This is a genomic window from Klebsiella sp. Q2 (assembly GCF_009900705.1).
GTDB classification, from domain to species: Bacteria; Pseudomonadota; Gammaproteobacteria; order Enterobacterales; family Enterobacteriaceae; genus Klebsiella; species Klebsiella quasipneumoniae.
On record NZ_JAAABE010000002.1, the window covers coordinates 1 to 56,516 of the forward strand.

At 59.1% G+C, this 56,516-nt stretch carries 51 protein-coding genes, 2 tRNA genes, 4 other RNA genes and 2 pseudogenes; 34 read left to right on the plus strand and 25 right to left on the minus strand.

Features of this window, described 5'->3' with window-relative positions:
- The 4 genes from GT756_RS07570 to GT756_RS26140 all read left to right on the plus strand — a co-directional run.
- Positions 1–558, plus strand: a 558-nt coding sequence (locus GT756_RS07570; protein ID WP_216846583.1) for a hypothetical protein, incomplete at its 5' end; no start/stop codon positions are given.
- 100 nt (positions 559–658) lie between these two features.
- Entirely contained in the window at positions 659–898 is a 240-nt protein-coding gene (locus tag GT756_RS07575; RefSeq protein ID WP_160124650.1) for a hypothetical protein, read from the plus strand.
- Positions 898–1,215: a hypothetical protein gene (locus GT756_RS07580; RefSeq protein ID WP_160124651.1), complete on the plus strand. Its 318-nt coding sequence runs from the start codon at positions 898–900 to the stop codon at positions 1,213–1,215. Before GT756_RS07575 ends, GT756_RS07580 begins: the two co-directional genes overlap by 1 nt.
- 11 nt (positions 1,216–1,226) lie before the next feature.
- A complete protein-coding gene (locus GT756_RS26140) occupies positions 1,227–1,913 on the plus strand; it encodes a hypothetical protein (protein ID WP_243817547.1) in 687 nt (228 codons plus the stop codon).
- A 162-nt stretch (positions 1,914–2,075) separates the two neighbouring features.
- On the opposite strand, the pseudogene GT756_RS07590 reads toward GT756_RS26140, so the two are convergent.
- A pseudogene (locus GT756_RS07590) lies at positions 2,076–2,768 on the minus strand (LysR substrate-binding domain-containing protein); the annotation flags it as partial.
- Positions 2,769–2,882: 114 nt separating this feature from the next.
- Complete coding sequence (locus GT756_RS07595; protein WP_004203243.1) at positions 2,883–3,365, minus strand: cold-shock protein; 483 nt, start codon at positions 3,363–3,365, stop codon at positions 2,883–2,885.
- Positions 3,366–3,556: 191 nt separating this feature from the next.
- On the opposite strand from GT756_RS07595, the gene GT756_RS07600 reads away from it, so the two are divergent.
- A complete protein-coding gene (locus tag GT756_RS07600; protein WP_017899855.1) occupies positions 3,557–4,255 on the plus strand; it encodes an RluA family pseudouridine synthase in 699 nt (232 codons plus the stop codon).
- 24 nt (positions 4,256–4,279) lie between these two features.
- Here GT756_RS07600 and GT756_RS07605 read toward each other — a convergent pair whose 3' ends face one another.
- Both GT756_RS07605 and GT756_RS07610 read right to left on the minus strand, forming a co-directional pair.
- Entirely contained in the window at positions 4,280–4,819 is a 540-nt protein-coding gene (locus GT756_RS07605; RefSeq protein WP_004203232.1) for a DUF2058 domain-containing protein, read from the minus strand.
- Positions 4,820–4,934: 115 nt separating this feature from the next.
- Positions 4,935–5,264, minus strand: a complete 330-nt coding sequence (locus GT756_RS07610) for a gamma-glutamylcyclotransferase family protein (RefSeq protein WP_004203231.1) — start codon at positions 5,262–5,264, stop codon at positions 4,935–4,937.
- Between the two features lie 297 nt (positions 5,265–5,561).
- On the opposite strand from GT756_RS07610, the pseudogene GT756_RS07615 reads away from it, so the two are divergent.
- The 3 genes and pseudogenes from GT756_RS07615 to GT756_RS07625 form a co-directional block, all read left to right on the plus strand.
- Positions 5,562–5,924: pseudogene (locus tag GT756_RS07615) on the plus strand (VasL domain-containing protein); the annotation flags it as partial.
- Positions 5,925–6,055: 131 nt separating this feature from the next.
- Positions 6,056–6,970: a sugar ABC transporter substrate-binding protein gene (locus GT756_RS07620; RefSeq protein WP_017899852.1), complete on the plus strand. Its 915-nt coding sequence runs from the start codon at positions 6,056–6,058 to the stop codon at positions 6,968–6,970.
- An 83-nt stretch (positions 6,971–7,053) separates the two neighbouring features.
- Positions 7,054–7,383 (plus strand): DUF1869 domain-containing protein, encoded by a 330-nt coding sequence (locus GT756_RS07625; RefSeq protein WP_004203225.1) that lies wholly within the window; start codon positions 7,054–7,056, stop codon positions 7,381–7,383.
- An 86-nt stretch (positions 7,384–7,469) separates the two neighbouring features.
- On the opposite strand, the gene ychF is transcribed toward GT756_RS07625, so the two are convergent.
- Positions 7,470–8,561: a redox-regulated ATPase YchF gene (gene ychF / locus GT756_RS07630; RefSeq protein ID WP_004203224.1), complete on the minus strand. Its 1,092-nt coding sequence runs from the start codon at positions 8,559–8,561 to the stop codon at positions 7,470–7,472.
- A gap of 117 nt (positions 8,562–8,678) precedes the next feature.
- Entirely contained in the window at positions 8,679–9,263 is a 585-nt protein-coding gene (gene pth, locus GT756_RS07635) for an aminoacyl-tRNA hydrolase (RefSeq protein WP_160124652.1), read from the minus strand.
- A 272-nt stretch (positions 9,264–9,535) separates the two neighbouring features.
- On the opposite strand from pth, the gene ychH reads away from it, so the two are divergent.
- Both ychH and GT756_RS07645 read left to right on the plus strand, forming a co-directional pair.
- Complete coding sequence (gene ychH / locus GT756_RS07640) at positions 9,536–9,811, plus strand: stress-induced protein YchH (RefSeq protein WP_002910437.1); 276 nt, start codon at positions 9,536–9,538, stop codon at positions 9,809–9,811.
- A 222-nt stretch (positions 9,812–10,033) separates the two neighbouring features.
- Positions 10,034–11,080, plus strand: a complete 1,047-nt coding sequence (locus tag GT756_RS07645; protein WP_160124653.1) for a MerR family transcriptional regulator — start codon at positions 10,034–10,036, stop codon at positions 11,078–11,080.
- Here GT756_RS07645 and dauA read toward each other — a convergent pair whose 3' ends face one another.
- The 4 genes from dauA to lolB form a co-directional block, all read right to left on the minus strand.
- On the minus strand, positions 11,081–12,760 hold the full coding sequence (gene dauA, locus GT756_RS07650; RefSeq protein WP_004203219.1) for a C4-dicarboxylic acid transporter DauA: 1,680 nt from the start codon (positions 12,758–12,760) through the stop codon (positions 11,081–11,083).
- Between the two features lie 250 nt (positions 12,761–13,010).
- Positions 13,011–13,958, minus strand: coding sequence for a ribose-phosphate diphosphokinase (gene prs / locus GT756_RS07655; protein ID WP_002910407.1), 948 nt, complete (start codon positions 13,956–13,958; stop codon positions 13,011–13,013).
- 183 nt (positions 13,959–14,141) lie between these two features.
- On the minus strand, positions 14,142–14,990 hold the full coding sequence (gene ispE, locus GT756_RS07660; RefSeq protein WP_174562437.1) for a 4-(cytidine 5'-diphospho)-2-C-methyl-D-erythritol kinase: 849 nt from the start codon (positions 14,988–14,990) through the stop codon (positions 14,142–14,144).
- Complete coding sequence (gene lolB, locus GT756_RS07665) at positions 14,990–15,601, minus strand: lipoprotein insertase outer membrane protein LolB (protein WP_004203216.1); 612 nt, start codon at positions 15,599–15,601, stop codon at positions 14,990–14,992. Before lolB ends, ispE begins: the two co-directional genes overlap by 1 nt.
- Before the next feature lie 271 nt (positions 15,602–15,872).
- Between lolB and hemA the strand changes: the two genes are divergently transcribed.
- The 6 genes from hemA to kdsA are packed head-to-tail and all read left to right on the plus strand — an operon-like array spanning position 15,873 to position 21,204.
- Complete coding sequence (hemA, locus tag GT756_RS07670; protein ID WP_002910404.1) at positions 15,873–17,129, plus strand: glutamyl-tRNA reductase; 1,257 nt, start codon at positions 15,873–15,875, stop codon at positions 17,127–17,129.
- A 42-nt stretch (positions 17,130–17,171) separates the two neighbouring features.
- Complete coding sequence (prfA, locus tag GT756_RS07675) at positions 17,172–18,254, plus strand: peptide chain release factor 1 (RefSeq protein ID WP_004203214.1); 1,083 nt, start codon at positions 17,172–17,174, stop codon at positions 18,252–18,254.
- The gene (prmC, locus tag GT756_RS07680; RefSeq protein ID WP_017899848.1) at positions 18,254–19,102 is read left to right on the plus strand and encodes a peptide chain release factor N(5)-glutamine methyltransferase; all 849 of its coding nucleotides are present in this window, start codon (positions 18,254–18,256) and stop codon (positions 19,100–19,102) included. The genes prfA and prmC overlap by 1 nt, the downstream gene beginning before the upstream one ends.
- On the plus strand, positions 19,102–19,494 hold the full coding sequence (sirB2, locus tag GT756_RS07685; RefSeq protein WP_008804389.1) for an invasion regulator SirB2: 393 nt from the start codon (positions 19,102–19,104) through the stop codon (positions 19,492–19,494). Before prmC ends, sirB2 begins: the two co-directional genes overlap by 1 nt.
- A gap of 3 nt (positions 19,495–19,497) precedes the next feature.
- Positions 19,498–20,310, plus strand: a complete 813-nt coding sequence (gene sirB1 / locus GT756_RS07690; RefSeq protein WP_017899847.1) for an invasion regulator SirB1 — start codon at positions 19,498–19,500, stop codon at positions 20,308–20,310.
- Positions 20,311–20,349: 39 nt separating this feature from the next.
- Positions 20,350–21,204 carry a 3-deoxy-8-phosphooctulonate synthase gene (gene kdsA, locus GT756_RS07695; RefSeq protein ID WP_002910393.1) on the plus strand — a complete coding sequence of 285 codons (855 nt, stop codon included), beginning with the start codon at positions 20,350–20,352 and terminating at the stop codon, positions 21,202–21,204.
- A gap of 87 nt (positions 21,205–21,291) precedes the next feature.
- On the opposite strand, the gene chaA is transcribed toward kdsA, so the two are convergent.
- The gene (gene chaA / locus GT756_RS07700) at positions 21,292–22,392 is read right to left on the minus strand and encodes a sodium-potassium/proton antiporter ChaA (protein WP_004203207.1); all 1,101 of its coding nucleotides are present in this window, start codon (positions 22,390–22,392) and stop codon (positions 21,292–21,294) included.
- 263 nt (positions 22,393–22,655) lie between these two features.
- On the opposite strand from chaA, the gene chaB reads away from it, so the two are divergent.
- Positions 22,656–22,886 carry a putative cation transport regulator ChaB gene (chaB, locus tag GT756_RS07705; RefSeq protein ID WP_004203206.1) on the plus strand — a complete coding sequence of 77 codons (231 nt, stop codon included), beginning with the start codon at positions 22,656–22,658 and terminating at the stop codon, positions 22,884–22,886.
- 136 nt (positions 22,887–23,022) lie between these two features.
- Entirely contained in the window at positions 23,023–23,703 is a 681-nt protein-coding gene (locus GT756_RS07710) for a gamma-glutamylcyclotransferase (protein ID WP_049092103.1), read from the plus strand.
- A 56-nt stretch (positions 23,704–23,759) separates the two neighbouring features.
- Here the strand turns inward: GT756_RS07710 and GT756_RS07715 are convergent, their stop codons facing one another.
- On the minus strand, positions 23,760–24,002 hold the full coding sequence (locus GT756_RS07715) for a DUF1883 domain-containing protein (RefSeq protein ID WP_002910387.1): 243 nt from the start codon (positions 24,000–24,002) through the stop codon (positions 23,760–23,762).
- 238 nt (positions 24,003–24,240) lie between these two features.
- Positions 24,241–24,594, minus strand: a complete 354-nt coding sequence (locus tag GT756_RS07720) for a DsrE/DsrF/TusD sulfur relay family protein (RefSeq protein WP_160124655.1) — start codon at positions 24,592–24,594, stop codon at positions 24,241–24,243.
- Positions 24,595–24,662: 68 nt separating this feature from the next.
- On the opposite strand from GT756_RS07720, the gene nasR reads away from it, so the two are divergent.
- The 7 genes from nasR to GT756_RS07755 all read left to right on the plus strand — a co-directional run bounded on the left by nasR (position 24,663) and on the right by GT756_RS07755 (position 37,249).
- On the plus strand, positions 24,663–25,844 hold the full coding sequence (nasR, locus tag GT756_RS07725) for a nitrate regulatory protein NasR (protein WP_048295064.1): 1,182 nt from the start codon (positions 24,663–24,665) through the stop codon (positions 25,842–25,844).
- Between the two features lie 244 nt (positions 25,845–26,088).
- A complete protein-coding gene (locus tag GT756_RS07730; RefSeq protein ID WP_069602885.1) occupies positions 26,089–27,345 on the plus strand; it encodes a CmpA/NrtA family ABC transporter substrate-binding protein in 1,257 nt (418 codons plus the stop codon).
- Position 27,346: 1 nt separating this feature from the next.
- On the plus strand, positions 27,347–28,231 hold the full coding sequence (gene ntrB / locus GT756_RS07735; RefSeq protein ID WP_017900761.1) for a nitrate ABC transporter permease: 885 nt from the start codon (positions 27,347–27,349) through the stop codon (positions 28,229–28,231).
- A 9-nt stretch (positions 28,232–28,240) separates the two neighbouring features.
- Positions 28,241–29,029, plus strand: a complete 789-nt coding sequence (locus tag GT756_RS07740) for an ABC transporter ATP-binding protein (RefSeq protein ID WP_004203195.1) — start codon at positions 28,241–28,243, stop codon at positions 29,027–29,029.
- A 10-nt stretch (positions 29,030–29,039) separates the two neighbouring features.
- Entirely contained in the window at positions 29,040–33,107 is a 4,068-nt protein-coding gene (nirB, locus tag GT756_RS07745; protein WP_160124656.1) for a nitrite reductase large subunit NirB, read from the plus strand.
- Positions 33,107–35,713, plus strand: a complete 2,607-nt coding sequence (locus GT756_RS07750; protein WP_160124657.1) for a nitrate reductase — start codon at positions 33,107–33,109, stop codon at positions 35,711–35,713. The genes nirB and GT756_RS07750 overlap by 1 nt, the downstream gene beginning before the upstream one ends.
- A 153-nt stretch (positions 35,714–35,866) precedes the next feature.
- The gene (locus GT756_RS07755) at positions 35,867–37,249 is read left to right on the plus strand and encodes a YchO/YchP family invasin (RefSeq protein ID WP_057215924.1); all 1,383 of its coding nucleotides are present in this window, start codon (positions 35,867–35,869) and stop codon (positions 37,247–37,249) included.
- On the opposite strand, the gene narL is transcribed toward GT756_RS07755, so the two are convergent.
- Together narL and narX are read right to left on the minus strand one after the other, a co-directional pair.
- Complete coding sequence (narL, locus tag GT756_RS07760) at positions 37,246–37,896, minus strand: two-component system response regulator NarL (RefSeq protein WP_002910198.1); 651 nt, start codon at positions 37,894–37,896, stop codon at positions 37,246–37,248. The genes GT756_RS07755 and narL overlap by 4 nt on opposite strands.
- A 10-nt stretch (positions 37,897–37,906) precedes the next feature.
- Complete coding sequence (gene narX, locus GT756_RS07765) at positions 37,907–39,685, minus strand: nitrate/nitrite two-component system sensor histidine kinase NarX (protein ID WP_017900764.1); 1,779 nt, start codon at positions 39,683–39,685, stop codon at positions 37,907–37,909.
- Between the two features lie 311 nt (positions 39,686–39,996).
- Here narX and GT756_RS07770 point away from each other — a divergent pair, with 311 nt between their 5' ends.
- The 5 genes from GT756_RS07770 to narI all read left to right on the plus strand — a co-directional run bounded on the left by GT756_RS07770 (position 39,997) and on the right by narI (position 48,449).
- Entirely contained in the window at positions 39,997–41,385 is a 1,389-nt protein-coding gene (locus tag GT756_RS07770; protein ID WP_160124658.1) for a NarK family nitrate/nitrite MFS transporter, read from the plus strand.
- A gap of 404 nt (positions 41,386–41,789) precedes the next feature.
- Positions 41,790–45,533 (plus strand): nitrate reductase subunit alpha, encoded by a 3,744-nt coding sequence (locus GT756_RS07775; RefSeq protein WP_023318562.1) that lies wholly within the window; start codon positions 41,790–41,792, stop codon positions 45,531–45,533.
- Positions 45,530–47,065, plus strand: a complete 1,536-nt coding sequence (gene narH, locus GT756_RS07780; protein WP_160124659.1) for a nitrate reductase subunit beta — start codon at positions 45,530–45,532, stop codon at positions 47,063–47,065. The genes GT756_RS07775 and narH overlap by 4 nt, the downstream gene beginning before the upstream one ends.
- Complete coding sequence (narJ, locus tag GT756_RS07785; protein ID WP_049003801.1) at positions 47,062–47,772, plus strand: nitrate reductase molybdenum cofactor assembly chaperone; 711 nt, start codon at positions 47,062–47,064, stop codon at positions 47,770–47,772. Before narH ends, narJ begins: the two co-directional genes overlap by 4 nt.
- Positions 47,772–48,449, plus strand: a complete 678-nt coding sequence (gene narI / locus GT756_RS07790; protein ID WP_002910189.1) for a respiratory nitrate reductase subunit gamma — start codon at positions 47,772–47,774, stop codon at positions 48,447–48,449. The genes narJ and narI overlap by 1 nt, the downstream gene beginning before the upstream one ends.
- Here the strand turns inward: narI and GT756_RS07795 are convergent.
- Complete coding sequence (locus GT756_RS07795) at positions 48,446–49,342, minus strand: DMT family transporter (RefSeq protein ID WP_023318560.1); 897 nt, start codon at positions 49,340–49,342, stop codon at positions 48,446–48,448. The genes narI and GT756_RS07795 overlap by 4 nt on opposite strands.
- Before the next feature lie 107 nt (positions 49,343–49,449).
- On the opposite strand from GT756_RS07795, the gene GT756_RS07800 reads away from it, so the two are divergent.
- Positions 49,450–49,893 carry an Lrp/AsnC family transcriptional regulator gene (locus GT756_RS07800; RefSeq protein ID WP_004203179.1) on the plus strand — a complete coding sequence of 148 codons (444 nt, stop codon included), beginning with the start codon at positions 49,450–49,452 and terminating at the stop codon, positions 49,891–49,893.
- Between the two features lie 116 nt (positions 49,894–50,009).
- Here GT756_RS07800 and GT756_RS07805 read toward each other — a convergent pair.
- From GT756_RS07805 to GT756_RS07840, 8 genes are all read right to left on the minus strand, one after another.
- A non-coding RNA gene (locus tag GT756_RS07805) (RtT sRNA) lies at positions 50,010–50,142 on the minus strand.
- Between the two features lie 42 nt (positions 50,143–50,184).
- Positions 50,185–50,317, minus strand: a non-coding RNA gene (locus GT756_RS07810) — RtT sRNA.
- 42 nt (positions 50,318–50,359) lie between these two features.
- Positions 50,360–50,492: non-coding RNA, RtT sRNA (locus GT756_RS07815), on the minus strand.
- A gap of 42 nt (positions 50,493–50,534) precedes the next feature.
- Positions 50,535–50,666: non-coding RNA, RtT sRNA (locus tag GT756_RS07820), on the minus strand.
- A 43-nt stretch (positions 50,667–50,709) separates the two neighbouring features.
- Positions 50,710–50,794, minus strand: a tRNA-Tyr gene (locus tag GT756_RS07825).
- Between the two features lie 38 nt (positions 50,795–50,832).
- Positions 50,833–50,917: transfer RNA gene (locus GT756_RS07830), tRNA-Tyr, on the minus strand.
- Between the two features lie 159 nt (positions 50,918–51,076).
- Positions 51,077–51,919 carry a formyltetrahydrofolate deformylase gene (purU, locus tag GT756_RS07835; protein ID WP_004203178.1) on the minus strand — a complete coding sequence of 281 codons (843 nt, stop codon included), beginning with the start codon at positions 51,917–51,919 and terminating at the stop codon, positions 51,077–51,079.
- A 42-nt stretch (positions 51,920–51,961) separates the two neighbouring features.
- Positions 51,962–52,420: a YchJ family protein gene (locus tag GT756_RS07840; RefSeq protein WP_017900770.1), complete on the minus strand. Its 459-nt coding sequence runs from the start codon at positions 52,418–52,420 to the stop codon at positions 51,962–51,964.
- A gap of 112 nt (positions 52,421–52,532) precedes the next feature.
- On the opposite strand from GT756_RS07840, the gene rssA reads away from it, so the two are divergent.
- The 3 genes from rssA (at position 52,533) to galU (ending at position 55,638) form a co-directional block, all read left to right on the plus strand.
- Positions 52,533–53,435, plus strand: a complete 903-nt coding sequence (gene rssA / locus GT756_RS07845) for a patatin-like phospholipase RssA (RefSeq protein WP_004203175.1) — start codon at positions 52,533–52,535, stop codon at positions 53,433–53,435.
- Between the two features lie 89 nt (positions 53,436–53,524).
- Positions 53,525–54,538, plus strand: a complete 1,014-nt coding sequence (rssB, locus tag GT756_RS07850; protein WP_017900771.1) for a two-component system response regulator RssB — start codon at positions 53,525–53,527, stop codon at positions 54,536–54,538.
- Between the two features lie 197 nt (positions 54,539–54,735).
- Positions 54,736–55,638, plus strand: a complete 903-nt coding sequence (gene galU, locus GT756_RS07855; RefSeq protein ID WP_017900772.1) for a UTP--glucose-1-phosphate uridylyltransferase GalU — start codon at positions 54,736–54,738, stop codon at positions 55,636–55,638.
- A gap of 121 nt (positions 55,639–55,759) precedes the next feature.
- Here the strand turns inward: galU and hns are convergent, their stop codons facing one another.
- On the minus strand, positions 55,760–56,167 hold the full coding sequence (gene hns, locus GT756_RS07860; RefSeq protein ID WP_002910103.1) for a histone-like nucleoid-structuring protein H-NS: 408 nt from the start codon (positions 56,165–56,167) through the stop codon (positions 55,760–55,762).
- Positions 56,168–56,516: the final 349 nt, after the last annotated feature.

Consider the following 56,516-nt stretch of genomic DNA (forward strand, 5'->3'; position numbering starts at 1 on the left):
CTCCCGGACGCTATAGCACCACAGCCGTCAGATACTCACTGGCTCGTAACGGTATGGCTGAAAATGTCCAATCGTGGTGCGGGGACGGTATCCAGCGGAAATAACCAAACGCTGAGTTTCTCAACCACAACAATTAACGATGCGACTAAATCAATGCTGACGCTGATATGCAACCCAGCAACTGACGCGGCTCCGACGTCAATTACCGTTCATGCCCGCGGTAAAAACTACAGCGGCCTGGCCTCAGCGCTGGCGTCAATTTATGACAACGCACTCCACCAGGTTGCTTTTGAGCTACAACTGAGTAGCGATGGCACACAACAGCAGTTAACAGTATATGTTGATGGCGTGGCAGTATATACGTCTGGGTATGCAGCTGTGGCTACAACCGTGCCGGATGCACCAACGCAGAAATATATCGGCGCTTCGTCTGTGTTCCCGCTTTCCTGGGCTGGCAAATTCTATCGATGCAGAAAAGACGATCTAACCGCAACCACACTGACAACTGCACAAATTCTCGCGGCAGACTCTTCCTCGATCGGTTCCCGCTTCTCATAAGTCGATTCCTGTTGGGGTGATTGATAGGGATTACCAGCATTGATCTGCTGGCCTATAAAAACTACTGTATATAAAAACAGTATTTATCGGAGGGCAGATCATGCTTCGACAGTCAGATATCGCCGCGGCTTTCCGCGAGTCGGTTTTGCGCAGTTCCAAGGGGTTCCAGTACCTTCACACCCGCGACTTCGTTACCGCGCTGCGCCGGCGCGGCATCCACTTATCTGAGGTGGAGGCGAACTCCTGGATCGCACGCGAGCAGACGTATTTCGTCGATAAGACGCCGGACCATAGCGAAAACAGGCTGTGGATGATGGCCAACATGGGGAGGGTCATCTGATGGGGTTCCCGTCTCCGGCGTCTGACTACGTCGAGCAAAGGCTGTCTGTTAACTCGATCTGCAATGTCGGGCCGAACACGCTCCTGTTCGAGCGTTCTGGCGGTTACGTTGTGCTGGATATTTCCCTTAAGCCAAAGCAGGGAAGCCAGCTGCTTATACAGCACAGCGGCGGGACGGAACTTGCCACGCTGAGAGGAAAGTCACTGATTACCGAAGATGGCGAAGCGATCGAGGGTGAAGCCCTGGACGATGTTACTGTCATCGGCGTCGTGACGTTTACTATATGCGATGTTCGTTCCGATAATTCTATTATTTAAATGGGGTATATATGGCGCTGAAGCTATTAGCCAATAATAACGCAAAGAGTGTTCTCGCTGCGGGTATTAGCGCGTCCGCTACCGTTATTACCGTCGGTACGGGAGCAGGGGCTTTATTCCCCGTTCCGGTATCTGGCCAGAGTTATTTCAAATTAACAATAACCGATGCAGCCACAAAAACCATTTCCGAAATCATGCACGTCACGTCTGTTTCTGGTGATGTGATGACGGTAATTCGTGGGCAGGAGGGGACCACTCCGCGCGTATGGTCAACAAACGATATTGTTGCGAACTTGATGACCGCAGGAACTTTCACATCCTGCCTGCAAACTGCTAATAACTTCTCAGAAATAAAAGACGCTGGTAGCGAAGCTCTCGACCAGGCGTTAGCAAACATAGGGTTTGCAAAGAGAATATTCGGCGCCTCTGATTATATAAGGATTCCAGATGTTGATGGCGGCCTGATTATTCAGTTTGGATCTGGAGTTATTAATTCACCTTCAGGTAGCGTTGTGTTCCCTACGCCATTCCCAAACTCTGCTTTGGTTTTTGTGCCTGTAAAAAACTCTGATGCAGCAGCTCGTTTTGTGTCTTTCTCAAACCTGACCAAAACGGGAGTGGATGTTTATGGCTGGATAGCGGGAGGCACCACGACGGCGAACGTCGATAACTTCAACTGGATAGCCATCGGCTACTGATGGCTCACGATCCTGGAAGAATTCGCGTGATGGGGCATGAGTGGGGCATGGGAAATCAGTGAATTTCGCCAAATATTGCAAACAACGCATATTGGTTGCTATCTCCAGCCATTAAAAATGGCGCTCCTGGACGATATTTGTCGATTTTTAAATTTCCAGCGTCACCGTGGTGACGTGGCGGGTTTCGCAAATGCTTGGCCGCGCCGGCGTCAGATGCGCCAGCTCCCGGTCGAGCAGCGTCCGGTTGCCGGAGACCCGATCGAGGCCAATATAATCCTGTTCAAAATATGCCTGCCAGCTGAGGTGCGTCCTGCCTGCCAGCGGATGGTCATGCCGACAGGCGGCGACATAGCGGTCGTCGGCCAGCGGGGTGAATTCGATGCTGGCCGGCAGGTTTTTGGCAAAGCAGAGCCCAAAGTCAGCCTGTCCGCTGCTGACCGCCTCGATCACATTCCCGACGCTGCTGTCAATCAGCCGGATACGCACCTGGGGATAACGCGCCTGAAAGCTGCGGATGATGTCCGGCATAAAGTAGTAGGCGGCAGAGGGTACCGTCGCCACCGTCACCAGCCCGGTGCGCGCCTTGCTGACCTGGCTGATATCCGCCAGCACCGTCTCGACGTGGGCCAGCAGCTGCTCTGAACGTTCGGCAAAATTCTGTCCATACAGCGTAAGGGTCACGCGGCGGGTGGTGCGCTCGAACAGCCGGTTGCCCAAGGCGGTCTCCAGCTTTTCGATGCGCCGGCTGAGGGCCGACTGCGACAGGCAAATGGATTCTGCGGCCAGCCGAAAGCTGCCATACTCCATCAGGGCGCGAAAGGCATAGAGATCGTTGAAGTCAAAATTTACGGGCATGGCGGCGGCATCCTTATCGGCTGTCTGACGCCTCGCCCCGTCCGGTGAGGGGCGATGGCGACGAAAATCGGCTCGGCAGGTGACTGGGCGCGCGGCTGACCGCACGCCGGGTCGTCAAACCTTGAGCAGTTTTACCGTGGCATCGATATCGATTTCGTCTTCCGAGAAGATCAGGGTTGTCCCCTGAAAGGTGGTGATCGCCAGCTTTTTCACCGAGCGCATCTCTCCCGGCTGCACCGTGGATTTTGGCCGGATGCTGTTCATCAGCAGCCCGACCGACAGCACCGCGTTTTCTTTATCCACGCGGGTCTCGACCGGCTCTTCTTCCCGGTAAACCACATAGGACTTGATGGAGGTCAGCTTCAGCCGCTCGCCGGCGATATAGATATATTTGCTCTCCGGAATGACCTTGACCGCGTAGGCCGACAGCCCTTTATTGTTGGTGGTTGGTTCGAAAGTCACCGCCGCGTCTTTCTTGATGAGATCGGGATTGGCGACCTTAATCACATGAAAATACCGGTTTTCGCCGTTTTCATCTTTGATAAATCCAAAACCTTTATCTTTAAACCACGTTGTGATTGTTCCGTTCATCGCCATTACCGTTCTTACTCGTTGGTTAACTCAAATTTTGCAGCGCGCAGTGTAAAGCACATTGCCTGCGCAGACCATGCCTTTACGATAAGTGTGGGTGATAAATGACACCGCCGCGAGGGCGGATCGTGCGCCAGCGTCGTACCGGCGGACAAAATGGGGTACTATCGCCGGCCACTCCTTCTTCGGGCCGCCTGATGTCCACCATTATCGATACCTTTGTCGCGCCGCCGTGCCGCGACCAGATCACCCTCTTGTATCAGGATGAACACCTGCTGCTAATCAATAAACCGGCCGGGCTGCTGAGCCTGTCAGGCAAAGATCCGCGCAACCTCGACTCTGTCCATCATCGACTGGTCCAGCGCTTTCCGGGCTGTACCCTGGTACACCGCCTTGACTTCGGCACTTCCGGTCTGATGGTGGTCGCCCGCAACAAGGGGATTAACGCTGCGCTGTGCCAACAGTTCAGCCAGCGCACGGTGGGTAAGGTCTATACGGCGCTGCTGTGCGGCCATCTGCCGGAAGACGAGGGGGGCGTGGAGGCGGCGATCGCCAAAGACCCGGCCCGTTTCCCGCGCATGTCGATCAGTGTCCGGCACGGCAAACCGGCGCGTTCGCGCTACCGGGTCATTGACCGCCTGTACCAGACGCGGGAAGGGGAGAGGGCGCTGGCGCTGACGAGGGTGGCGCTTACCCCGGAGACCGGGCGCACCCATCAGCTGCGGATCCACTGTCAGCTGCTGGGCTATCCGATCCTTGGCTGCGATCTGTATGGCGGCCGGGAATTGCCGGGCACGGAACAGGCTCCGCGGCTGATGCTGCACGCCAGCGAGCTGCGCTTTGTCCATCCCGTCAGCCGCGAGCCGATGCATATCCAGCAGGCAAGCTCGTTCTGATCGCCTGCCGCCGGAAGCCCGCGATCACCACATCAGGTCGTCGGGCACCTTAAAGTCGGCGTACGGATCGTCTTCATCCTGTTCATCCTGACTCAGGGCGCTGTGCAACACGATGCTGCTGGCATCGCGCTGGGCAATTTTCTCTGCCACGACCGCCGGAATAATCGCATACTCCCCTTCAGGTTTGTTATCCACCGCCAGGCGGGCAATCGCCAGACGGCCGTTAATCAGCTGGGTTTGGGTGGTCTTGTCGACCATGATTTTTTTGATCAGATTATTATCGGTAAAGTTAAAGCCGATATCGCCCCGGGCGACCGTAATGCGGTTCATCTCAATCAGCTGCTTGACCTGGGCTTTATACTCTTTCGCCAGCATCGCCTGCTTTTGCTGCTCGCTGAGCAGTTTATCGCGCTCCAGCTGGGCTTTTTTATTCTCTTCCACCGCTTCCCGGGCCTCACGGGCCTGCACGCGGGATTTTTTCGCCGTTCTCTGGACTTTGGCCATTTTTTTGCTGCTGACCAGGCCGGCTTTGAGCATCTGCTCTTGTAAGGTAAGTTTTGTCATTTGCGTATCTGAAGCTTAGGAAACATCTGGCCAGTATACCTGCATTGGCGGAAACGACGCCAGACCCGCGGACGTGCTGGGCCGCTGTGGCCAGTAGCGCGATACTGGCGGGGGATTACTCCCGGGGCTGGAGCTGATAAATCCAGGCGCTGACCTGCTGTCCATCGTCGGTGGTCACCTCAACCGACACCCGATCGTACCCCTCCTCAAACTCGTCCAGCATGGGCCAGTGCGCCGCCAGCCGGTCGGACAGGAACAGATAGCCGTTGACCCGCGGGCCGTTGGCGTCGAGGACGATCCCCGGAAAATCAGCGGCAGCGCCCCAGCCGCGCGCGTAAAAGGTGCCAGTGACGTAGCCCGGACGCCACTCGCCCCCGATCGTCTCCAGAATATGCGCATTGCTGCGACCGGGACAGAGCGTCCCATAGACAAATAACGGTTTCATTGTTCCTCTCGCGATCGTGACTTCATCCGCCCACAGCGGAAACCCAAAATACGGGGTAATGTAGCGCCTGGCAATGGCCGGGTGTTGATCCGCCACCTCAACCGCCAGCAGTACCTTGACGCTCGCTCCGCCCGCTAATCCTCGCGCTGACAGACATCATGATGACAACACATACAGACCTCCGCTATTAAACCGGTGGCGACCCGCGCACGCTGGCCGATTTTATTGCGCTGCGTGCAGAAATGAACAAGCTCAACCACCCGGCGCGGCCGAATATTAACTGGCCGTATGCCGAGCAGCTTGCCCGCGGAACACCTCACCGGCTGGGCGGAGGGCATGCGGCAGCTGCAACGGCTCGCCGGTCAGCTCAATGCCCTCGACGAGCAGAAGGGGAAGCACCTGACGGTGAGCGAACTGAAAACGGCGGTGTTTGCCATCATGCAGTCGCTTAACCGCGCCGTTCCGCTGGAAGAGCAATTGCGCGAGGTGGCCGCGCTCCCCGTGGGTCAACCCTGGTCTGCCGCCCGCGGCAGCCTCGCCGAACTGCATCTGCAACAGCCGATCGTGGAGAATGCCCTACTGAAGCGAAATCAGCCGGCCTCGCCGCCCGCTGCGCTCCCCGAAACCGGTGAGGCCTTGATGAGTGAGGCGGTAAAATAAAATGTGCGCATGGCAACATTTTCTTTACATCATGATTGCAAGAACCGAACGCCCTTCGTAGTCTGAAAATGATTTAAATATACCGTTTGTGTTTATATTGAAAATTTTATTTCGACCTCTGAGGGTATGCTATGAAGCACTGTAAAATCATCCTGTTAGTAGGCCTTCTGGCCAGTTCCGCTTCGGCATTAGCGGAGAAGATCGGCGTCTCGATGGCTTACTTCGATCAAAACTTTCTCACCATTATCCGTCAGTCCATTGAGAAAGAAGCTCAAGCCCGTCACGTCGATGTGCAGTTCGAAGACGCCCGCGGCGACACCGGACGCCAGGCCGATCAGGTGCAGAGCTTCATCGCCTCCGGCGTGGACGCCATCATCGTGGACCCCGTGGACTCCGCCAGCACCCCGCAGCTGACGAAGATGGCGCAGCAGGCCAGAATGCCGCTGGTGTATGTGAACCGGACGCCGGGGGATAAAACGTTACCGCCTGGCGTGGTGTTTGTCGGATCGGACGAGCGGGAGTCCGGTACATTACAGATGGAAGCGCTGGCGAAGCTGGCAAACTACAAAGGCAACGTCGCCATCATGATCGGCAATCTCACCGATGCCGGCGCGCTGCAGCGCACCAAAGACGTAGAGCAGGTGGTGGCCAAATACCCGGCGATGAAAGTGGTGCAGAAACAGCCGGCCAACTATTCCCGCAGCGAGGGAATGGATCTGATGCAGAACTGGGCAGGCAACGGGGAAGAGATTGATATTGTGGCGGCGAACAACGATGAGATGGCGATTGGCGCGGCGATGGCGCTGGAGAAGAGCCAGAAGAAGTTGCTGATCGGCGGGATCGACGCCACGCCGGATGGGCTAAAAGCGTTGGCCAGCGATAAGATCCAGGTAACAGTCTTCCAGGATGCCGTTGGTCAGGGCAAAACGGCCTTAGCGGTGGCGCTGAAGCTGATTAAAGGAGAAAAAGTCGAGTCCCATGTCTGGATCCCGTTTGAGTTAGTGACCAAAGAAAATATGCAGACCTATGTGGAAAAGAGTCATTAACGGCAAGGCGGAAGTGTTCGAACTTTGCTGATAAAACCGGGCTGAGAATGTGTCGCCCGGGCAATGAAACCGGAGGATAAGACATGGCAATGGCAAAAAGCGGTTATACGCTGCAGGTGATAAAGGCAGGGCAGCAGGGGCATGTTGAAATGAGGTGGGGGCATCTCGCGGAAGTCGATACGCGCGCGGCGGCGGCGACCATCGCGCAGCATATCGGGCGACCCTCGTCAGCGGCGGATCCGCAGGAGATTAGCCTGTCGCTGACCAATGCTGCCAGCGGCATCTCGGTGGAGCTTCATCACCCGGCCTCAGGGGAAAGCGCCACCCCGGCTTTTATTGAGGACGAGTTAAAAAAGATTGTGCAGATCGTTGATGGCTACGAAGCGGCAGAAGAGACCCATATCGTGGAGTAGCGCGCCGTCTGGCGCACGAAAAAAAATCCACGCCGGAGCGTGGATTTTTTATTACTCGATGGCGGCAGAAATGCCAGCCAGCGGGATCAGACGTTGAACAGGAAGTTCATCACATCGCCATCTTTGACGATGTAATCTTTACCTTCAGCGCGCATTTTACCGGCTTCTTTCGCGCCCTGTTCGCCTTTGTAGGCGATAAAGTCTTCATAAGCGATGGTCTGCGCGCGGATAAAGCCTTTCTCGAAGTCGGTGTGGATCTTACCGGCTGCCTGCGGCGCAGTCGCCCCTACCGGGATGGTCCATGCGCGCACTTCTTTCACCCCAGCGGTGAAGTAGGTCTGCAGGTTCAGCAGGGCGTAACCAGCGCGGATCACGCGGTTCAGACCCGGCTCTTCGAGGCCCAGCTCAGCCATAAACTCGTCACGTTCTTCATCGTCCAGCTCGGCGATGTCCGCTTCAACCGCGGCGCACACCGGCACCACCACAGACCCTTCCTGCTCGGCGATGGCGCGAACCTGATCGAGGTACGGGTTGTTCTCGAAACCGTCTTCATTGACGTTCGCGATGTACATGGTCGGCTTCAGGGTCAGGAAGCTCAGATAGCGGATGGCGTCTTTCTCTTCTTTGGTCAGATCCAGCGCGCGCAGCATACCGGCGTTTTCCAGCTGCGGCAGGCATTTCTCCAGCGCGGCCAGCTCAACTTTCGCGTCTTTATCGCCGCCTTTGGCTTTTTTGGAGACGCGGTGAATCGCACGTTCGCAGGTATCAAGGTCAGACAGCGCCAGTTCGGTGTTGATAACGTCGATATCTTCCGCCGGGTTCACTTTCCCCGCGACGTGAATGATATTGTCGTTTTCGAAGCAGCGAACCACGTGACCGATAGCTTCGGTTTCGCGGATGTTGGTCAGAAACTGGTTGCCGAGACCTTCGCCTTTGGACGCGCCTTTAACCAGGCCCGCGATATCAACGAACTCCATGGTGGTCGGCAGGATACGCTGCGGTTTGACGATTTCAGCCAGCTTGTCCAGACGCGGATCGGGCATCGGTACGACACCGGTGTTCGGCTCAATGGTACAGAAGGGGAAGTTGGCCGCTTCAATACCCGCTTTGGTGAGCGCATTGAACAGGGTGGATTTGCCGACGTTGGGCAAACCGACGATACCGCATTTGAATCCCATGATTTAAATCACCTTAATCTTTGGATAATCAATCTGTTACAAGGAACAGATTGCAGAAAATTGAATAGCTTTGCCTATTATACACGGTGCGCGGCAAAAATGCCGCACGACAACGGCTTATTGCGCCTTAAAGGCGTGTAAACGGTTGGTCGCTTTGGTGAGACCATCCTTTAACCAGATTTCCGTACAGCGCGCCGCTTCGTCGACGGCATCATCAATCAGTTTCTGCTCGCTGGCCGGCGGTTTGCCGAGCACAAAGCCGACAACCTTGTTTTTATCGCCCGGATGGCCGATCCCGACGCGTAAGCGGTGAAAGTTCGGGTTATTGCCGAGCTTGCTGATGATGTCCTTCAGGCCGTTGTGGCCGCCATGGCCGCCGCCAAGCTTAAATTTCGCCACGCCCGGCGGCAAATCCAGCTCATCATGGGCAACCAGAATTTCGTCCGGGTTGATGCGATAAAAGGTTGCCATCGCGGCCACGGCTTTACCGCTAAGGTTCATAAAGGTGGTGGGCACCAGCAGGCGAACATCCTCGCCCGCCAGGTTGATGCGCGAGGTGTAGCCGAAGAATTTGCTCTCTTCGCGCAGCGGCGCGCGATGGCGATCCGCCAGTAAATCCACATACCAGGCGCCAGCGTTGTGCCGGGTGGAGGCATATTCCGCACCGGGGTTGGCCAGGCCGACAATCAGTTTAATGGTCACGTTTTCTATCCTGCATGGGGCATTCTCTGCCGCGTAGTGTACTGTCTGCGGGCGCGCTTGACAAAATTCTGGCTATAAGACAATACCGGCATTGATGATTTACTCACTAAATCATTAGAATTTGATATGGTTCATAGACTTATTTGTAAATTTTTGTCTATTCGCTGTTCACTAATGTGATCGTGGGCGCACTCCGCAGAAGAGACCTTGTCTATACTACACCTATAAGATTTGGGGACATTCCCTGGCAACCCAAAGTCCGGAGGTGACACATGAAACGCAAAAATGCTTCGTTACTCGGTAACGTACTCATGGGGTTAGGGTTGGTGGTGATGGTTGTGGGGGTGGGTTACTCCATTCTGAACCAGCTTCCGCAGCTTAACCTGCCACAATTCTTTGCGCATGGCGCTATCTTAAGCATCTTCGTCGGTGCTGTGCTCTGGCTGGCCGGAGCCCGTATTGGCGGCCACGAGCAGGTCAGCGACCGCTACTGGTGGGTGCGCCACTACGATAAACGCTGCCGTCGTAACCAGCATCGTCACAGCTAACCGCAACCGCATTTTCCGCATCGGCCTTCCGAGGCCGATGCGTTTTTCTCTGACTCTCGTTATCGCTTCTTCTTTTTCCCGCCATATAACGACCCCCATTCCGACCTGAGCTTCGTGATGCTATGGTTGCCGCCAAAAGTGAATATTAAGCGCGTTTTATGCTTGACCCTGACGTTACGTCAGGCAGCAGAGTAGCGGACCTGGCCACAGAGAGGAGCAGTCATGTTAATTCAGGTGGGAGAGCTGGCGAAGCGCGCCGGACTGACGGTGCGTACGCTGCATCATTATGAACAGACGGGGCTGTTAACGCCTTCGGCCAGAAGCGAGGCGGGCTATCGGCTCTATAACCTGTCAGCGGTTCAGCGCCTGCATATGATAAAGGCGCTGGCGCAGACCGGGCTGACGCTCGCCACCATCAAGGACTATCTCGATCGGCAAACGCTGTCGCTGCCTGAGCTGCTGACGCAGCAGATAGAGACGCTGAATGACCAACTGCGTGATGTCGCCAGGCTGCGCGACCGGCTGTTGGCGCTGCGCGAGGCGCTGGCGAGCGGCAATGAACCCGATCTGGAGTCCTGGCTACAGACGCTGGAGTTAATGAAAATGTACGATCGTTGGTTTAGTCAACAGGAGTTAGCCGCGCTGCCGTTTGCGGCACAGGATGAACAGCGCGCCCAGGCGTGGCGCGAGCTAACGGAGGAGGTGCAGACGCTGATGGCGAGCGGCTGCCCGACGGACAGTCCGCAGGCGATGAGTCTGGCGACGCGCTGGATGGAGCGCCTGGAGCAGGATACAGCAGGGCGCCCGGAGTTTCTGACCCGCCTGAACGCGATGCATGCCGCCGAGCCGCAAATGGTTGAACAGACCGGCGTCACCCCGGCCATCATCGCCTTTATCACCGAGGCCTTTGCCGAAAGCAAACTGGCCATCTGGGCGCGGTATCTCGACGATGAAGAGATGGCGTTCACCCGCCAGCACTATTTCGACCGGCTACAGGAGTGGCCTGCGCTGGTGGCGAAGCTGCATCAGGCGTGCCGGGAGGGCATAGCGCCGGATTCAGCTTCGGGTCAGGCGCTGGCCCGGGCGTGGCTTGAGCTGTTTCAGTCCTACGCCGGTACCCGGCCGCAGACGTTGCAGAAGTTTCGTCGGGCAATGGAGCAGGAGCCGCATTTGATGAAGGGCACCTGGATGACGCCGGCGGTGCTGAGCTGGCTACAACAGGCGACGGGGGCGGTGATGCGGCAGGTGCAGGGGCCTGCCGCCGGGTGATCACAGGTCAGCCAGCGCGGCCTGACGATCGGGGTAGAAGCTCAGGCGGCCTGGCAGCGGCTTGACGCCGGCGCGCGCTAACGTGCGTAGCGGCTGAAACTCGAGGTTAGATACGCGCAATTCACAGCCTTCCGGCAGCTTGTTCACAAAGCGCTGGAAGGCATCCAGACCGCCGGCGTCGAGAACCGGCACGGCGTCCCACTTCAGCACCACGATGCGCTTGCCGGCGATCCGGGTCTCCAGATCGTTGAATAAACCTTCGGCGGCGGCAAAGAATAGCGGACCGATCACCCGCAGCACCAGCACATCGTCTGGCACTTCGACGTTGACCGGCGCCAGATGCGTCATGCGCGCGATACGGCGCATAAACAATAGCGAAGCCAGCACGATCCCGACGCTGATGGCGATCACCATATCAAACAGCACCGTCAGCGACATGCACATCAGCATCACCACGATGTCGTCCTTCGGCGCGTGGCGCAGCAGATTGATGACTTTATGCGCCTCACTCATGTTCCATGCCACCATCAGCAGCAGGGCGGCCATCGCCGACAGCGGCAGCCAGGAGAGCAGCGGGGCGAGGATAAGCAGCGCCATGATCACCAGCAGGGCGTGGATCACGGCGGCAACCGGCGATGTGGCGCCGGCGCGCACGTTCGCCGCCGAGCGGGCAATCGCCGCGGTGGCGGTGATCCCGCCGAAGAACGGCGCAACGATGTTGCCTAGCCCCTGGCCAATCAGCTCGCTGTTGGCTTTATGCTTGGTACCGGTCATACCGTCGAGCACCACCGCGCACAGCAGAGATTCAATCGCGCCGAGCATCGCCATGGAGAAGGCGGCAGGCAGCAGCGCCTGCAGCGAAGCCCAGCTCAGGGTAAAGCTGGAGCCCGGCATATCCCAGGGCAGCACCAGCTGCGGCAGCAGCTGCGGAATGCCGTTGCCCTGAGTGCCGTCCGCCAGCTGATAGTGAAACTGCGAGCCGATCGTCGCCACATCGCCGCCGAGCAAGTTGACCACCAGCATCACCGCGCAGCCGGCCAGCAGCGCGGGGAGGTGGCCCGGCAGACGGATACCCAGCCGCGGCCAGAAGATCAGGGTGCCGAGGGTGACGACGCCGATGGCGGCGTCCCCGACGTTAATGGTCGGCAGGGCCATGGCCAGCGCGGCCACTTTCTGCAGATAATGCTCCGGCACATGGGGCATCTGCAGGCCGAGAAAATCCTTAATCTGCATGGTACCGATAGTGATACCGATCCCGGAGGTGAAGCCGAGGGTGACCGACAGCGGGATATATTCGATCAGGCGGCCAAAGCGCGCCAGGCCGAAAAGAATTAAAAAGATCCCCGACATCAGCGTCGCCACCAGCAGCCCCGCCAGGCCGAACTGCTGGGAAACCGGATAGAGGATCACCACAAAGGCGGCGGTCGGGCCGGAAACGCTAAAGCGCGACCCGCCGGTTAAGGCGATCACAATCCCTGCCACCGCTGAGGTATAGAGGCCGTACTGCGGCGGCACACCGCTGCCAATCGCCAGCGCCATCGCCAGCGGAATCGCAATGATCCCGACGGTGATCCCGGCGATCAGGTCACGCGTGAAGCGGGCGGTGGTGTACTGTTCTTTCCAACAAGCGTCGATGAGGGCGCGGAAAGGCATCACATGTGAGGAAAATAATCTGTTCACAATAATGTTTCATCCATGAGCGCATCATCTGTCAACTAAATGGCAGGTGAAGGAGGCATTGATCATTTCCACGTCATATTTCGGGATGCCTCTGTGTTGGCTGCGTTCATTTACCCCGGTCACGTACTGCCTGTACGCTCCCGGGGATTCATTCACTTGCCGCCTTGACGCATGCCGAATGATGTTGTGGAAGAATTAAAAATGCAGAGACAAAAAAACCCGCCGCAGCGGGTTTTTGTGCTCGGCTCGATTAATGTTCGAACATAGCAGAGATTGATTCTTCATTGCTGATACGGCGAATAGCTTCAGCCAGCATACCGGAGAGCGTCAGAGTACGCACTTTATCCAGCGCTTTAATTTCTGGTGCCAGCGGAATGGTATCGCAGACGACAAATTCATCGATCACAGAGTTTTTGATGTTCTGGATTGCGTTGCCGGAGAAGATTGGGTGCGTCGCGTAAGCGAATACACGTTTCGCGCCGCGCTCTTTCAGCGCTTCTGCCGCTTTACACAGGGTGCCGCCGGTGTCGATCATATCGTCGACCATCACGCAGTCACGACCAGCGACGTCGCCGATGATATGCATCACCTGGGAGACGTTGGCGCGCGGACGACGCTTGTCGATGATGGCCATATCGGTATCGTTCAGCAGTTTAGCGATAGCGCGAGCACGAACTACGCCGCCGATGTCTGGAGAAACCACGATCGGGTTGTCCAGGTTCAGCTGCAGCATATCTTCCAGCAGGATTGGGCTGCCGAACACGTTATCAACTGGCACATCGAAGAAGCCCTGGATCTGTTCTGCGTGCAGGTCAACGGTCAGCACGCGGTCAACGCCGACGCTGGACAGGAAATCCGCCACCACTTTCGCGGTGATTGGCACACGAGCAGAACGAACACGACGGTCCTGACGAGCATAACCGAAGTAAGGGATAACGGCGGTGATACGACCTGCCGAAGCACGACGCAGAGCATCAACCATAACAACCAGTTCCATCAGGTTGTCATTGGTGGGAGCACAAGTGGACTGGATGATGAAAATATCACCACCGCGTACGTTTTCATTGATTTGTACGCTGACTTCGCCGTCGCTAAAACGACCTACAGCGGCGTCGCCAAGAGAAGTGTACAGGCGGTTGGCAATACGTTGTGCTAGTTCCGGGGTGGCGTTACCAGCAAAAAGCTTCATATCAGGCACGAGAAGAACCTCAGGCATGCGTCCAGTGGTGGATGAATGGGCCAATAATGTGCGGGCTGGCGCCATTCGATCCAGTCGGTGTATTTAAAGAGCACGATGCAACGTCTGGAACAGGGTGACGTTGTCACCGTAACTCAATTTCCCCGGCTTACTCATGATCGTTGCGCCATCACAGCGCAGGAATCAGAGCAGGGCCTGCTTGAGCGGCGAGAGATTGACTCCGCGCGCCACAAAGCCATTTAGCCATGCCGGGGCAGTGTCCAGCACCTGACGGGCAGCGGATTCGGTGTTAAATTCAGCAAACACACAGGCCCCTGTGCCGGTCAGGCGTGACGGCGCATATTCTAACAGCCAGGAAAGCGCGGCATCAACCTCGCGAAAACGTTTTCTTGCGATAAGCTCGCAATCGTTGCTGAATTCACAATTTAATAACGTATTAATTGACCGGCGCGGGGTATTTCGTGGTAGCTCCGGGTCGCGAAAAATGATCGGCGTCGGAATACTGACGCCTGGATGAGCCACCAGGTACCATTTTTCCTCGGGCTCCACCGGCGTGAGAATTTCACCCACTCCCTCGGCAAAGGCGGCATGGCCGCGCACGAAGACCGGCACATCGGCCCCCAGCTGCAGACCAAGGGTCGCCAGCTCATCTTCCGAAAGCCCGCAGTCCCAGAGATGGTTAAGCGCCACCAGCACGGTGGCGGCATTGGACGAGCCGCCCCCCAGGCCGCCGCCCATCGGCAGGCGTTTATCGATACTGATATCGGCGCCGCTGCCCGCCGGCAGGCGGCCGCTTTCGCCGGCGGCGCGCATCAACAGACGCGCGGCGCGAATAATCAGATTTTCTTCATCCGGTACACCGGCCACCGGCGTCAGCAGACGCAGTTCGCCGTCAGCGCGCGGTTCGATGGTCAGCGTATCGCCATAGTCGAGGAACTGAAACAGCGTCTGCAGGGTGTGGTAACCATCGGCCCGCTGGCCGGTGATATATAAGAACAGATTCAGTTTTGCAGGTGAGGGCCAGCGGCTCATCATTTCACGATCCAGTTATCCATCTTCAGCTTGATGCGCTGGGCGCCATTGTTTAGCTCGACATTAGACGGCAGGGCTGGCTGGGTATCGGTGGTGTAGCCGCCGTAGGTGACGTGCCAGGTTTTGCCGTTTTGCGTGTAGTTCAGTTCGCGCAGACGGTACCGATCGTCCAGCGAATAGTCGGTGGCGTCACCCGGCAGGCCGATGATCCACTGGCGCAGGCTGTTCAGCGGGATCGGCATCCCGGTCAGGCGGCCAATCATCTCTTCGGCATCGGTGGCGGTATAGGTCTGGCCTTTGTTGTCGATCAGCTGCACGCTGCCCGGCTGGGCGGTCAGCGACAGCTCGGTGCTGCCCAGCGGGTTAGTTAGCAGCAGGCGATAGCGGTCCTGACCGGTTTGCTGCCAGAAGAAGCGGGCATAGACTTTTTGCTCGTCGGAGAGATAGGCAAACGCCCCGCGGGTCTGGAACTGGTTGAGGCTGCGAACAGCCTGCTGGTGCTGGCGCCACTGCGGCGAATCCGGGCTTTTGCCAGGCCCCTGGGGGGTATGAACAGAACAAGCGGTCAGGACGAGGCTGGCCAGCGGCAGCAGGCGGAACAGTCGATTCATAATGATGACAAATCCTTGATGTCTACAGTGAAATCCGGCGGCAGGGGAACAGCGGGCCGATTTGTGTAGCAGGTTACATTTATAACCCTTAATGCTAGCGTCGCCGGGCGATAGCGTCTACGTTCAAGTTGTCTGAAATCAAAAAATTAACCTTAATGGCGGTCTTGCTTTGGCTATTACTCCAAAAGGGGAGCCTCTCTTTTATTGATTACGCGCATCCTGTATGATGCACTCAGACTAACCTTAGCAACGCTGGTACTACTCCCTCACAATGACCCTTTTAGCTCTTGGCATCAATCACAAAACAGCTCCGGTCGCCCTGCGAGAACGCGTCACGTTTTCGCCGGAAACGCTCGATAAGGCGCTGGAGAGCTTGCTGGCACAGCCGATGGTGCAGGGTGGAGTGGTGCTGTCGACCTGCAACCGCACGGAACTCTATCTCAGCGTCGAAGAGCAGGATAACCTGCAGGAAGCGCTGATCCGCTGGCTGTGCAATTACCACGGCCTCAATGAAGAAGACCTGCGTAAAAGCCTCTACTGGCACCAGGATAACGACGCCGTCAGCCATCTGATGCGCGTCGCCAGCGGCCTTGATTCGCTGGTGCTGGGCGAACCGCAGATCCTCGGCCAGGTGAAAAAAGCCTTCGCCGATTCCAGCCGCGGCCACCTCAACGTGAGCGAACTGGAGCGGATGTTCCAGAAATCGTTCTCGGTGGCCAAGCGCGTGCGTACCGAAACCGATATCGGCGCCAGCGCCGTTTCCGTCGCCTTCGCCGCCTGTACCCTGGCGCGGCAAATCTTTGAATCCTTGTCGAGCGTGACGGTGCTGCTGGTCGGCGCCGGTGAAACCATCGAACTGGTGGCGCGTCATCTTCGCGAACATCACGTGCGCAAAATGGTGATCGCCAACCGCACTCGTGAACGCGCCCAGGCGCTAGCGGAAGAAGTGGGCGCCGAGGTGATTGCCCTTAGCGATATCGACGAACGGCTGAAAGAGGCCGACATCATTATCAGCTCCACCGCTAGTCCGCTGCCGATCATCGGCAAAGGCATGGTGGAGCGCGCGCTCAAGGCGCGGCGTAACCAGCCGATGCTGCTGGTGGATATCGCCGTCCCGCGCGACGTCGAACCGGAGGTCGGTAAACTGGCTAACGCCTACCTCTACAGCGTCGACGATCTGCAAAACATCATTCAGCATAACCTGGCGCAGCGTAAGGCCGCGGCGGTGCAGGCGGAATCGATCGTCGAGCAGGAGACCAGCGAATTTATGGCCTGGCTGCGCGCGCAGAGCGCCAGCGAGACCATTCGCGAGTACCGTTCGCAGTCTGAGCAGGTCCGTGAGGAGCTGACGGCGAAGGCGCTGGCCGCGCTGGAGCAGGGCGGCGATGCCCAGGAAATTATGCAGGATCTGGCGCGTAAGCTCACCAACCGCCTGATCCACGCGCCAACCAAATCTCTTCAGCAGGCCGCCCGTGACGGGGACGACGAACGCCTGCATATTCTGCGCAACAGCCTCGGGCTGGAATAGCGCACCTTTCTCTTATTTTCAGGACAGGGTGAATTCACGCCTATGAAGTCTTCTATTGTTGCCAAACTGGAAGCGTTGTACGAGCGCCACGAAGAAGTGCAGGCGCTGCTCGGCGATGCCGCGACGATTGCCGATCAGGATAAATTCCGCGCGCTGTCGCGGGAGTATGCTCAACTGAGCGATGTGGCGCGCTGCTATACCGACTGGCGTCAGGTGCAGGAGGATATTGAAACCGCACAGATGATGCTCGACGATCCGGAAATGCGCGAAATGGCGCAGGAAGAGCTGCGGGACGCCAAAGATAAAGGCGAACAGCTGGAGCAACAGCTGCAGGTCCTGCTCCTGCCGAAAGATCCCGATGACGAGCGTAACGCCTTCGTGGAAGTACGCGCCGGGACCGGCGGCGACGAAGCGGCGCTGTTTGCCGGCGATCTGTTCCGCATGTACACCCGTTACGCGGAATCGCGCCGCTGGCAGGTGGAGATCCTCAGCGCCAACGAAGGTGAACACGGCGGCTTTAAAGAGGTGATCGCCAAGATCAGCGGCGACGGCGTCTACGGCCGGCTCAAATTTGAATCCGGCGGCCATCGCGTGCAGCGCGTGCCGGCCACCGAGTCGCAGGGGCGTATCCACACCTCCGCCTGTACGGTGGCGGTGATGCCGGAGCTGCCGGAGGCGGAAATGCCGGATATCAACCCGGCGGATCTGCGCATCGATACCTTCCGCTCCTCCGGCGCGGGCGGGCAGCACGTTAACACCACCGACTCGGCGATCCGTATTACCCACCTGCCCACCGGCATCGTGGTGGAGTGTCAGGACGAACGTTCTCAGCATAAAAACAAAGCCAAGGCGCTGTCGGTGCTGGGTGCGCGGATCCGCGCCGCCGAAGTGGCCAAGCGTCAGCAGGCGGAAGCCTCCACGCGCCGCAACCTGCTGGGCAGCGGCGACCGCAGCGATCGCAACCGTACCTACAATTTCCCACAGGGCCGCGTGACCGATCACCGCATCAACCTGACCCTTTACCGTCTGGATGAGGCGATGGAGGGCAAACTCGACATGCTGATTGAGCCGATTGTCCAGGAACACCAGGCCGATCAGCTGGCGGCGCTGTCCGAGCAGGAATGATGACCTTTCAGGCCTGGCTGCAGCAGGCAATCGCCCGCCTGGCGGAGAGCGACAGTCCGCGACGCGACGCCGAGATCCTGCTGGGACACGTCACCGGCCGGGCGCGCACCTGGATCCTGGCCTTCGGCGAAACGACACTCTCCGCTGACGAGGCGACGACGCTGGAGGCGCTCCTGCAGCGACGCCAGCGCGGGGAGCCCATCGCCCATCTGGTCGGGCAGCGGGAGTTCTGGTCGCTGCCGCTGTTTGTCTCCCCGGCGACGCTGATCCCCCGCCCGGATACCGAATGTCTGGTAGAGCAGGCGCTGGCGCGTCTGCCCGTCGCGCCGTGCCGTATTCTCGACCTCGGCACCGGGACCGGCGCCATTGCCCTGGCGCTGGCCAGCGAGCGTCCGGACTGTGAGATCACCGCGGTGGACGTCATGCCGGACGCCGTGGCGCTGGCGTTGCGTAATGCCGCCCATCTGGGCATCGCTAACGTGACGATACGGCAAAGCGACTGGTTTGCCGCGCTGGCCGGGCAGCGTTTCGCCATGATCGTCAGCAATCCCCCCTATATCGACGCGGCAGACCCGCATCTCGCCGAGGGCGATGTGCGCTTTGAGCCGCTAACGGCGCTGGTGGCGGGCGATGAGGGGCTGGCCGATCTGGCGCAGATTATCCGCGAGGGGCGGCAGTATCTGCAGCCCGGCGGCTGGATGCTGCTGGAGCATGGCTGGACCCAGGGCGAAGCGGTGCGCGCGCTGTTCCGCGAAGCGGGCTATCTGGACGTCGCGACCTGTCGCGACTATGGCGACAATGAGCGTCTGACCCTCGGACGTTTACCCGACATGGAGAACGTTGGCTGATGAACTTATTCACGGCTGTCCTCTATCTGCACATCGCCAGCGTGGTGGTGTCGGTAGGATTGTTCGTTTTACGTTACTGGTGGATGTATCACCAGAGCCCGCTGCTGAACCAGCGGTGGGTGCGAATTGCGCCGCACTGCAGCGATACGCTGCTGTTTCTCAGCGGTGCGGGATTAATGGCGATAACGCACTACCTGCCGTTCACAGAAGACGGCGCATGGCTGACTGAAAAGCTGTTTGGCGTTATCATTTATATCGCATTAGGTTTTATCGCGCTGGGCCGTCGTCGTCCGCGCAGCCAGCAGAGCCGCTTTATCGCGTTCCTGCTGGCGCTGGTGGTGTTGTTTATCATCATTCAACTCGCCATCACAAGAATACCGATACTGGGGTAGGTCATGGGGTCATTAGCGGATTTCGAATTTAACAAAGCGCCATTGTGTGATGGCATGGTCCTCATTTCTGAACAGGTTCGCGACGATTTTCCGACGCGTTTTGTCGAGGAAGAGCTGCAGCGGCTGCTGCGCCTCGCGCAGGAGGAGATTGCGCCTTCGTGGGACCAGGAACGCCAGATAGAACGCCTGCTGGCGCTGTTTTACGAGGAGTGGGGCTTTGGCGCCTCGCAGGGCGTTTATCGTCTTTCCGACGCGCTTTGGCTGGATAAAGTGCTGGTCAACCGTCAGGGGAGCGCGGTGTCGTTAGGCGCGATCCTGCTGTGGATCGCCCAGCGTCTGGGGCTGCCGGTGGTGCCGGTGATCTTCCCGACCCAGATGCTGCTGCGCGCGGACCCGGAAACCAGCGAAGAGATGTGGCTGATTAATCCGTTCAATGGCGAAACCCTCGACGAACATACTCTGGAGGTATGGCTGAAGGGCAACATCGGGCCGGTGGCGGAACTGTTTAATGAAGATCTCGACGAAGCGGATAACGCCGAGGTGATCCGCAAGCTGCTGGACACCCTGAAGTCGGCGCTGATGGAAGAGCGGCAGATGGAGCTGGCCCTGCGCGCCAGCGAAGCGCTGCTGCAGTTTAACCCGGAAGACCCGTATGAGATCCGCGACCGCGGGCTGATATATGCCCAGCTGGATTGCGATCACGTGGCGCTGCTGGACCTGAGCTATTTTGTCGAGCAATGTCCGGAGGATCCGATTAGCGAGATGATCCGCGCACAAATCAACACGATTTCGCACAAACAAATTACATTGCATTAGTCTGGAACCATTCCGGTTACACCCTGATAAGGCGAACTTATGAAACAAAAAGTGGTTAGCATTGGTGATATCAACGTAGCGAACGACCTGCCGTTCGTGCTGTTCGGCGGGATGAACGTGCTGGAGTCACGCGACCTGGCGATGCGTATCTGCGAACATTACGTCACCGTTACGCAGAAGCTCGGCATCCCCTACGTCTTCAAAGCCTCCTTTGATAAAGCCAACCGTTCCTCCATCCACTCCTATCGTGGGCCGGGTCTGGAAGAAGGGATGAAGATTTTCCAGGAGCTGAAGCAGACCTTTGGCGTGAAAATCATCACCGACGTTCATGAAGCCAGCCAGGCGCAGCCGGTGGCTGACGTCGTGGACGTGATCCAGCTTCCCGCCTTCCTCGCGCGCCAGACGGACCTGGTGGAAGCGATGGCCAAAACCGGGGCGGTGATCAACGTCAAGAAACCGCAGTTCGTCAGCCCGGGCCAGATGGGCAACATCGTCGATAAGTTCATCGAGGGTGGTAACGACAAAGTGATCCTCTGCGACCGCGGCGCTAACTTCGGTTACGACAACCTGGTCGTGGATATGCTTGGCTTCGGCGTGATGAAGAAAGCCTCCAACAATTCACCGGTTATCTTCGACGTCACCCACGCGCTGCAGTGCCGCGACCCGTTTGGCGCTGCCTCCGGCGGTCGCCGTGCGCAGGTGAGCGAGCTGGCCCGCGCCGGTATGGCGGTAGGTATCGCCGGTCTGTTTATCGAAGCGCATCCGGATCCGGACCACGCGAAATGCGACGGCCCGTCCGCGCTGCCGCTGGATAAACTGGAGCCGTTCCTCAAGCAGATGAAAGCGATTGACGATCTGGTGAAAAGCTTCGACGAGCTGGATACCAGCAAGTAAGCCTGACCTCATCAGTTAAAAAGCCTGCCGGCGTCAAAACCGGCAGGCTTTTTTTTCGCCCGGACTCCGCCGGGCGGGGAAGCGAGGTCAGGCGAAAATGGTCATCAGGTAGGCGGCGAAAAGCGCCAGATGGGCCGCGCCGTTCAGCACATTGGTGCGTCCGGTGGAGAAGGAGATATGGCACAGCACCAGCGAGGCGACCATCACCACCATCTCCGGCGCGCCAAGGCCAAAGCGCAGCTCATTGCCGGTCAGGAAGGCGATGAGGGTGACTACCGGGACCGTCAGTGAGATGGTGGCCAGCACGGAGCCGAAGAACAGGTTCATCGCCCGCTGTACCTGATTGTTGAGCACCGCTTTGAGCGCGCCAAGGCCTTCCGGCGACAGGATCAGCAGGGCTACCAGGAAGCCGGTAAAGGCCACCGGGGCGTTCATGCTGGTCAACAGCGTTTCCAGCGGGTTGGCGTTCATTTTCGTGACGGCGATAACCGCCACCAGGTGCACCAGCAGCCAGGCGGTATGCCACCCGCTGCTGTGGGCGGAGGGTTTACCGTGGTGCGGGTCGTCATCGTCGCCGTCGTCTTCATGCTCATAAACAAACAGACTCTGATGGGTTTTGGTCTGAATAAGCAGGAAAACACCGTACATGGCCGCCGAAATCACCGCCACCAGCAGCGATTGCCCGGTGCTAAAGTTCGCGCCCGGCAGCGCCATGGGAAACACCAGCACGATAATCGCCAGCGGAAACAGGGCGATAAGATACTGCTTAATGCCGAACAGATTCATATATTGGGTGGCGAATTTACGCCCGCCCAGCAGCAGGGAAAAACCGACCAGACCGCCGGTGACGATCATAATGATGGAGTAGAGCGTGTCACGCATCAGGGTCGGCGCGGCGTCGCCGGTGGCCATTAACGCCGAGATCAGACTGACCTCAAGGATAACCACCGACAGGCTCAGGATCAGGGAGCCATAGGGTTCGCCCAGGCGGTGGGCGAGGACGTCGGCGTGGCGGACCACGCTGAAGGCGCTGCTTAAAATACCGACCAGCGCGAGGATGTTAATCGCGATAACCACTGGCAGTGACTGGCTGCTGCCCCAGAAAAACAGCACCGCCAGCGCTAGCACCGGAAAGACGAGGGAGGACTCCTTATGGCGGGTTTTTACCGCCTCATGTGCATGGGTCATGAACCATCTCCATTTATGCAGGTGTTATAATTATAAAAACGCAGGGCGATAAAGTAACAGATTTTGCTAAATTGCCGCTGGATTTTTACTTAAATTTACGGGTGTCGAGAGATATCTTGATTAGTTTATTATAATTTGCGATTACTCTATTTTTATTATTAATATTCAGATAATTACTAAAATTCATTTTTAACTCATCATCGGCTTGATAGCCTGCCGCCTGCGTTCCAGACTTAAACTTTATGCTCAAACAGGAGGCCATGATGCCCTATCACAGTAAACAAGAGCTACCCGACAGCGTTAAGCATGTTCTGCCTGCCCATGCGCAGGAAATTTATAAAGAAGCGTTTAACAGCGCCTGGGATCAATATAAGGATAAAGACGACCGGCGCGATGACGCCAGCCGCGAAGAGACGGCACACAAAGTCGCCTGGGCGGCGGTGAAGAACAGCTACGAGAAAGGCGATGACGATAAGTGGCATAAGAAAAAATAATTGCTGACGCCGCTTTTACGCTTGCCAGCGCCCCGCTGATTGCTTATTGAAAGATAAAGTTGGATAATATTTCAGCAATATTGACGGATGCATGAGACGAACGCCGGGAAGCGGGCAGTGGCGGAGGTAGTAAACAGTGTTAACTCGTGATTTCTTGATGAATGCGGATTGTAAGACAGCGTTTGGCGCTATTGAGGAATCGCTACTCTGGTCGGCAGAACAACGCGCAGCCTCGCTGGCGGCGACGCTGGCCTGCCGCCCGGATGATGGCTCAGTATGGATCTTTGGCTACGGTTCGCTGATCTGGAACCCGGCGCTCAATTATCGCGAGTCCTGCACCGGCACGCTGCCGGGCTGGCACCGCGCGTTTTGCCTGCGGTTGACCGCCGGGCGTGGAAGCGCCTGCCAGCCGGGACGCATGCTGGCTCTGAAAGAGGGCGGCCGGACTACCGGCGTCGCTTATCGTCTGCCGGACGACACGCTGGAAGAAGAGCTGACTCTGCTGTGGAAACGGGAGATGATCACCGGCTGCTATCTGCCCACCTGGTGCAAGCTGGAGCTGGACGACGGGCGAACGGTAAATGCTTTGGTGTTTATTATGGATCCGCGTCATCCGCTGTTTGAGCCGGATACCAGCGCCCAGGTCATTGCTCCGCTGATCGCCCGGGCCAGCGGGCCGCTCGGGACCAACGCCCAGTACCTGTTTTCGCTGGAACAGGCGTTAAGTAAGCTCGGGATGCACGACGCCACTCTTGATGATCTGGTGGCCAGCGTCCGCGCGCTGTTGGGCGAGAGCCCGACGCAGGGCCTGGCCTGAGCGCGCGGAAAAGAAAAACGCCCGGCATGGCCGGGCGGGTGTTCTGTCAGTGACGGTCAGGCTGGCACGTAGCTGATGGAGTGCTCCAGTGACTGGCTGTGACTGTCGATAAGCACGTTCCAGGTGCCGCTGTAGGGCACCGTCAGATAGGCGCTGTCCCGATCCTGCACGCTCAGAATATCCGCATGGCTGTCGCCAGGGACCTTCGCGCTCATCAGATGAATATGGCAGCGCTCTGAGCACCGCACCACCAGCGTGTCACCGCCAAACAACGTCAAACTTGCTTTTACCATCGCCATTTTTGTACCCCGTTTCTGTCCTGCTACAGCATCCTGCCCACCCAGTCCTCGCGTGATATTGTTCACACTTTGCTCTGTGCATCACACCAAACGGCGCGGGTCGGGATGCTGATTTTGATCAAAAAAAGGGATAAAGATTAAACAAAAATGACGTTGTTCCTGAAAGCATTCAGCTAACATTTTTTTCGCCTCTTCAGGTGGCGAAACCTGATATTTCCTGCCGTTCGGCACCCCAGATTCAGAAGGTCAGCACTTTATCTGCCGCCAGGGTCCACTGGGCCAGCTCAACGAGAGTGCCAACCTCCACCCCGTCAACTAACGGCAGTGTGCTGACCCCGCGGCCGTCCGCGCAGGTTTTGCACAGCTTCACGGGAACCTGCTGGGCGGTGAGGATCTCCAGCATCTGCTGCACATTATACCCTTCCGCCGGCTTCTGCCCGCGCAGCCCGGCGGTGACCGCGTCGGACATCAGAAACAGCTTGAGATCGAGGTCGGACTGCTGTTCGCGCAGGGCAATGGCCAGGCGCAGGCTGTTGAACAGGGACTCGCTGCCGTAGGCGGCGCCGTTGGCGATAATCACAATACGTTGCATACAAACTCCTTCTTAAAGGCACGGTTATTGCTTTACCGCAGTATAAAGCGTTAACCCGGAGGAGGGGTATGAATAATACGACTGGTCACGCGGACGAGGCGACGGCCTGGCTGCAGCTGGCGCGCCGCCTGCAAAAACAACAGCTTCAGCAACTAGCCCGGCTGGGCGAGCTGGCAAGTCAGCTCAGCGCGCTGGTGCATATGCTGCAGTGCGAGCGCGGGGCGTCGAATATTTTTCTTTGCTCGGGCGGCCAGCTGTACGCGGCGGAGTGTCGGGCGGGTGGGGCGCTGGTTGATGAGCGGCTGGCCTTGTTCTATGCCGCCCTCGAACGGGCGCGCGCGGTCGCCGGCAGCGCGCTGTGCTGGCGCATCGCCCGGGCGGTAGGCGATCTGGCGCAGCTCCCGACGCTGCGTGAGCAGGTCAGCCGCCGGCAGGTAGCCGCTGAAGCCGCGACGGAGCAATTCAGCCGTATTATCCGCCATCTGCTGAATATCGTCCCGCAGCTCAATGACAGTATTGACGACCCGCCGGTAGCCGGGCGTATGGTCGCCCTGTACAGCTTTATGCAGGGAAAAGAGCTGGTGGGTCAGGAGCGCGCGCTGGGAGCGTTGGGCTTTACCCGCGGCGAGTTCAGCGACAGCCTGCGCCAGCAGCTGGTGGACCGTATTGACGGTCAGCAGCCCTGCTTCGACAGCTTCCTGGCGCTGGGCAGCCCGGCGACCGTCCAGCTGTTTACTACCCAGTGTCAGGCCGGTCTGGACATAGAGCAGCTGCGGCGGATCGCCTGCACCCGCCAGCCGGCGGCAGACGGTGGGGAAACGGCGCTGCGCTGGTTCGGCCTGCAGACCCAGCGGCTTGAGCAGCTGCGCGAAGTGGAAGAGCAACTGATCGACGATCTGCTGGACGCCACCGACGCGCTGTTAGAAGACGACGCGCCTGGCTGGCTGGCCGGGGAGGAGAGCGATAGCGTGACGCCGCGGCTGGATAAACAGCTGCTGCCGCTGGTGCGCCAGCAGGCCTATGAGCTGCAGCAGCTCTCCAGCCAGCTGGCTTCGCTGAAAGACGCGCTCGAGGAACGCAAGCTGATCGAAAAAGCGAAAAGCCTGCTGATGACACACCAGGGGATGCCGGAGGAGCAGGCCTGGCAGACGCTGCGCAAGATGGCCATGGACAAGAATCAGCGGATGGTTGAGATAGCCCGCGCGCTGCTGATGGTGAAGGCGATCTGGCCAGTAACCCCAAAGGAGTAGATGCACAACCGATGGGCATTTGCTGCCTGTCGGCGGTGCACTTTTGCCTGACAAACCGACCCGGGCGAAAGGAAAAGCCCGCCCGTGCGCCATTGCTAAAGCTGGCATCCCCTTTGCATTAGTTATAGTGAGTGAATAAAAGTCCGGGCGACGAACCAATGGCGGTTCGGGTGTCCGTGGATAAAGGCGTCCTGCAGTGCATATGCACTGTCGGGCGCTTTTTTTTTGCGCGTGTGGAGCGGATATGAGCGATAAATTTTCAATTTCACGGCGGCGCTTGCTGCAGGCAGGGGCCGCGCTGGGCGGCGCGATGCTGCTGCCGGGCGTGATGCAGGCCGCGTGGGCCGGCGGCTCGGACAGACCGGAGCAGACCACCGTGCGGGTCGGGTTTATTCCGCTGACCGACTGCGCGCCGCTGGCCATCGCCGCGGCGAAGGGGTTTGACAAAAAATATGGTATTACCCTGGCGCCGAGTAAGGAGGCCAGCTGGGCGGCGGTGCGCGACAAGCTGGTGGCCGGTGAACTGGACGCGGCGCATATTCTCTATGGCCTGCTGTACGGACTTGAACTGGGGATCGCCAGCAAGCCGCAGGCGATGGCCAATCTGATGACCCTCAACCGCAATGGTCAGGCCATCACCCTCTCCAGCGAACTGCAGGAGAAAGGGGTGACCGACCTCGGCGGTCTGAAGCGGCTGATCGACCGCAGCGCGCCGGGCAGCTACACCTTCGCCCATACCTTTCCCACCGGCACCCATGCTATGTGGCTCTACTACTGGCTGGCGAGCGCCGGCATCGATCCCTTTAACGATGTGCGCACCGTCGTGGTGCCGCCGCCGCAGATGGTGATGAACATGCGCATCGGCAATATGAGCGGCTTTTGCGTCGGCGAGCCGTGGAACGCCCGCGCCATAAACGACCGTATCGGCTTCACCGCGGCCACTTCCCAGGATATCTGGCCCGAGCATCCAGAAAAGGTGCTGGGCGCCCGTCGCGACTGGGTGGAACGCCAGCCGAACACCGCCCGCGCGCTGGTGGCGGCCCTGATGGAGGCGCAGCGCTGGATCGCCGCCTCGCCGGAGAACACCCGGGAGACGGCCCGCCTGCTCGCCAGACGCGGCTGGCTCAATACCAAAGAGCAGTACCTCACTGGCCGGATGCTTGGGGAGTATGACAACGGCCTCGGCCGCCGCTGGCAGGATCCCCATCCGATGCGCTTTTACGCCGAGGGCGAGGTGAGCTTCCCCTGGCTGTCGGACGGGATGTGGTTCCTCACCCAGTTTCGTCGCTGGGGGCTGCTGAAACAGGCTCCGGATTATCTCGCGGTGGCGTCGCGCATTAATCGCATCGACGTCTGGCAGGCTGCCGCCCAGGCGGTAGGGGGGATCAGCGCGCCGGCAGCCACGATGCGCAGCAGCACACTGATGGACGGTACGGTCTGGAACGGGTCCGACCCGGAAGGCTACGCCCGCCATTTCGCTATTCAACGTAAGGGGGCATGAGATGAAGCAGGCACAACGTAAGCAACCGGCCGTCAGCGTGGAGAACGCGCCTGGCGAAGTGATTCTCCTGCCGCCGGTGCAGGTCCGGCGCACCACGCCAACCGTCACGCGCTGGCTGCGTGAGCTCATCCAGCGCCTGCTGCCCCCGCTGCTGGGGCTGGGGGTGCTACTGCTGGCCTGGCAGCTGGCGGCGATGCACAGCAAAGGCTTTCCCACGCCGCTGAGCACGCTGGACTCGGCGCTGACCCTGTTTGCCGATCCGTTCTATCAGGACGGGCCGAATGACATGGGCATCGGCTGGAACGTGCTGGCTTCTCTGCAGCGCGTGGCGGTGGGCTTCGGCCTGGCGGCGCTGGCGGGCATTCCGCTGGGGTTTTTGATCGGCCGTTCGCTGTTCTTCGCCCGCATGTTTAATCCGCTGATTGCTCTGCTGCGCCCGGTCAGCCCGCTGGCCTGGCTGCCGATTGGCCTGCTGCTGTTCCAGAAGGCGGAGCCGGCTTCCAGCTGGACCATTTTTATCTGCTCCATCTGGCCGATGGTGATCAACACCGCGGAAGGCGTGCGGCGGATCCCGCAGGACTATCTCAACGTCGCCCGCGTCCTCCAGCTCTCGGAGTGGACGGTGATGCGCAAAATTCTCTTTCCGGCGGTGCTGCCGGCGGTGCTCACCGGCGTGCGCCTCTCCATCGGCATCGCCTGGCTGGTGATCGTGGCGGCGGAAATGCTCACCGGCGGGCTGGGGATCGGCTTCTGGATCTGGAACGAGTGGAACAACCTCAATGTGGAAAACATCATCATCGCCATCGTCATTATCGGCGTCGTCGGCCTGCTGCTGGAGCAGGGTCTGATGCTGCTCGCCCGCCGCTTTAGCTGGCAGGAAAAATAAGGAGCCAACATGAAACCATTAATTCAGGTGCAGGCCGTCAGCCAGCGCTTCAACACCGCCAGCGGCGAGTTTCTGGCGCTGCAGAATGTCTCCTTCGATATCGTCGAAGGGGAGACCATTAGCCTGATCGGCCACTCGGGTTGCGGAAAATCGACTCTGCTAAACCTGATCGCCGGGATCACCACCCCTACCGAGGGCGGACTACTGTGTGATAACCGGGAAATCGCCGGTCCCGGGCCGGAGCGGGCGGTGGTTTTCCAGAACCACTCACTGCTGCCGTGGCTGAGCTGTTTCGACAATGTGGCGCTGGCGGTGGATCAGGTGTTCCGTCGCACCATGAGCAAGCATGAGCGTCGGGAGTGGATTGAACACAATCTCGCGCGCGTGCAGATGGGTCATGCGCTGCATAAACGGCCCGGGGAGATCTCCGGCGGCATGAAGCAGCGGGTGGGTATCGCCCGGGCGCTGGCGATGAAGCCGAAAGTGCTGCTGCTTGATGAGCCCTTCGGCGCTCTGGACGCGCTGACTCGCGCCCACCTCCAGGACACGGTGATGCAGATTCAGCAGGAGCTCAATACCACCATCGTCATGATCACCCACGACGTTGATGAAGCGGTGCTGCTCTCCGACCGGGTGCTGATGATGACCAACGGCCCGGCAGCGACGGTCGGCGAGATCCTCGCGGTCGATCTGCCGCGTCCGCGCCACCGCGTTCAGCTGGCGGACGACAGCCGGTATCACCATCTGCGCCAGCAGATCCTCCATTTCCTGTATGAAAAACAGCCGAAAGCGGCGTAAGGAGGCGGTCATGACGCGGCGACTGGTGGTGATCGGTAACGGCATGGCGGCCACCCGTCTGGTGCAGCGGCTGGTTGAGCGCGACCCTGCGCGGTTTGCCATTACCGTCGTCGGCGACGAGCCGCACCCGGCCTATAACCGCATCCAGCTCTCGCCGCTGCTGGCTGGCGAAAAAACAGCGGCGCAGCTCCCGTTGCTGCCGGCGGAGTGGTACACCCGGCACGGGGTGTGCCTGCGGTCTGGCGAAGCGGTGAATGAAGTCGATGTTGTGCAACGGCGGCTGCGCATCGCGGAGACCTGGCTGCCGTGGGATGAGCTGGTGTTCGCCACCGGTTCGCGGCCCTTTTTCCCGCCGCTGCCGGGCATTGATCGTCCGCAGGTTATGCCCTTCCGCACCCTGGCGGACGTGGAACGTATTCTGGCGATATCCGGCCCGGCGGTGGTGATTGGCGGTGGGGTGCTGGGTGTGGAAGCGGCGGCAGCGCTGCGTCGTTACGGCGGAGAGGTCACTCTTCTGCATCGCGGCAGCGGATTAATGGCGCCGCTGACCGACGCTTTTGCCGCCGATGAGCTCAGGCAGCAGCTTGAAGCGCGCGGCATTCGCTGTGTGCTGGAGTGCCGGATCGCCGCCATCGACGCCGACGGCGTGCGGCTGGCGGATGGGCGCGTATTCCGCGCCAACAGAGTGGTGCTGGCGACCGGCGTGCAGCCCAACAGCCGTCTGGCGGCGCAGTCCGGTGTGCTGTGCCAGCGGGGGATCGTGGTTGACCGCCAGATGGCCGCCTCGCTGCCGGGGATCAGCGCCATTGGCGAATGTTGCGAAATTGACGGCCACACCTGGGGGCTGGTGGCTCCCTGCCTGCGTCAGGCCGAGGTGCTGGCGGATCGCCTGTGCGGCGTCCCCGGCGCGGGCTTTGTCTGGCAGGACGTCGGCACCCGGCTGAAGGTCACCGGCATTGAACTCTTTAGCGCTGGCGAGCAGCAGGCCGGCGAACAGGATGACATTTTTACCAGCTGGGACCCCATCGACCGCCACTATCGTCGCCTGCTGCTGCGCGACGGCCGCCTGCGCGGCGTGCTGCTGATGGGCGACTGCACTGCCGCCGCCGCGCTCACCGCGCGCCTGGAAAGCGACGAGCCCGCCACCCCGGACTGGCTTTTTGACCCTTCTTCAACGCAGCCGCAGGCTGCAGGAATAATGACGATGACGAAACCTGTATTAGTGCTGGTGGGACATGGCATGGTCGGCCACCATTTTCTCGAACAATGCGTGAGCCGCAACCTGCATGAGCAATATCGTATCGTGGTGTTTGGCGAAGAGCGTTACGCCGCCTACGACCGGGTGCACCTCTCCGAATATTTCGCCGGACGCAGCGCCGAATCGCTGTCGCTGGTGGCCGATGATTTCTTTCACCGGCACGGCATCGAACTCCGCCTCGGCAAGGCGGTGGCGACGATCGACCGCGACGCGCGGCTGGTGCGGGACGCCGAGGGACATGAAACCCACTGGGATAAACTGGTGCTGGCGACCGGCTCCTATCCCTTTGTTCCGCCTGTCCCTGGCAACGATCTCGACGGGTGCTTTGTCTATCGCACCCTTGACGATCTGGACCGCATCGCCGCCCATGCCGCCGCGGCGAAGCGCGGGGTGGTGATCGGTGGCGGCCTGCTCGGGCTGGAGGCCGCCAACGCCCTGAAACAGCTGGGGCTGGAGACGCACGTGGTGGAGTTTGCCCCGAACCTGATGGCCGTCCAGCTGGATAACGGCGGGGCGGCGATGCTGCGGGAGAAGATCGTCGCCCTCGGCGTGGGGGTGCATACCAGCAAAGCCACCACCGCCATCGTGAGCGAGGCCGACGGCCTGCGGCTGAACTTTGCCGACGGTGGCACGCTGTTGACCGACATGGTGGTCTTCTCGGCGGGGATCCGCCCGCAGGACGCGCTGGCCCGCGGCTGCGCGCTGCAGGTCGGCGAGCGCGGGGGGATTGGCATTGATGGCCAGTGCCGCACCTCTGACCCGGACGTGCTGGCGATAGGCGAATGCGCCCTGTGGGATAATAAAATTTACGGCCTGGTGGCGCCGGGCTATCAGATGGCGCGGATCGCCGCAGCCACCCTCGCAGGAGAGGACGCCTGCTTTAGCGGTGCCGACATGAGCACCAAACTGAAGCTGCTGGGGGTTGACGTGGCCTCGTTTGGCGATGCGCAGGGGCGCACGCCGGGCTGCCAGAGCTATCAATGGACCGACGGTCCGCAGCAGGTTTACAAAAAAATCGTCGTCAGTCAGGACGGCAAAGCCCTGCTTGGCGGCGTGCTGGTGGGGGACGCCAGCGACTATGCCACGCTGCTGCAGATGATGCTGAACGGCATGGCGCTGCCGCCGCGTCCGGAGAGCCTGATCCTGCCGGCGCTGGAGGGGGCCGCGCCGAAGGCGCTGGGGGTGGCGGCGCTGCCCGACAGCGCGCCGATCTGCTCCTGCCATAGCGTCAGCAAAGGCGATATCTGCCAGGCGGTGAACAATGGCGCGGGGGATATGGCGGCGATAAAAAGCTGCACCAGAGCGGCCACCGGCTGCGGCGGCTGCAGCGCGCTGGTGAAACAGGTGATGGAGTACCAGCTGGCGGCGCAGGGCGTCGAAGTGAAAAAAGACGTCTGCGAGCATTTCCCGTGGTCGCGCCAGGAGATCTACCACCTGGTGCGGGTCAACCATATCCATACCTTCGAGCAGCTGATTAGCCGCTACGGCCAGGGGCACGGCTGCGAGGTTTGTAAACCGCTGGTGGCCTCGGTGCTGGCCTCCTGCTGGAACGAATACCTGCTGAAGCCGGCGCACCTGCCGCTGCAGGATACCAACGATCGCTATTTCGCCAACATTCAGAAGGACGGAACCTATTCGGTGGTGCCGCGGATGGCGGCGGGGGAAGTGACGCCGGACGGGCTGATCGCCATCGGGCAGATCGCCAAACGTTATCAGCTCTACAGCAAAGTGACCGGCGGCCAGCGCATCGACCTGTTTGGCGCGCGGCTGGAACAGCTGCCGGCTATCTGGCGCGAGCTGGCCGACGCCGGGTTTGAAACCGGCCACGCCTATGGCAAGTCGCTGCGCACGGTGAAGTCCTGCGTCGGCGCAACCTGGTGTCGCTACGGCGTGCAGGACTCCACCGGGCTCGCGGTGCGGCTTGAGCATCGCTATAAAGGGCTACGCGCCCCGCACAAGATCAAGATGGCGGTCTCTGGCTGCACCCGCGAGTGCGCCGAAGCCCAGGGCAAAGATATCGGAGTGATTGCCACCGACAAAGGCTGGAATCTCTACGTCTGCGGCAACGGCGGAATGAAACCGCGTCACGCCGACCTGTTTGCCAGCGATCTCGACGAAGCGACGCTGATCCGCAGCATCGATCGTCTGCTGATGTTCTATATCCGTACCGCCGACCGCCTGCAGCGCACCAGCACCTGGATGGACAACCTGGAGGGCGGCGTCGCCTACCTGCGGCAGGTGGTGCTGGAGGATAGCCTCGGCATTGGCGAGGAGCTGGAGCAGGAGATGGCCCGCATCGTCGACAGCTACCAGTGCGAGTGGCAGACCACCCTCAACGATCCTCAGCGTCTGGCGCTGTTCCGCTCCTTCGTTAACAGCGACCAGCCCGACGAGGCGGTGCAGCGCCACGATCTGCGCGGTCAGCCGCAGCCGTTGCCTGCTGAAGCGTTGCCCGAAGGCGAACTCCCATCCCGGCCGTGGCAGGCGATTTGCGACCTTGACGCCATTCCGGCGCAGGCGGGGATCGGCGCCCGGTTAGGCGAGCGGCAGATCGCCCTGTTCCGCTTCGGCGATCGGGTGTATGCCCTGGACAACCGCGAGCCGGGCAGCGCGGCCAACGTGCTGTCGCGGGGGCTGTTAGGGGACGTCGGCGGGGAACCGGTGGTGATCTCCCCGCTGTACAAACAGCGGATTCGCCTGCGCGACGGCTGGCCGTGCGACGGCGGTGAACAGGCGGTGCGCGCCTGGCCGGTGAAAGTGGAAAACGGCAAAGTGTGGGTGGGCAGCCAGCAGCTGCTGGCGCGAGCGGAGGCCTCCTGATGAAGACCATCCGAACGACCTGTCCCTACTGCGGCGTAGGCTGTGGGGTGCTGGCGAGCGTAGATGACGCGGGGCGGGTGAGCGTGCGCGGCGACGACCAGCACCCGGCCAACCTCGGCCGTCTGTGCGTCAAAGGGGCTGCCCTCGGGGAGACCACGGGCCTGGCGGGGCGGCTATTGGCGCCGGAGGTGGACGGCCAGAAGGTGACCTGGCCTCAGGCGCTGGCGGAGACCGCTTCTCGCCTGCAACAGGTTATCGACCAGCACGGCCCGCAGGCGGTGGCCTTCTACGCCTCCGGCCAGCTGTTAACCGAGGATTACTATGCCGCCAACAAGCTGATGAAGGGGTTTATCGGCGCGGCGAACATCGACACCAATTCGCGGCTATGCATGTCGTCGGCGGTGACCGGCTACAAGCGGGCCTTTGGCGCCGACGTGGTGCCCTGTAGCTATGAGGATGTGGAAAACAGCGATCTGGTGGTGCTGGTCGGCTCAAACGCTGCCTGGGCGCATCCGGTGCTGTACCAGCGTCTGGCGCAGGCGAAGCGGGACAATCCCCGGTTGCAGATCGTGGCGATCGATCCCCGACGCACCGCCACCTGCGAGATCGCCGATCGCCATCTGGCGCTGGCGCCGGGAAGCGACGGCGGGCTGTTCGTGGGGTTGCTTAACGCCCTGGCGCAGGCTGGAGCCTGCGTCGACGGTTTTCGCGATGGCGCGCAGGCGCTGGCCGAAGCGAGTGGCTGGGACGTGGCGAAAGTAGCTGATTTTTGCGGCCTGGCTGCCGATGAGGTGGCGGGTTTCTATCGCGATTTTATCGCCGCCCCGCGGGCCATCACCCTCTACACCATGGGAATTAACCAGTCAGCCAGCGGCAGCGACAAATGTAATGCCATCATCAACGTCCATCTGGCTAGCGGAAAGTATGGCCGCCGCGGCTGCGGCCCCTTTTCGCTGACCGGTCAACCCAACGCCATGGGCGGGCGCGAAGTCGGCGGGCTGGCGACGATGCTGGCGGCGCACATGGATTTTGTGCCGGCCGATCTGCAGCGGCTGGCCCGCTTTTGGGGAACCGAGCGGCTGGCGCAGACTCCGGGGTTGACCGCCGTGGAGCTGTTTGCCGCCATCGGCCGCGGCGAGGTGAAAGCGGTCTGGATCATGGGCACCAATCCGGTGGTGTCCCTCCCCGACAGCCACGCGGTGAGCCAGGCGCTGGCCGGCTGTCCGCTGGTGATCGTCTCGGATGTCGCCGCTGAGACGGATACCGGACATTTCGCCCACATCCGTTTTCCGGCGCTGGCCTGGGGCGAGAAAAATGGCACGGTCACCAACTCGGAGCGGCGCATCTCCCGTCAGCGCAGCTTTCTGCCGCCGCCGGGGGAGGCGAAAGCGGACTGGTGGATCATCGCCAGAGTGGGGCAGGCGCTGGGATATCGCGAGGCGTTTGCCTGGCAGCATCCGCATGACGTTTTCCGCGAGCATGCGGCGCTGTCCGGTTTCGAAAACGACGGCCAGCGGGCGTTTGATATCGGCGCGCTGGCGGATCTCAGCCGCGAGGCGTGGGACGCCATGGCGCCGGTCCGCTGGCCAGTCAGCCGCCGCCGCGCCGACCTGGATGTCACGCGCGGCTGGCATCGCGATGGCCGGTTGCGAATGGTGCCGGTGACGCCTCAGCCGACCCGGGCGGCAACCGATGTCTTTTATCCGCTGATCCTCAACAGCGGGCGGATCCGCGATCAGTGGCACACCATGACCCGCACCGGTGCCGTGCCGCGGCTGATGCAGCATATCGCGGAGCCGGTGGTGGAGGTGGCGCCGCAGGACGCCGTTCGCTACCAGCTTGTCGCCGATGGGCTGGCGCGTATCTGGTCGCGCCATGGGGTGATGGTGGCGAAAGTGGCGATCAGCGAAGGCCAGCGCCCCGGCTCGCTGTTTGTCCCCATGCACTGGAACAATCAGTTCGCCCGCCAGGGGCGGGTGAATAACCTGCTGGCCGCCGTCACGGACCCGCATTCCGCCCAGCCGGAGAGTAAACAGGCGGCGGTGGCCATCGCCGCCTGGCAGCCTGCCTGGCACAGCGAACTGTTTTGTCGCGAACCGCTGCCATTTCCTGCGGCCTGGCACTGGCGGCGGCGGGCGGCGACAGGAGTGCTGCACTACTCGCTGGCCGGGGAGGCGTCAGCCCGCCAGTGGCTCAGGGTCTGGTGCGCGCAGCGCGGCTGGCAGCTGCAGATAGCAGACGGCGGCGCAGTGTGGAACCTGCTGGCGTGGCATCAGGGGAGGCTGATGCTGGGCTGGTGGAGCGATGCGCGCGAGCCGGCGGTGGATAGCGCAGGAGTAAGCGCCGCCTTCGCCACGCCGCCGTCCGATGCCGCCCGGCGCCATGCGCTGCTCAGCGGCCGACCGGACGCCGCCGCCGCGCCGCCGGGGCGGATTGTCTGCAGCTGCTTTGGGGTCGGCGAGCGGGCGATCGGCGAGGCCATCGCCAGCGGCTGCGCCAGCGTCGGGGCTTTGGGCACCAGGCTGAAGTGCGGGACCAACTGCGGCTCCTGCGTGCCGGAGCTCAACGCGCTGCTGGCGACGCAACCGGCCCGCGCCGGGGCCTAACGGCGCGGCGATATCTTCTGTGGTTGGGCGACAGATTGCCCAACCGGTTTCAGCATATTCCTGGAATTGTCCGCAGGGCTGCGGGAGAGGGGAAAAAACGATAAACTAAAACCATCTTCCAATTTTTTCTGCGAGCCCGCGCAAAACCAGTTGATGCCTGTGTCGTACCGTTTGCTGCCATCCCTGATCATTCTCCTGCTGCTGCCGGGCGTTCCCGTCTGGGCGCTGACCGCCAGTCACACCACTCTTACTCCCCAGGAAGAACCTTCCTTGCCCGATTTGGGGATCGCCCCGCAGGTCGATGACGACGCCAGACACTTTGCCGAAGTGGCTAAGAAGTTCGGCGAGGCCAGCATGAGCGATAACGGACTGACGGCGGGCGAACAGGCGCAGATGTTCGCCATCAACAAACTCGGCAATGAAGTGAGCCACCAGCTGGAGAGCTGGCTCTCGCCATGGGGCAACGCCAATGTCGACCTGCTGGTCGATAAAGAGGGGAAGTTCACTGGCAGTAAAGGGAGCTGGTTCGTGCCGTTGCAGGATAACGATCGCTACCTGACGTGGAACCAGTATTCGGTAACCCGGCGCGAGAACGATCTGGTGGGCAACATTGGGCTTGGCCAGCGCTGGCGGGTCGGCGGCTGGCTGCTGGGCTATAACTCGTTTTATGACAAGGTGCTGAGCGAAAGCCTGGCTCGCGGCAGCGTCGGCGCCGAGGCGTGGGGGGAATATCTCCGCCTGTCGGCGAACTACTACCATCCGCTGGGCGACTGGCAGCTGCGGGAGAATCAAACCCAGGAGCAGCGGATGGCCGCAGGGTATGACGTTACCGCCCAGGCGCGGCTGCCGTTTTATGAGCACATCAACACCAGCGTCAGCGTCGAACAATACTTCGGCGACAGCGTCGATCTGTTTCATACCGGCACTGGCTACCATAACCCGGTGGCCGTCTCCGTCGGGCTCAATTACACCCCGGTCCCGCTGGTCACCGTGACCGCCAAGCATAAGCAAGGGGAAAATGGCGTCAGCCAGAATAACGTTGGCCTGAAGCTCAACTACCGCTTTGGTGTGCCGCTCAAGCAGCAGCTGGCGGCGGACGAGGTGGCGTTCAGCAACTCGCTGCGCGGCAGCCGCTTCGACAGCCCGGAGCGGGATAATCTGCCGGTTGTGGAGTATCGGCAGCGCAAAAATCTGACGGTCTATCTGGCCACGCCGCCCTGGGATCTACAGTCCGGGGAGACGGTGCAGCTGAAGCTGCAGATCCATAGTCTGCACGGTATCAAGTCGCTGCACTGGCAGGGCGACACCCAGGCGCTCAGCCTGACGCCGCCGGTGGATGCCCGCAGCCCCGATGGCTGGAGCGTGATTATGCCGGTGTGGAACAGTGAACCGGGCGCCGCGAACCGCTGGCGCCTGTCGGTGGTGGTAGAGGATAAACAGGGGCAGCGCGTCTCATCCAATGAGATCGCCCTGGCGCTGACCGAGCCGCTGGTCAAGTTCACCGCGCCAGGCGTCTCCTGGACGGACTCGCCTTAAAAAATTCGCTCCTGGTGGACCCATACCGCGGCTTCCACCCGGGATTTGAGCTTCATTTTCTTCAGCATGTGCTTGACGTGCACTTTGACGGTGCTTTCGGTGATATCCAGCCGGCGGGCGATCATTTTGTTCGGCAGCCCCTGGGCGATCAGCTTGAGGATGTCGCGCTCGCGCGGGGTCAACTGGCTGATGTCGCGATCGGAGGTGGCGCGGTTGGCGCGCAGGCTGGCGGCCAGCACCGGGGTTAACGCTTCGCTTAATACCATTTCTCCGGCGGCCGCCTGCTGCAGCGCTTTCAGCAGATCTTCCGGCTCCATGTCTTTCAGCAGATAGCCATCGGCGCCGCGCTTGAGGGCGGTAACAACGTCCTCTTCATGGTTAGAGACGCTGAAGACCACCACCCGCCCAGACAGCGATTTCTCACGCAGTTTGTCCAGCGTTTCCAGGCCGTTCATGCCCGGCATATTGAGGTCCAGCAGGATCAGATCCGGATCCAGCGACTCCGCCAGCTCGATACCTTGCGCGCCATTGCTGGCTTCGCCAATCACCTGGATGTCCGGCGCCATGCTAATCAATTGTTTCACGCCGGTGCGCAGCATCGGATGGTCGTCAATGAGAAGGATGGTTGCCCGTTCCTGTTGACTCATGGGGGTCTCCTTATTGGATGGAAAACGTTTTTTCCGGGATAAACGTGACGATCACTTCGGTCCCGCCGGTTTCCCGGCGCCGAACCTGACAGTCGCCGCGCAGGCTTTGCGCGCGATCCCGCATAATAATTAAACCGTAATGGTTACTCCGCTCGGCGTGGTCCGGCACGCCGCGGCCGTTATCCGCCACCACCAGACGGACCTGGTTATCGCGTTGTGACACCGTCACGGTCACTTCCGTCGCGCTGGCATGCTTCAGGGCGTTGCTTAACGCTTCGCGGGCGATCTGCAGCAGGTGTATGGCCTGATGCGACGGCACAAAGCGCGGCGGAAGCTGATAATCAAGCTGCACCGTAAAGCCGAAGTGGGCGCTGTACTCCTGACAGCTGGCCTCCAGCGCCGGGCGCAGGCCCGGCTCGGTCAACTGCAGGCGGAAGGTGGTTAACAGCTCCCGCAGTTGGGCCCACGAGGTATTCAGCTCGTTACGAATTTGCCCCAGCAGCTGGCGGCTCTCCGCCGGCAACGCGTCGCCCTGCATCTGCAGGCAGCTGACCTGCATCTTCATACAGGATAGCGACTGGGCGATGGAGTCATGCAGCTCGCGAGCGATAGTGGCCCGCTCTTCCATGACGATCAGCTGCTGCTGTTTCTCCTGATGGCGGTCCAGCGCCAGGGTGCTGGTCAGTTGTTCAACCAACGTATCCACCAGTTGCTGCTGATCGTGGCTGAGATGACGGCCAACCGGCAGCGTCGCCAGCAGGATGCCGTACTGATTATGCGCATCCGACAGCCGCCACTTCAGCGTCGTGCCGCCATCCGGTAGCGGCGGCAGGTTGCGTGGGCAGAGGTAGCAGCCCATGTCATCACATTCATTATCCGAGTGGCAGGTAAACTCCTGATGGTTGTCTTCATCTTCCAGGTCGTAGACCCGCACCTCGATATCGCGCAGCAGCGTCAGACCCTGCAGACCGTTCAGCACCGGCGAAATGCGTTCGCAGAGCGGGGCGTTGGCGTGCAGCCGGCGGTTGGCCTGCCATAAGAAGGCGAGGATCTCGTTCTTCTGTTCCAGCCCGGCGGTCTTCTCCTGCACCCGGCGCTCCAGCACGGCGTAGCTTTCCGCCAGCTCTTCCGACATGTTATTTAGCGCCATGCCGAGAGTCGCCATTTCGTTGCGCCCGCTGATGTGCGCCCGCTGGGTGAAATCACGCTGGCTCACCGCTCGCGCCATGCTCAGCAGCTGTTTCCATGGCCGCAGCAGTCGGGCGCGTAGCCAGATGATGGTGAAGATCAGCAGTAGCGCCATGCCGATGGCGAGGAGGCGATGGATCCAGACCACCCGTTCGATACGCTGCTCGGTGGTATGGTCGAATGCGGTCACCAGCTGGTCGATACGATCGACAAAGTCGGCGACATCCTGGGCGACCTCCGCCTGGTTGACCGCGCGCTGCATGCCGGGAGCCAGCGCCAACTGCCAGTACTGCTGCAAGGCCTGCAGCTGGCGCTCCTGTCCGTCGCGGCGGGCGGAGTTTTGCAGCTCCGGACTAAAGACGGTGGCGGTCATATCATCGACCAGCTTTTGATCGTGTTCATTCAGCGGGATCGCCGCCAGCAGCCGGTAGCTCTGCATGCGTAATGACCCAGCTTTGTTAATGGCGTGCGCGCTGCCCTGCACGCCGTTGACCAGGCGCGCGGAGATCGCCATGCCGGCGACGCCTGTAAGGGTGGCAAGCAGGACGATCAACGCCAGTTGATTGACCAGCGTCAGCGGGGTAAAAAGACGTTTTAACATGGAATGCGTGGCTCCTGACCGGTCGTGTCTCCGGGAGTGGCGCTTATTCTCGGCTATCCCCTGGAGTATACCCATACCCCCAAAGAGTTACTCCTTAATTGTCGGTGGTAGGCACCGTTGGGAGAGGGGTTATACGCATCCCGGCAGCCGTGTGAAAAACCACACTTTTTTTCCCACCATTCTCTACTCACTTCGGAGCATGGTCTATTTTTGCACAAATTAGTCCGCGCTTTTCCTTTGATTTATATCAACTTACCGCCCCGGGCAACCCCTAAGGTAGCGGCAGGAAATATGAATAATCAGAGGTATCTATGAGTCAATCTTCCCTCCCGGAGAAGGCTAATCGCTCGGTCATTACCGACTGGCGGCCTGAAGATCCTGAATTCTGGCAACAGCGCGGCCACCATGTGGCGAGCCGCAATTTATGGATCTCCGTTCCCTGTCTGTTACTGGCGTTCTGCGTATGGATGTTGTTCAGCGCCGTTGCCGTTAACCTCAACAAAGTGGGCTTTCAGTTTACGACCGATCAGCTGTTTATGCTGACCGCGCTGCCGGCGCTCTCCGGCGCGTTGTTGCGCGTGCCGTACGCCTTTATGGTGCCGCTGTTCGGCGGCCGTCGCTGGACGGCGTTCAGCACCGGGATCATGATTGTGCCGTGCGTGTGGCTGGGCTTTGCGGTCCAGGATACTTCCACGCCGTTTAGCGTCTTCGTCATCATCTCTCTGCTGTGCGGCTTCGCCGGGGCCAACTTCGCCTCCAGTATGGCCAACATCAGTTTTTTCTTCCCGAAAGCGAAGCAGGGCGGGGCGCTGGGCGTCAACGGCGGCCTCGGCAATATGGGCGTCAGCGTGATGCAGCTGGTCGCACCGCTGGTGGTGTCGGTCTCGGTGTTTGCCATTTTTGGCGGGACAGGCAGCCAGCAGCCGGACGGCTCGATGCTGTATCTGGAAAACGCCGCGTGGATCTGGGTACCTTTCCTGATTATCTTCACCCTGGCGGCGTGGTTCTTTATGAACGACCTGTCAGCTTCCAAAGCCTCGCTGAGCGAACAGCTGCCGGTGCTTAAACGCCTGCATCTGTGGATCATGGCGCTGCTCTATCTGGCGACCTTCGGCTCCTTTATCGGTTTCTCCGCCGGTTTTGCCATGCTGTCGAAAACCCAGTTCCCGGACGTGCAGATCCTGCACTACGCCTTCTTCGGTCCGTTTATTGGCGCGCTGGCGCGTTCGATGGGCGGGGCGATCTCCGACCGTCTCGGCGGTACCCGCGTGACGCTGGTGAACTTCGTGGTGATGGCTGTCTTCTGCGCGCTGCTGTTCCTGACGCTGCCGACCAATGGCCAGGGCGGCAACTTCATCGCCTTCTTTGCAGTGTTTATGGTGCTGTTCCTTGCCGCCGGGCTGGGCAGCGCCTCCACCTTCCAGATGATCTCCGTGATCTTCCGTAAGCTGACCATGGACCGGGTGAAGGCCCAGGGCGGCAGCGAAGCCCAGGCGATGCGCGAGGCGGCGACCGATACCGCGGCGGCGCTGGGCTTTATCTCCGCCATTGGCGCCATCGGCGGCTTCTTTATTCCGAAGGCGTTCGGTATCTCGCTGGATCTGACCGGCTCGCCGGCCGGCGCGATGAAAGTCTTCCTGATCTTCTATATTGCCTGCGTAATCATCACCTGGGCGGTATACGGCCGTAAGCGTCAGTAATTCGCCATAGTCGATGTCGCTTCATAAAGGCGCACTCCTGAGGGAGGCGCCTTTTTTACTGGCTTAATTAGTTACAACATACTATTGAGCGTTTTTATTCATTTTGGCCACTGAGCCGGGAAGGGATGGCTTACCAGCGTCACCGCTCTACCCCTTAATACCTCCCTGGTGAACCATCCCGCGTCTGACGAGCTATTTTTCGCTAAAAAACCTTAAAAAACATCAAATTAAAAAACTGAGTTTTATACCACCTTGGTGGTAATTGCCAGTTTCCGCCACGTTAACAAGCCAGTCCGTATTGATCGCTATCAATTCCCGCCCGCTTTCATGGCGTTACCTTCGCTGCAAATCCAGCAATGTCGATTTATCAGAGAGCCGTCAGGCTCCATATCAGGAGAAACCCGATGAGTAAATTCCTGGACCGGTTTCGCTACTTCAAACAGAAGGGTGAAACCTTTGCCGATGGGCACGGCCAGCTTCTAAACACCAACCGGGACTGGGAGGATGGATACCGTCAACGTTGGCAGCATGACAAAATTGTGCGTTCCACTCACGGTGTTAACTGCACCGGTTCATGCAGCTGGAAGATTTATGTCAAAAACGGGCTGGTGACCTGGGAAACCCAGCAAACGGACTATCCGCGCACCCGTCCGGACCTGCCAAACCACGAACCACGCGGCTGCCCGCGCGGCGCCAGCTACTCCTGGTATCTGTACAGCGCGAACCGCCTGAAATACCCGCTGATGCGCAAACGCCTGATGAAGATGTGGCGGGAGGCGAAGGTTCAGCATAGCGATCCGGTCGCGGCATGGGCCTCGATTATCGAAGACGCCGACAAAGCTAAAAGCTTCAAACAGGCGCGCGGTCGCGGCGGGTTTGTCCGCTCCTCATGGCAGGAAGTGAACGAGCTGATTGCCGCCTCCAACGTCTATACCGTGAAAACTTACGGTCCGGACCGCGTGGCCGGCTTCTCGCCGATCCCGGCGATGTCGATGGTCTCCTACGCCTCCGGTGCCCGTTACCTGTCGCTGATCGGCGGCACTTGCCTGAGCTTCTACGACTGGTACTGTGACCTGCCGCCGGCCTCGCCGATGACCTGGGGCGAGCAGACCGATGTGCCGGAATCCGCCGACTGGTACAACTCCAGCTATATCATCGCCTGGGGCTCCAACGTGCCGCAGACCCGTACCCCGGATGCGCACTTCTTTACCGAAGTTCGCTATAAAGGGACCAAAACCGTGGCCATCACCCCGGACTACGCCGAAATCGCCAAGCTCTGCGATCTGTGGCTGGCGCCGAAGCAGGGTACCGATGCCGCGATGGCGCTGGCGATGGGCCACGTGATGCTGCGTGAGTTCCATCTTGATAAGCCGAGCCAGTATTTCACCGATTACGTGCGTCGCTACACCGACATGCCGATGCTGGTGATGCTTGAGGAGCGCGACGGCTATTACGCCGCCGGCCGCACGCTGCGCGCGTCCGACCTCGTGGATTCCCTTGGTCAGGAGAAGAATCCGGAATGGAAGACCGTCGCCTTTGACGAGAAAGGCGATCTCACCGTGCCGAACGGTTCCCTCGGATTCCGCTGGGGCGATAAAGGCAAATGGAACCTCGAACAGCGCGATGGCAAAACCGGCGAAGAGATTGAGCTGCGTCTGAGTCTGCTCGGCAGCCATGACGAGGTGGCGGACGTTGGCTTCCCGTACTTCGGCGGCGAAGGTTCTGAGCACTTCAACAAAGTCGCTCTTGAAAACATTCTGCTGCACAAACTGCCGGTCAAACGCCTGCAGCTGGCCGACGGCTCCAGCGCGCTGGTGACCACCGTGTACGATCTGACCATGGCCAACTATGGCCTGGAGCGCGGTCTGAACGATGACAACTGCGCCGCCAGCTATGATGAAGTGAAAGCCTACACCCCGGCCTGGGCGGAGAAAATTACCGGTGTCTCCCGCGCGCATATCATCCGTACCGCCCGCGAGTTTGCCGATAACGCCGATAAAACCCATGGTCGCTCGATGATTATCGTCGGGGCGGGTCTCAACCACTGGTTCCACCTCGACATGAACTACCGCGGTCTGATCAACATGCTGATCTTCTGCGGCTGCGTCGGCCAGAGCGGTGGCGGTTGGGCGCACTATGTGGGCCAGGAAAAACTGCGTCCACAGACCGGCTGGCAGCCGCTGGCGTTCGCCCTTGACTGGCAGCGTCCGGCACGCCATATGAACAGCACCTCGTACTTTTACAACCACTCCAGCCAGTGGCGCTATGAAACCGTGACCGCGCAGGAGCTGCTGTCGCCGATGGCGGATAAATCCCGCTACAGCGGCCATCTGATCGACTTCAACGTCCGCGCCGAGCGGATGGGCTGGCTGCCGTCGGCGCCGCAGCTGGGCGTTAACCCGCTGCGCATCGCCGATGAGGCGAAAAAAGCCGGCATGACGCCGGTGGATTACACCGTCAAATCCCTGAAAGAGGGATCGATTCGCTTTGCGGCGGAGCAGCCGGAAAACGGTAAAAACCATCCGCGTAACCTGTTTATCTGGCGTTCCAACCTGCTGGGCTCCTCCGGTAAAGGCCATGAGTACATGCTCAAGTACCTGCTGGGTACGGAGAACGGCATTCAGGGTAAAGACCTTGGCAAGCAGGGCGGCGTGAAGCCGGAAGAAGTCGAATGGCGAGATAACGGCCTCGACGGCAAGCTGGATCTCGTGGTGACTCTCGACTTCCGTCTGTCGAGCACCTGTCTCTACTCCGACATCGTGCTGCCGACCGCCACCTGGTATGAAAAAGACGACATGAATACCTCGGATATGCATCCGTTTATTCATCCGCTGTCGGCGGCCGTTGACCCGGCCTGGGAATCGAAGAGCGACTGGGATATCTATAAAGGTATCGCGAAGAAATTCTCTGAACTGTGCGTGGGTCACCTCGGTAAAGAAACCGACGTCGTTACGCTGCCGATCCAGCATGATTCCGCCGCGGAAATGGCGCAGCCGCTGGACGTCAAAGACTGGAAGAAGGGCGAATGTGACCTGATTCCGGGGAAAACCGCACCGCATATTATTCCGGTCGAGCGTGATTATCCGGCGACTTACGAGCGCTTCACCTCTATTGGCCCGCTGCTGGAAACCATCGGCAACGGCGGGAAAGGCATCGCCTGGAATACCCAGAGCGAAATGGACCTGCTGCGTAAGCTCAACTACACCAAGGCGGAAGGCCCGGCGAAAGGTCAGCCGAAGCTGGAGACGGCCATTGACGCCGCGGAGATGATCCTCACCCTGGCACCGGAAACGAACGGTCAGGTGGCGGTGAAGGCGTGGAAAGCGCTGAGCGAGATCACCGGCCGTGAGCACGCGCACCTGGCGCTGAACAAAGAAGACGAGAAGATCCGTTTCCGCGACATTCAGGCGCAGCCGCGGAAAATTATCTCCAGCCCGACCTGGTCAGGTCTGGAAGACGAACACGTCTCCTATAACGCCGGATACACCAACGTTCACGAGCTGATCCCATGGCGTACCCTGTCCGGTCGTCAGTCGCTGTATCAGGATCACCAGTGGATGCGCGACTTTGGCGAAAGCCTGCTGGTTTATCGTCCGCCGATTGACACCCGCTCGGTGAAAGCGGTGATGGGCGAGAAGTCCAACGGCAACCCTGAGAAGGCGCTGAACTTCCTGACCCCGCACCAGAAATGGGGTATCCACTCGACCTACAGCGATAACCTGCTGATGCTGACCCTGTCACGCGGCGGACCGATCGTCTGGATGAGCGAGGCGGATGCGAAAGATCTGGGGATCGAAGATAACGACTGGATCGAAGTGTTCAACGCCAACGGCGCCCTGACGGCGCGCGCCGTGGTGAGCCAGCGCGTGCCGGCCGGGATGACCATGATGTACCACGCGCAGGAACGCATCGTGAACCTGCCTGGCTCTGAAGTTACCGGCCAGCGCGGCGGGATCCACAACTCGGTTACCCGTATTACGCCGAAACCGACCCATATGATCGGCGGCTATGGCCATCTGGCCTATGGCTTTAACTACTACGGCACCGTCGGCTCCAACCGCGATGAGTTTGTGGTGGTACGTAAGATGAAGAACATTAACTGGTTAGACGGCGAAGGCAATGACCAGGTACAGGAGAGCGTAAAATGAAAATTCGTTCACAAGTCGGCATGGTGCTGAATCTCGATAAGTGCATCGGCTGCCACACCTGCTCGGTCACCTGTAAAAACGTCTGGACCAGCCGGGAAGGGATGGAGTACGCCTGGTTCAATAACGTGGAGAGTAAGCCTGGCGTCGGTTTTCCGAACGACTGGGAAAACCAGGAGAAATGGAAGGGCGGCTGGATCCGCAAAATCAACGGCAAGCTGCAGCCGCGCATGGGCAACCGCGCGATGCTATTAGGTAAAATCTTCGCGAACCCGCATCTGCCGGGCATCGATGATTACTACGAGCCGTTCGATTACGACTACCAGAACCTGCATAACGCCCCGGAGAGTAAACACCAGCCGATCGCCCGTCCGCGCTCGCTGATCACCGGCCAACGGATGGACAAGATCACCAGCGGTCCGAACTGGGAAGAGATCCTCGGCGGCGAGTTTGAAAAGCGCGCCAAAGACCAGAACTTCGACAACATGCAGAAGGCGATGTACGGCCAGTTCGAGAACACCTTCATGATGTATCTGCCGCGCCTGTGCGAGCACTGCCTGAACCCGGCGTGCGTCGCGACCTGCCCGAGCGGCGCCATCTATAAGCGTGAAGAAGACGGCATCGTGCTCATCGACCAGGACAAGTGCCGCGGCTGGCGGATGTGCATCACCGGCTGCCCGTACAAGAAAATCTACTTCAACTGGAAGAGCGGAAAGTCCGAAAAGTGCATCTTCTGCTACCCGCGTATTGAATCCGGAATGCCGACGGTATGCTCCGAAACCTGCGTGGGCCGAATCCGCTATCTCGGCGTCCTGTTGTATGACGCGGATGCGATCGAAAATGCCGCCTGCACCGAGAACGAGAAAGATCTCTATCAGCGTCAACTGGACGTGTTCCTCGATCCGAACGACCCGAAAGTGATTGAGCAGGCGCTGAAAGATGGCGTACCGCAGGGGGTGATTGAAGCCGCGCAGCAGTCGCCTGTCTGGAAAATGGCGATGGACTGGAAGCTGGCCCTGCCGCTGCACCCGGAATATCGCACCCTGCCGATGGTCTGGTACGTGCCGCCGCTGTCGCCGATTCAGTCCGCCGCCGATGCCGGCGAACTCGGCAGCAATGGGATCCTGCCGGACGTGGAAAGCCTGCGTATTCCGGTGCAGTATCTGGCGAACCTGCTGACCGCCGGCGATACCCAACCGGTCCTGTTGGCCCTGAAGCGGATGCTGGCGATGCGTCACTATAAGCGGGCGGAAACCGTTGACGGCGTTGTCGATACCCGCGCGCTGGATGAGGTGGGCTTAAGCGAAGCGCAGGCTCAGGAGATGTACCGCTACCTGGCGATCGCTAACTACGAAGATCGTTTCGTGGTGCCAAGCAGCCATCGTGAACAGGCGCGGGAAGCGTTCCCGGAGAAAAACGGCTGCGGCTTTAGCTTTGGCGACGGCTGCCACGGCTCTGACAGCCAGTTCAACCTGTTCAACAGCCGTCGCATCGACGCCATCGACGTGACCAGCAAAACGGAGCCGCACGCATGATTGAACTTGTGATTGTGTCGCGCCTGCTCGAATACCCTGACGCTGCCTTATGGCAGCATCAGCAGGAGATGTTTGAGGCGCTTGCGTCATCAGAGAAACTCAGCAAAGAGGATGCTCACGCGCTGGGCGTTTTTCTGCGCGATCTGCTGACTCAGGATCCGCTGGATGCCCAGGCGGCCTATAGCGAACTGTTTGACCGCGGCCGGGCCACCTCGCTGCTGCTGTTTGAACACGTGCACGGCGAATCCCGCGATCGCGGGCAGGCGATGGTTGATCTGATGGCGCAGTATGAGCGCCACGGTCTGCTGCTCGATAGCCATGAGTTGCCGGATCATCTGCCGTTGTATCTGGAGTATCTGGCGCAGCTGCCGGAAGAGGAAGCGCTTGGCGGCCTGCGGGACGTTGCGCCGATCCTCGGCCTGCTCAGCGCGCGGCTGCAGCAGCGCGAGAGCCGCTATGCGGTGCTGTTCGAACTGCTGCTGAAGCTGGCAAACACTCAGGTCGACAGCCAGAAGGTGGCGGAGAAGATTGCCGACGAAGCCCGCGACGATACGCTGCAGGCGCTGGACGCGGTCTGGGAAGAAGAACAGGTGAAATTCTTTGCCGACCAGGGCTGCGGCGAGTCGGAGATTTCCGCTCACCAGCGTCGTTTTGCCGGAGCCGTGGCCCCGCAATATCTGAATATCTCTAACGGAGGACAGCAATAATGCACTTCCTGAATATGTTCTTCTTTGACATTTATCCGTACATTGCGGGTTCAGTGTTCCTGATCGGCAGTTGGCTGCGCTACGACTACGGTCAGTACACCTGGCGCGCCGCCTCCAGCCAGATGCTGGACCGTAAGGGAATGAACCTGGCGTCGAACCTGTTCCATATCGGCATCCTCGGCATTTTCGCCGGCCACTTCCTCGGCATGCTGACCCCGCACTGGATGTATGAATCCTTCCTGCCGATCGACGTCAAGCAGAAGATGGCGATGATCGCCGGCGGCGCCTGCGGCGTGATGACCCTGGTGGGCGGTTTACTGCTGCTTAAGCGTCGTTTGCTCAGCCCACGCGTGCGCGCCACCACCACCGGCGCGGATATTCTGATCCTCTCCCTGCTGATGGTGCAGTGTGCGCTGGGTCTACTGACGATCCCATTCTCTGCCCAGCATATGGACGGCAGCGAAATGATGAAGCTGGTCGGCTGGGCGCAGTCGGTGGTCACCTTCCACGGCGGTGCGTCGCAGCACCTGGATGGCGTGGCGTTTATCTTCCGCGTCCACCTGGTGCTGGGGATGACCCTGTTCCTGCTGTTCCCATTCTCTCGCCTGGTTCATATCTGGAGCGCGCCGGTAGAGTACCTGACGCGCAAATACCAGATTGTCCGCGCCCGTCGCTAACTGGCCCGCGACCGCTGACTGACCCCGCCCTGGCGGGGTTTTTTTTCGCCCCAGCCGAGGTTATTCCCGGCGGCGGCAAACAGAATAAGCATCCCGCCGAGCAACTGCACAGGGGTTAACGCATGATGGAAGACCAGATAGTCGACCCCCATCGCCACCAACGGATAAATAAAGGAGAGCGAACCGGTAATGGGCGTCGGCAGCTTCTGTATCGCGCTATATAAAAGCTGATACATGATCCCGGTATGGACGACGCCGAGGATCAGCAGATAGCGCCAGGGGAAGCTGGCAGAAAAGTCGGGCATTTGCACCAGCGGCAGCAGCATCACGACGCCGACGAGCACCTGAATAAAGGCAATATGCTGAGCAGGGAGCGGATGCAGTTTGCGGGCGATGATGGCGGTCAGGGCATAGAAAAATGCCGCGCCTAATGCCAGCAAAACGCCGGCCGTGAGACTTTCGCCGTGCGTCGGGGCAAGCTCGCTTGACAGCAGGATCACCACGCCGCCGAAGGCCAGCAGTAACCATCCCCATTTTACGGCGCTGACCCGTTCCCCCAACACCATGCCCATCAGCACCAGCATAAACGGCTGGGTGTTGTAGACCACCGTGGCCATGCCAATTGAAATACGCGAGTAGGCGGCAAACAGCAGCAGCCAGTTGATGACCAGCGCGATGCCGCCAAGTACCGCGAGGGCGAGGGTGAAGCGCGTGAGACGACTGAAGGGCTGGCGGCTGAGAACGATAAACAGCAGCAGGGTGAGCGCGCCAATCAGGCAGCGCCAGAACACCACATCAATTACCGGCAAACCAGAGAGCAGCACAAACGCGCCGATCGAGCCAGAAATTATCATCGCCAGGCTCATTTGCCAGACGCCGCGGGTAATTTGCATATTTCGCCTCCAGAAGTTTTCCAGTATTGTGCGAAAAATCCTGACAGCCTGACATGGCTGAATTAAGGCAAACAGGGGGAAATCCCTTTCATAATTAGGTAAAAAACATGAATGACGTACTTGATGAAATTGACCGGGCGATCCTCACTTGCCTGACTCAGGATGCCAGAGTCTCGTTGAAGGTATTGAGCGCGCGGGTGGGGCTGACCTCGCCGAGCATCGCCGAGCGGGTGAAGCGCCTGGAGGAGCGGGGCGTGATTCAGGGCTATGGGGCGCGGGTGAATCTCGCCGCGCTGGGCTACAGCCTGCAGGCGCTGGTGCGGGTTCGGCCGCTGCCTGGTCTACTGCAGAAGGTGGATAAATATATCCAGGCGATGCCGGAGTGCATCGAAAGTGACAAAGTGACCGGAGAGGATTGTTTCGTGATGCGACTGGTGGTGCGTGATATTGCCCAGCTGGATACGCTACTGGACGGCCTGGCCGAATTTGCGCAGTGCAATACCTCGGTGGTGAAAAGTTCGCCGGTGAAGAGGCGACTGCCCCCGCTGTGAGTTTTCCCGGAGGCGGTGCGGCGCACCTGACCGGACTACCAGACGGCACACCTGTAGCCTCGCTAAGCGAAGCGCGAGCGAGGAGATAGCAGAACAGGTGGCTGAAGAGAGTGCGACAGTAGTGGGGGAAGGATAACTCGGCGCTAAAGCGCCTCGCCCTTCGGGCCGTTGCCTGCGGCAACGTTCTCTCGCTACGCTCGAGTCGACCCCTGGTCGAAGCTTCTCATCCTTTCCCGTGGGGCAGAATATAGAGTATCGCAGATGGAGTAAGCTGGGGATGACATGAAGAGATGGTGGTGGGGGAAGGATAACTCGGCGCTAAAGCGCCTCGCCCTTCGGGCCGTTGCCTGCGGCAACGTTCTCTCGCTACGCTCGAGTCGACCCCTGGTCGAAGCTTCTCATCCTTTCCCGTGGGGCAGAATATAGAGTATCGCAGATGGAGTAAGCTGGGGATGACATGAAGAGATGGTGGTGGGGGAAGGATAACTCGGCGCTAAAGCGCCTCGCCCTTCGGGCCGTTGCCTGCGGCAACGTTCTCTCGCTACGCTCGAGTCGACCCCTGGTCGAAGCTTCTCATCCTTTCCCGTGGGGCAGAATATAGAGTATCGCAGATGGAGTAAGCTGGGGATGACATGAAGAGATGGTGGTGGGGGAAGGATAACTCGGCGCTAAAGCGCCTCGCCCTTCGGGCCGTTGCCTGCGGCAACGTTCTCTCGCTACGCTCGAGTCGAACCTTAGTCGAAGCTTCTCATCCTTCCCCGTAGGGCAGAATATAAAGTATCGCAAGTGGAGTAAGCTGGGTAATACATGAAGGGATGGTGGTGGGGGAAGGATTCGAACCTTCGAAGTCGATGACGGCAGATTTACAGTCTGCTCCCTTTGGCCGCTCGGGAACCCCACCAGGGGAAAATCACATTGTAGGCTATTCAGCAAAATGAATGGTGGTGGGGGAAGGATTCGAACCTTCGAAGTCGATGACGGCAGATTTACAGTCTGCTCCCTTTGGCCGCTCGGGAACCCCACCACGGGGTAATGCTTAGTACTGGCCTGCTTCCTTCTCGGGAAGCGGGGCGCATCATACCAAATGATGCGCCCCTGTAAAGCATTCCTTTGACAAAAATAAACTGGTTGCCTGATTTTTACCCGTAACGCCGTAAAGCTAACCAATTCATTTCTCAGTCGATTAAAGAATAATCGTCCGGTTGCCGTAGACGAAGACGCGCTGCGCCAGTACCTGATACAGCGCCCGGCTCAATACGTTTTTTTCGACATCGCGCCCGGCACGCATCATATCTTCTGCGGTATAAGTATGATCGACGTGAATGACGTCCTGCATAATGATGGGGCCTTCGTCCAGATTATCATTCACGTAGTGGGCGGTGGCGCCGATGATCTTCACGCCACGCTCATAGGCCTGATGATACGGACGCGCGCCGATAAACGCCGGCAGGAACGAGTGGTGAATGTTAATGATCTTGTTCGGGAAACGGGCGACAAATTCCGGCGTAAGCACGCGCATATACTTGGCCAGCACCACGTAATCCGGCTCGTGGGCGGCAATCGCGTCGCCCATCTGTTTGTCGTGCTCTTCGCGGCTCAGCCCTTCATGGCTGACCAGTTCAAACGGGATGCCAAAACGTTCCACCAGCGGGCGCAGGGTGTCATGGTTACCAATAACCGCGGCAATGTCGACATCCAGCCCGCCGTAATTGGCTTTCATCAGCAGATCGCCGAGGCAGTGGGCCTCTTTCGTCACCAGAATCACCACCCGGCGGCGGCCTGCCGGATTGAGTTCACGAATCGAGCCTTCCGGCAGGGCGCTGTCCAGATCGGCCAGCAGAATAGCGTCGTTGAAAATGCCTTCCAGTTCGGTGCGCATAAAGAAACGACCGGTACGGTGGTCAACAAATTCGTTGTTCTGCACAATGTTAAGTTCGTGCTTGTAGCAGATATTGGTGATACGCGCGATGAGGCCTTTCTGATCAGGGCAAATAGTGCGTAGTACTTTACGTTGTAATGAATGCATCGCGAGGAAAATCCTGTAGTGTTTGCAAGCGCTGCGGCAGCGTTACTGGCCGCAGCATTTTTTAAATTTTTTACCTGAACCGCAAGGGCAGGGGTCGTTACGGCCAATCAGCGGTCGTGTCCCGTCGATATAGTACCACTGTCCATTTTCTTTTAAGAATCTGGAACGTTCAATAATGGCGCCCGGGCGGTTATTGTCATTAAAGCGGGCGATAAAGCTGACAAAGCCTTCATTTGCGGCTCGTCCTTCATCGCTGGCGAACAGGGTTAAGCCCAGCCATTCTGTGTGGGCAAAGCCTTTCTCCAGTTCGGCGCGAAACTGCCGCGCCTGACAGGACGGATGCCAGGTTTTGATCAGATAGTCGGCATCTTTCATGACGAACGCGCTGTAACGGGAGCGCATAAGCTGTGACGGGCCTGGCGCAAGCTCAGCGCCGGACAGATATCGCTGGCAACATGAGCTATACTCCAGTGCGCTGCCACAGGGGCATAATTGCGACAAAACAGCCTCCATGGAAGAATGAGTAACGGCGCTTCTACGCCAAAGGGCTTTATGTTAACTGAGCCGTGACAATGTTGCCACGCTCAGAGTGGAAGGATAGTTATCAGTACTAATGAGAAAGCTTAAAATTGGTCTGGCGTTAGGTGCGGGTGCCGCCCGCGGATGGTCGCATATTGGCGTCATCAACGCCCTCCAGCAGGCCGGCATTGAGATTGATATCGTGGCCGGTTGCTCTATCGGTTCGCTGGTAGGGGCGGCGTATGCCTGTAACCGGCTCCCGGCCCTTGAGTCCTGGGTCTGCTCTTTCAGCAACTGGGACGTTCTGAAACTGATGGACCTCTCCTGGCGCCGCGGTGGACTGTTGCGGGGTGAAAAGGTATTCAATCATTATCGCCGCATCATGCCCGTGACCGATATCGAACACTGCGAACGGCGATTTGCCGCCGTCGCGACAAATTTAAGCACTGGCAGGGAGCTGTGGTTTACCGAAGGCGATCTGCATTTAGCGATTCGAGCCTCCTGCAGTATGCCGGGGTTAATGTCGCCGGTAAGGCATAATGGTTACTGGCTGGTCGATGGCGCGGTGGTCAATCCGGTTCCCGTGTCGCTTACGCGGGCAATGGGGGCCGATATCGTGATTGCCGTGGATCTGCAACATGATGCCCACCTTATGCAGCAGGATTTATTCTCCCTCGAAACGCCGCGGCGGGAAGCCGAAGCGAAGGAGGGGCCATGGCATACTCGTCTGCGCGCACGCTTGACGCAAATGAGTTCCCGCCGGACGGCCGTGACGCCGACGGCGATGGAGATCATGACCACTTCTATCCAGGTCCTGGAGAATCGTCTTAAACGCAATCGTATGGCGGGCGACCCGCCGGATATCCTGTTGCAACCGTACTGTCCACAAGTCTCGACGCTTGATTTCCATCGCGCCGGCGAGGCGATTACCGCAGGGCAGCTGGCGGTAGAAAAGAAAATGGATGAATTATTACCCTTAGTGCGTACCGCGATTTGACGCACGAGTACCTGACTTAAGCAAATTCTGACAGGCGATAGTGAGAATAGCGTGCCACTATTGAATTATCGTCAGCCAGGGGAGATATCATGACGCAGCCATTGGCGGGAAAACAGATTCTGATAGTTGAAGACGAACCCGTTTTCCGCTCACTCTTGCATGGATGGCTGACCTCGCTGGGAGCAACGACCTTCCAGGCGGAAGATGGCAAGGATGCCCTGCATAAAATGACGGAGGTGCATCCGGACCTGATGATCTGCGACATTTCGATGCCGAGAATGAACGGTCTGGAGCTGGTGGAGACGTTGCGTAATCGCGGCGAGCAGCTACCGATCCTGATGATTTCCGCTACCGAAAACATGGCCGATATAGCCAAAGCGTTGCGGCTTGGCGTTCAGGACGTGTTGTTAAAGCCAGTAAAAGATTTCAATCGCCTGCGTGAAACCGTTTATGCGTGCCTCTATCCTGCGATGTTCAGTTCACGTGTGGAAGAGGAAGAGCGTCTATTTGAGGACTGGGACGCGCTGGTCAGTAATCCTACCGCCGCCTCACGATTACTGCAGGAATTACAGCCGCCGGTGCAACAGGAAATGTCGCACTGCCGCATTCATTATCGCCAGCTGGTGTCGGCGGATAAACCCGGTCTGGTACTCGATATCGCGCCGCTCTCGGACAATGATTTGGCCTTCTATTGTCTGGATGTCACACGAGCAGGAGATAATGGCGTACTGGCAGCTTTATTATTGCGCGCGTTGTTCAATGGCTTGTTACAGGAGCAACTGGCGCATCAGGGACAACGGCTTCCAGAAATGGGGAGTCTGCTAAAACAGGTGAATCAGCTGCTGCGTCAGGCAAACCTTCCCGGTCAGTTTCCTTTGTTAGTGGGGTATTACCACAGCGGACTGAAAAATTTAATTCTGGTGTCGGCGGGGCTCAATGGCACGCTGAATACCGGTGAGCATCAAATTCAGATTAGTAATGGCGTTCCTTTGGGAACGTTGGGTGATGCTTACCTTAACCAAATTAGCCAGCGTTGTACCTCATGGCAGTGCCAAATTTGGGGGGCTGGAGGGCGTTTACGCTTAATGTTGTCTGCGGAATGAGCAATTACGGTTATATCTAAGCAGACGGGATTACCCGTTGCCCTTTAGCGGTGGTAACATCGAGCAGTTTTATGCGTAAAAGTCCTAATTCGAGGCTATCGGAAGCTTTTCAGACCAGTGAATACGCGGTTGACTGATATACTCGACACGTTATTTGTAACGAGAAGTTTAAAAAACAAACAGTCCAGGAGATTTCAATGGCTGCCCTTAATTCTAAAGTCAGAAAAGCGGTTATCCCGGTTGCGGGATTAGGCACCAGGATGCTGCCGGCCACCAAAGCGATTCCAAAAGAAATGCTGCCGCTGGTAGATAAGCCGTTAATTCAGTACGTTGTTAATGAATGTATCGCTGCAGGAATTACTGAAATTGTTCTGGTAACGCACTCGTCCAAAAACTCTATCGAAAACCATTTCGATACCAGTTTTGAGCTGGAAGCGATGCTGGAAAAACGTGTGAAACGCCAGCTGCTGGAAGAAGTGCAGTCTATTTGTCCGCCACACGTAACCATTATGCAAGTTCGTCAGGGCCTGGCAAAAGGTCTGGGACACGCGGTGCTTTGCGCCCATCCGGTGGTGGGTGATGAGCCGGTCGCAGTTATTCTGCCAGACGTTATTCTGGATGAATATGAATCCGATCTGAGCCGCGATAACCTCGCGGAGATGATCTCTCGTTTCGATGAGACCGGCGCCAGCCAGATTATGGTTGAGCCTGTCGACGACGTGACCGCTTACGGTGTCGTTGACTGTAAAGGTGAATCCCTCAAGCCGGGAGAAAGCGTGCCGATGGTAGGCGTGGTCGAGAAGCCAAAAGCTGACGTCGCGCCGTCCAACCTGGCGGTGGTGGGGCGCTATGTCCTCAGCGCCGATATCTGGCCGCTGCTGGCGAAGACACCTCCGGGTGCCGGTGATGAAATTCAGCTGACTGACGCGATTGATATGCTGATCGAAAAAGAGACGGTCGAAGCTTATCATATGAAAGGCAAGAGCCATGACTGCGGTAATAAGCTTGGCTACATGCAGGCGTTCGTCGAATATGGTATTCGCCACAAAACGCTGGGTGACGATTTTAAAGCCTGGCTGGAAACCGCGGTCACGAAGTAATCTGCCGCGCTGTTGAAAGCACAAAACCGGGAGCCGCAGATGCGCTCCCGGTTTTTTATATCGGCCCTGGAGCAAAAAAAATCCCGCCGCAGCGGGATTTTTTATATCAAAACAACGGAGATTAGATCAGGAAATCGTCCAGTGATTTACCTTGCTCATCCATTGCTTTTTTGATCACCGCCGGGGTACGGCCCTGGCCGGTCCAGGTTTTGGTTTCGCCGTTTTCGTCGACATAGCTGTATTTAGCCGGACGTGCAGCACGCTTGGTTTTGGTACCGGCTTTAACGGCTGCCATGGTGCTCAGCAGTTCATTCGGATCAATACCGTCAGCGATCAGCATTTCACGATATTGCTGCAGCTTACGCGTACGTTCTTCAATTTCTGCCGCGGCGGCGTTTTCTTCTTCACGGCGCTCGTTAACAACGACTTCTAATTTTTCCAGCATTTCTTCGAGCGTTTCCAGGGTGCATTCTCTTGCCTGCGCACGAAGAGTACGGATGTTGTTCAAAATTTTAAGTGCTTCGCTCATTGTAGTAATCTCAAACTTATATTGTGGGGTGGTTTGTTGAACTAATAATAGAGCGATAAAATGCGTTGTGCAATAGGGGGGAATGTAAGGAATTCAAAATTACTGGTTATTTGTCGCGAGAATTAATTAATTTAAGTTAAAATTCCCGTGCCGCTTCACATCTTTCATCCTTATAGCGATGAGGAGAAGGTAAGCTAAAACCCTGAGACGGTATGCTTTTTCTGAGGTACGGTGAGAAAAATTATCCTTTACATGGGTAAATAACCCTCGTCAGTATTAGCGCATTTTTGGTTACGAGACTTAATATAAAACAACGTGCGGCCCAGCTTATAGCCCCATAGTTAACCGC

What these genes read in the sequence shown, in the direction of transcription:
- GT756_RS07575 (WP_160124650.1), top strand. Translation starts at nt 659, where the DNA reads ATGCTTCGACAGTCAGATATCGCCGCGGCTTTCCGCGAGTCGGTTTTG.
- narI (WP_002910189.1), top strand. Translation starts at nt 47,772, where the DNA reads ATGCACTTCCTGAATATGTTCTTCTTTGACATTTATCCGTACATTGCG.
- GT756_RS07645 (WP_160124653.1), top strand. Translation starts at nt 10,034, where the DNA reads ATGTTAATTCAGGTGGGAGAGCTGGCGAAGCGCGCCGGACTGACGGTG.
- rssB (WP_017900771.1), top strand. Translation starts at nt 53,525, where the DNA reads ATGACGCAGCCATTGGCGGGAAAACAGATTCTGATAGTTGAAGACGAA.
- prmC (WP_017899848.1), top strand. Translation starts at nt 18,254, where the DNA reads ATGACCTTTCAGGCCTGGCTGCAGCAGGCAATCGCCCGCCTGGCGGAG.
- ychH (WP_002910437.1), top strand. Translation starts at nt 9,536, where the DNA reads ATGAAACGCAAAAATGCTTCGTTACTCGGTAACGTACTCATGGGGTTA.
- rssA (WP_004203175.1), top strand. Translation starts at nt 52,533, where the DNA reads ATGAGAAAGCTTAAAATTGGTCTGGCGTTAGGTGCGGGTGCCGCCCGC.
- GT756_RS07610 (WP_004203231.1), bottom strand. Translation starts at nt 5,264, where the DNA reads ATGAAACCGTTATTTGTCTATGGGACGCTCTGTCCCGGTCGCAGCAAT.
- GT756_RS07605 (WP_004203232.1), bottom strand. Translation starts at nt 4,819, where the DNA reads ATGACAAAACTTACCTTACAAGAGCAGATGCTCAAAGCCGGCCTGGTC.
- GT756_RS07730 (WP_069602885.1), top strand. Translation starts at nt 26,089, where the DNA reads ATGAGCGATAAATTTTCAATTTCACGGCGGCGCTTGCTGCAGGCAGGG.
- narH (WP_160124659.1), top strand. Translation starts at nt 45,530, where the DNA reads ATGAAAATTCGTTCACAAGTCGGCATGGTGCTGAATCTCGATAAGTGC.
- nasR (WP_048295064.1), top strand. Translation starts at nt 24,663, where the DNA reads ATGAATAATACGACTGGTCACGCGGACGAGGCGACGGCCTGGCTGCAG.
- GT756_RS07800 (WP_004203179.1), top strand. Translation starts at nt 49,450, where the DNA reads ATGAATGACGTACTTGATGAAATTGACCGGGCGATCCTCACTTGCCTG.
- ispE (WP_174562437.1), bottom strand. Translation starts at nt 14,990, where the DNA reads ATGAGCCGCTGGCCCTCACCTGCAAAACTGAATCTGTTCTTATATATC.
- chaA (WP_004203207.1), bottom strand. Translation starts at nt 22,392, where the DNA reads ATGACCCATGCACATGAGGCGGTAAAAACCCGCCATAAGGAGTCCTCC.
- hns (WP_002910103.1), bottom strand. Translation starts at nt 56,167, where the DNA reads ATGAGCGAAGCACTTAAAATTTTGAACAACATCCGTACTCTTCGTGCG.
- GT756_RS07620 (WP_017899852.1), top strand. Translation starts at nt 6,056, where the DNA reads ATGAAGCACTGTAAAATCATCCTGTTAGTAGGCCTTCTGGCCAGTTCC.
- hemA (WP_002910404.1), top strand. Translation starts at nt 15,873, where the DNA reads ATGACCCTTTTAGCTCTTGGCATCAATCACAAAACAGCTCCGGTCGCC.
- GT756_RS26140 (WP_243817547.1), top strand. Translation starts at nt 1,227, where the DNA reads ATGGCGCTGAAGCTATTAGCCAATAATAACGCAAAGAGTGTTCTCGCT.
- GT756_RS07625 (WP_004203225.1), top strand. Translation starts at nt 7,054, where the DNA reads ATGGCAATGGCAAAAAGCGGTTATACGCTGCAGGTGATAAAGGCAGGG.
- chaB (WP_004203206.1), top strand. Translation starts at nt 22,656, where the DNA reads ATGCCCTATCACAGTAAACAAGAGCTACCCGACAGCGTTAAGCATGTT.
- GT756_RS07740 (WP_004203195.1), top strand. Translation starts at nt 28,241, where the DNA reads ATGAAACCATTAATTCAGGTGCAGGCCGTCAGCCAGCGCTTCAACACC.
- ntrB (WP_017900761.1), top strand. Translation starts at nt 27,347, where the DNA reads ATGAAGCAGGCACAACGTAAGCAACCGGCCGTCAGCGTGGAGAACGCG.
- sirB2 (WP_008804389.1), top strand. Translation starts at nt 19,102, where the DNA reads ATGAACTTATTCACGGCTGTCCTCTATCTGCACATCGCCAGCGTGGTG.
- narL (WP_002910198.1), bottom strand. Translation starts at nt 37,896, where the DNA reads ATGAGTCAACAGGAACGGGCAACCATCCTTCTCATTGACGACCATCCG.
- nirB (WP_160124656.1), top strand. Translation starts at nt 29,040, where the DNA reads ATGACGCGGCGACTGGTGGTGATCGGTAACGGCATGGCGGCCACCCGT.
- sirB1 (WP_017899847.1), top strand. Translation starts at nt 19,498, where the DNA reads ATGGGGTCATTAGCGGATTTCGAATTTAACAAAGCGCCATTGTGTGAT.
- galU (WP_017900772.1), top strand. Translation starts at nt 54,736, where the DNA reads ATGGCTGCCCTTAATTCTAAAGTCAGAAAAGCGGTTATCCCGGTTGCG.
- prfA (WP_004203214.1), top strand. Translation starts at nt 17,172, where the DNA reads ATGAAGTCTTCTATTGTTGCCAAACTGGAAGCGTTGTACGAGCGCCAC.
- kdsA (WP_002910393.1), top strand. Translation starts at nt 20,350, where the DNA reads ATGAAACAAAAAGTGGTTAGCATTGGTGATATCAACGTAGCGAACGAC.
- GT756_RS07720 (WP_160124655.1), bottom strand. Translation starts at nt 24,594, where the DNA reads ATGCAACGTATTGTGATTATCGCCAACGGCGCCGCCTACGGCAGCGAG.
- narJ (WP_049003801.1), top strand. Translation starts at nt 47,062, where the DNA reads ATGATTGAACTTGTGATTGTGTCGCGCCTGCTCGAATACCCTGACGCT.
- GT756_RS07750 (WP_160124657.1), top strand. Translation starts at nt 33,107, where the DNA reads ATGAAGACCATCCGAACGACCTGTCCCTACTGCGGCGTAGGCTGTGGG.
- GT756_RS07775 (WP_023318562.1), top strand. Translation starts at nt 41,790, where the DNA reads ATGAGTAAATTCCTGGACCGGTTTCGCTACTTCAAACAGAAGGGTGAA.
- GT756_RS07595 (WP_004203243.1), bottom strand. Translation starts at nt 3,365, where the DNA reads ATGGCGATGAACGGAACAATCACAACGTGGTTTAAAGATAAAGGTTTT.
- GT756_RS07795 (WP_023318560.1), bottom strand. Translation starts at nt 49,342, where the DNA reads ATGCAAATTACCCGCGGCGTCTGGCAAATGAGCCTGGCGATGATAATT.
- lolB (WP_004203216.1), bottom strand. Translation starts at nt 15,601, where the DNA reads ATGAATCGACTGTTCCGCCTGCTGCCGCTGGCCAGCCTCGTCCTGACC.
- ychF (WP_004203224.1), bottom strand. Translation starts at nt 8,561, where the DNA reads ATGGGATTCAAATGCGGTATCGTCGGTTTGCCCAACGTCGGCAAATCC.
- purU (WP_004203178.1), bottom strand. Translation starts at nt 51,919, where the DNA reads ATGCATTCATTACAACGTAAAGTACTACGCACTATTTGCCCTGATCAG.
- GT756_RS07600 (WP_017899855.1), top strand. Translation starts at nt 3,557, where the DNA reads ATGTCCACCATTATCGATACCTTTGTCGCGCCGCCGTGCCGCGACCAG.
- GT756_RS07580 (WP_160124651.1), top strand. Translation starts at nt 898, where the DNA reads ATGGGGTTCCCGTCTCCGGCGTCTGACTACGTCGAGCAAAGGCTGTCT.
- GT756_RS07755 (WP_057215924.1), top strand. Translation starts at nt 35,867, where the DNA reads ATGCCTGTGTCGTACCGTTTGCTGCCATCCCTGATCATTCTCCTGCTG.
- narX (WP_017900764.1), bottom strand. Translation starts at nt 39,685, where the DNA reads ATGTTAAAACGTCTTTTTACCCCGCTGACGCTGGTCAATCAACTGGCG.
- GT756_RS07715 (WP_002910387.1), bottom strand. Translation starts at nt 24,002, where the DNA reads ATGGCGATGGTAAAAGCAAGTTTGACGTTGTTTGGCGGTGACACGCTG.
- GT756_RS07770 (WP_160124658.1), top strand. Translation starts at nt 39,997, where the DNA reads ATGAGTCAATCTTCCCTCCCGGAGAAGGCTAATCGCTCGGTCATTACC.